Source organism: Kitasatospora sp. NEAU-69, from assembly GCF_057158765.1.
The window spans coordinates 1-57,671 of the sequence record NZ_JBWXUE010000030.1 but is presented as its reverse complement, the minus strand read 5'-3'; the positions used below and the strand labels follow the sequence as shown (position 1 = coordinate 57,671).

The window sequence follows — 57,671 nt, the reverse complement described above, 5'->3', positions numbered from 1 at the left end:
CCGGCGGCGCCGCCCGCTCGGTGCCGGTCTGCGCGGCCGACGCGCAGCGCGTCGCGGTGGGCCTGGACCCGGCGATCCGCACGGTGCAGACCGAGCAGGGCCCGCAGCCGTACTGGAACGCCGGCCCGGCCTACGGCCCGTGGGCGGGCGGCTACTTCGGCGGCTACGGCTCCGGCCTGCTGCCGGGCCTGCTGGTCGGCACGATGCTCGGCTCGGCCTTCTCCGGCGGCGACGCCTGGGCCGCCGGTCCCGGTTACGGCTACGAGGGCGGCGGCTTCGACGGCGGCGAGCGCTACGAGGGCGGGGACTTCTCCGGCGGCGACTTCAGCGGCTTCGGCGGTGGTGACTTCGGCGGCGACGGTGGCGGCGGGGACTTCGGCGGCGGCGACTGGTAGGCCGGCGACCGGTGGACCACCCCGGTGGTCCACCACCGGCCCGGGCCGGGTCCTGCTCCACGCGGAGCGGGGCCCGGCCCGCGTCGTTCGGCCCGGGTTGTTCGGCTCGTGGCCGTACGCACGGTCCGGATCCGGAGCGGCTGTGGCACCCTGGCCGGATGACCTCCGACGCCGCCGCCAGGCTCCCCGGCCGCCCGTGCTCGATCGCCGCGGCACTCCAGCTGCTCGGTGAGAAGTGGGCACTGCTGGCCGTCCGCGAGCTGTTCTACGGCAATCACAGGTTCGACCGGATCGTGCGCAACACCGGCGCCCCGCGCGACCGGCTGACCGCCCGGCTGCGCGCCCTGGAGGAGGCCGGCGTGGTCGAGCGGCGGCCCTACCAGGAGCGCCCGCCGCGCTACGAGTACCACCTGACCGAGGCCGGCCGCGATCTCGCCGGGGTCATCCAGGCGCTGCTCGCCTGGGGGGACAAGTGGGCGCTGGACGAGCCGCCGGTCAGCCTGCGCCACGAGAGCGCCGGCCACCCCGACCACCCGGTGGACGGTGCCTGGACCTGCCGCAGTTGCGGCGCCGAGGTCGCCGGCACCGCGGTGACCATGGAGATCCACACGCCCGGCTGGGCGGTCGAGGGCCCGGTCGATCCAGACTGAGGGAGCCGCACCGATCGGGCCGCACCGATCGACCCCCGATAGTCTCGGAGCCATGCACAAACCCCTGCACGACGAGGACACCCGGGTCACCGCCTGGGTGCGCGGCACCGTCCAGCAGGTGGGCTTCCGCTGGTGGACCAGGGCCCGCGCGTTGGAGATCGGCCTGACCGGCTACTGCAGCAACCTCGGCGACGGCCGGGTCCAGGTGGTCGCCGAGGGCCGGCCCGCCGACTGCGAGTGCCTGCTGGAACTGCTCCGCGGTCCGGGCACCCCGGGCCGGGTGACCGGCGTGACCGAGATCTGGAGCGCCACCGGCACCGGGTACGACAGCTTCGCCATCCGCTGATCGGGTGGGGCCGGGGTCAACGCCTGGTGCCCGACGGTTGCCAATCCGGCGCACTCGTGGTTGACTCCGCATCGAGCAGTGATCCACCGTCAATCGGTGGGCACCGCCGCTGCCCATGGCGTGAAGCCCCCCCGCCATGCAGGTGACAGCGGCGTCGTCGCACGCGGTGATCGTGTTGACCCATAGGGTCTTTGGTGAGACGCTGGAAGCCCGCGCACACGACGGCGATTTCCGGGCAGGGTCATGCCCTGTGGCCGCACATCCACAGTGTCTGACCTGTAGTGCCCAGCCAGCACTGCCGGTCTTCGCGCAGCGCGTGCGTCATCCCTTCCCCTCGACCTGTACCGTACCGGTTCGGTCACTCAGCGTGGAGGACCATACATCATGGCAAAGGCGCTTCTCGGGTACGTCGGCGGTCCCGACCCGCGAATGCAGTCCGAGATGCGGCGGCTTCAGCAGCGCGTCCAGGACCTGGAGGCCGAACTCGTTCGGATGCAGGCTGAGAACGACGCGCTCGTCGCTGTCGCCGACGAGCACTCACTGCTCGAAAGCTTGGGACAGCGGGAGCCCGCACTCACCTGAATCCGATCGATGTCGCCGGTCCTCTGACCGGCCTTGCCGCGCACGGATGTCTCCCCGCCACCATCGGGACGCATCCTTTCGGGACGCGATCTCCGGGGACGCCCTCACCGGCGTCCCTTCGTCGTCTCCCGCCGTCGTGATCCCCGTGATCCCCCGTGCCGTCCTACCCGGCCCTGCCCCGTTCCTGTCGCGCCGTACGTCACCTTCTACGCGCCCTGTTCCCCCTTTGCCCAGAGGCTGCCCGGCACCGGGCCGCTCGAAACCGGCCCACCCGCAAGTCGGAGCCGCCGTCGCTTGCGCGGCTCGGGCGGAACGTCCGGATACAGTCGAGTGACGGGGGAGTGGCGGCAGGGAAGAGGGAGAACGGCGCGTGCACCTGAAGAGCCTGACCCTGCGCGGTTTCAAGTCCTTCGCCTCCGCCACCACGCTGCGCTTCGAGCCGGGCATCACCTGTGTGGTCGGCCCGAACGGCTCCGGCAAGTCCAATGTGGTGGACGCGCTCTCCTGGGTGATGGGGGAGCAGGGCGCCAAGTCGCTGCGCGGCGGCAAGATGGAGGACGTCATCTTCGCCGGGGCCGGCGGGCGGGCCCCGCTCGGCCGGGCCGAGGTCAGCCTCACGATCGACAACAGCGACGGCGCCCTGCCGATCGACTACGCCGAAGTGACCATCACCCGCACCATGTTCCGCAACGGCGGCAGCGAGTACGCGCTGAACGGCGACACCTGCCGGCTGCTGGACATCCAGGAGTTGCTCTCCGACTCCGGCATCGGCCGTGAGATGCACGTGATCGTCGGTCAGGGCCAGCTGGACTCCGTGCTGCACGCCGACCCGATGGGCCGCCGGGCCTTCATCGAGGAGGCCGCCGGCGTGCTCAAACACCGCAAGCGCAAGGAGAAGGCGCTGCGGAAACTCGACGCGATGGCCGCGAACCTCAACCGGGTGCAGGATCTGGTCGCCGAACTGCGCCGCCAGCTCGGTCCGCTCGGCCGGCAGGCCAAGATCGCCCGCCGGGCCGCCGGCATCCAGGCCGAGCTGCGTGACGCGCGGCTGCGGCTGCTCGCCGACGACCTGCTGGCGCTGCGTCAGGCCGTGCAGGCCGAGGTCGCCGACGAGCTGGCACTGCGGCTGCGCCGGGCCACCGTCGAGCAGGAGCTGGGTCGGGCGCTGCAGCGCGAGGCGGTGCTGGAGGCGCAGGTCGAGCAGCTCGGCCCGCGACTGGAGAGCGCCCGGCAGGCCTGGTACCGGCTCACCGCGCTCGCCGAGCGCACCCGCGGCACGATCGGGCTGGCCGAGGCCCGGCTCCGGCACGCCACCAGCGCGGAGCCGGGCGAGGAGCGGCGCGGCCGTGAGCCCGAGGAGCTGGAACGCGAGGCCGAGCGGGTGCGCGAGGAGGAGGCCGCCCTCGCCGAGGCGCTGGAGCAGACGCAGTACGCGCTGGCCGAGGCGGTGGAGACCCGGGCCGAACTGGAGCGCGCGCTGGCCGTGGAGGAGAAGCGGCTCACCGCGGCGGCCCGGGCGATCGCCGACCGGCGTGAGGGCCTGGCCCGGTTGCAGGGGCAGGCTGCCGCCGCGGCCACCCGGGCGGCCGGCGCCGAGGCCGAGATCGGCCGGCTCGCCGCCGCCCGCGAGGAGGCCGAACTGCGCGCCGGCGCCGCCCGGGAGGAGTACGAGCAGCTCCATGAGCAGCTGGCCGGGCTGGAGTCCGGTGACGAGTTGCTGGAGTCCGAACACGAGCAGGCGCGCGAGGCACTGGCCGGCGCGGAGCGTGAGTTGAGCGCCGTGCGCGAGGCCGCCGGCGCCGCCGAGCGCGAGCGCGCGGCGCTGACGGCGCGTCACGAGGCGCTCTCGCTCGGCCTGCGCCGTAAGGACGGCACCGGCGCGCTGCTGGCCGCCGCCGACCGGCTGACCGGTCTGCTCGGCCCGGCCGCCGAACTGCTCAAGCCGGCCCCCGGCCACGAGGCGGCGCTCGCGGCGGCGCTCGGCGCGGCGGCCGACGCGGTCGCGGTGGACGGCCTGGCCGGCGCCGCCGCCGCGCTGCGCCTGCTGCGCACCGAGGAGGCCGGCCGAGCCGCACTGCTGATCACCGGCCCCCCGTCCGCCGCCGTCCCCGGCTCGCCCGCCTCCGGCGACTCCGGCCCGTCCGCCGCCGCCGGCCTGCCCGACGGTGCCCGCTGGGCCGCCGAACTGCTCGAAGCCCCGGCCGAGTTGCGGCCCGCCGTGGCCGCGCTGCTGCACCGCACCGCCGTGGTCGCCGACCTCGACGCCGCTCAGCGACTGCTCGCCGCCCACCCCGGGCTGACCGCCGTCACCGCCGACGGTGACCTGCTCGCGGCCGGCTTCGCCCAGGGCGGCTCGGCCGGCCCGCCCAGCCAGCTGGAGACCCAGGCCGCCGTCGACACCGCGGCCGACGCGATCGGGCAACTGGCGCTGCGCTGCGCCGAGCTCACCGAGCGGCTCGCCACCGCCAAGGAGCAGCGCGCCGAGCTCGCCGCCCGGCTGGAGGAGCTGGCCGCCACCCGCCGCCGCAGCGAGAAGCAGCGCGCCGAGCAGGCCGGCGCCCTCGGCCGGCTCGGCGGCCAGGCGCGGGCCGCCGCCGGCGAGGCCGAGCGCGCGGCAGCCGCCGCCGCCCGCGCCGAGGAGGGCCTGGCCGCAGCCCGAGCGGCCGACGGGGAGCTGGCCGAGCGGCTGGCCGCCGCCGAGCAGCTCGCCGGTTCGGGCGAGGACGAACCCGACCCGGCCGAGCGGGACCAGGTGGCCGAGGCGGGCGTCCGGGCCCGGCAGGAGGAGCTGGAGGCCCGGCTGGCGGTGCGGACGCACGAGGAGCGGGTCCGCTCGCTGACCGGCCGGGCCGACTCGCTGGAGCGCGCCGCCCGGACCGAGCGCGAGGCCCGGGCCCGCGCCGCCGAGCGCCGTCGGCGCGCCGCGCACGAGGCCGCGGTGGCCGGCGCGGTCGCCGAGGGCGCGCGCCACCTGCTGCTCTGCCTGGAGACCTCGCTGACCCGCGCCGACGCCGAGCGGGCCGAGGTGGAGCAGGCCAGGGCGGGCCGGGAGCGCGAGCTGCGCGCCGGGCGCGAGCGCGGCCGCGAGCTCAAGGACGAGCTGGACAAGCTGGTCGACGCCGGCCACCGCGACGAGGTGCTGCGGGCCGAGAAGCGGCTGCGGATCGAGCAGCTGGAGGCCAGGGCGCTGGAGGAGTTCGGCATCGAGGGCGAGGAGCTGCTGGCCGGCTACGGCCCCGACCAGCCGGTGCCGCCGCCGGCTCCCGAGGACGGCGGCGAGCCCGGCGAGCCGCGTCCGTACGTCCGCGCCGAGGTGGAGAAGCGGCTGCGCGCCGCCGAGCGGGCCCACCAGCAGCTCGGCAAGGTCAACCCGCTGGCGCTGGAGGAGTTCGCCGCGCTGGAGGAGCGCCACCAGTTCCTCGGCGAGCAGCTGGAGGACCTCAAGCGCAGCCGCCGCGACCTGCTGGAGATCGTCCGGGACGTGGACCAGCGGGTCGAGCAGCTCTTCACCGCCGCCTACCACGACACGGCGGCGCAGTTCGAGGGCGTCTTCGCCCGGCTCTTCCCCGGCGGCGAGGGCCGGCTGGTGCTGACCGACCCGGACTCGATGCTGACCACCGGCGTCGATGTGGAGGCCCGCCCGCCCGGCAAGAAGGTCAAGCGGCTCTCGCTGCTCTCCGGCGGCGAGCGCTCGCTGACCGCCGTCGCGCTGCTGGTCTCGATCTTCAAGGCCCGCCCGAGCCCGTTCTACGTGATGGACGAGGTGGAGGCGGCGCTCGACGAGACGAACCTGCGCCGGCTGATCGCGATCATGGAGGAGCTCCGGGACAGCTCCCAGCTGATCGTGATCACCCACCAGAAGCTGACCATGGAGTCCGCCGACGCGCTGTACGGCGTGACGATGAAGGGCGACGGGATCTCCCAGGTGATCAGCCAGCGCCTGCGCGAAGAGCACCGCGAGCCCCGCACCCCGGCCCGCCCGCCGCAGCCACGCGAGGCAACGGTCTGAGCACGGTTGCCGCCACTCGGGCTCCGCGTCACGGATACTGGGACGCGATATGGAATACGTGATCCTTGCCGTAGTCATCGCCGTGGTCGCCATCGGAGCGGTCGCCGGCCTCGTCGTCAGCGGCAGACGACGTAAGGAACTGCCGCCCAAGCCCCCCACCGCGCCGCTGCCCGCGAAGCCGAAGGCCGCCGAGCCGAAGCCGGCCCCGGCCGAGCCGCAGGTCGGCGACGAGGCCGCGCCACCGCGCGAGGCACCGGTCCAGACCGTCGAGGAGGTCGAGCTCCCGGCCGTCGCGGCTGAGGAGGCCGAGGAGCCCGCGACGGCCGCCGCCGAGGCGCCCGCCGTCGAGGTGCCCGAGCCGACCGCCGGCCGGCTGGTCCGGCTGCGCTCGCGGCTCTCCCGCTCGCAGAACGCGCTCGGCCAGGGTCTGCTGACGCTGCTCTCCCGGGACCGCCTCGACGAGGACACCTGGGAGGAGATCGAGGAGACGCTGCTCACCGCGGACGTCGGCGTGGCACCCACCCAGGAGCTGGTCGACCGGCTGCGCACCCGGGTCAAGGTGCTCGGCACCCGCACCCCGGCCGAGCTGCGCACGCTGCTGCACGAGGAGCTGGTCGCGCTGATCGGCACCGAGGCGGACCGCTCGCTGAAGACCGCCAAGCACGAGGACGGCCGCCCGGCGGTGGTCCTGGTGGTCGGCGTCAACGGCGTCGGCAAGACCACCACCTCCGGCAAGCTCGGCCGGGTGCTGGTGGCCGACGGCCGCAAGGTCGTGCTCGGCGCCGCCGACACCTTCCGCGCCGCCGCCGCCGATCAGCTGCAGACCTGGGGCGAGCGGGTCGGTGCCCGCACCGTGCGCGGCCCCGAGGGCGGCGACCCGGCCTCGGTCGCGTTCGACGCGGTCAAGGAGGGCATCGCCGAGGGCGCGGACACCGTGCTGGTGGACACCGCGGGCCGGCTGCACACCAAGACCGGTCTGATGGACGAGCTCGGCAAGGTCAAGCGGGTCGTCGAGAAGCACGGCCCGGTGGACGAGGTGCTGCTGGTGCTGGACGCCACGACCGGCCAGAACGGCCTGGTGCAGGCGCGGGTCTTCGCCGAGGTGGTGGACATCACCGGCATCGTGCTGACCAAGCTGGACGGCACGGCGAAGGGCGGCATCGTCATCCAGGTGCAGCGTCAGCTGGGCGTGCCGGTCAAGCTGATCGGCCTGGGCGAGGGCGCCGACGACCTGGCGCCGTTCGAGCCGGCCGCGTTCGTGGACGCGCTGATCGGCGACTGAACCGCTGTTCGGCCCGCCGGGGCGTCCTCTCCTTCGGGGGAGGGCGCCCCTTTCTCATGCCGGCTCGGCCGCCGCAGCGCTCAGGACGCCAGCCAGGCCGGCTCGGCCGCCACCGCCCGCTCCCGGCCGCGGTGGCACGCGTAGGCCAGCGTGCCGAGCAGCAGCCGGGCCTGCGGCGGGCGGGCCGCGCTCTCCCGGCAGGGGCGGCGCAGCCAGCGCATCGGGCCCAGGCCCGGCAGCGCGGTGGGCGGCGCGGCCAGGTAGGCACCCTCGCCGTGGCAGTCCAGGTCGAGTGCGGCGTCGTCCCAGCCCATCCGGTAGAGCAGGTCGGGCAGCTTCTCGGCGGTGCCGAGCGCGACGAAGAAGAGCAGCCGGCCGGCCGGCGAGCCGAGCACCGGGCCGACCTGGGTGCCCATCCGCTCCAGCCGGACCAGCGCGCGCAGCCCGGCCGGCTCCGGGACGTCGAGCACGTCGAAGCTGCGGCCGGTGGGCAGCAGCACGCTCGCCTCGGCGAGCCACCGGGCACGGACCTCGTGCGGGGTGGTGCCGGGCGGCAGTTCGCGGGCCGCGGCGCCGGCGAGCGGATGCAGCCCGGGCGCCGCGCAGTGCCGGCGGCCGCAGGCACACGGGCCGCCGGCGCCGGCCGAGCGCCCGCGGGCCGACGGGACCGGCGGGCCGCCGAGGGCGACCGTCCAGCCCCAGCGCCCGGCGTACTCGGCCGCTGCCTGGCACGCGGTGGCGCGGCTGCGGCGCCGCGCGCCGAACCTCAGATCGCCGAACAGGTTCTCCATGCCTCCCCCAACAGAATTCGATTGCCGGCGGTTACGGGACTGTGACGCACCGTCAGATTCTCGCGTCCGGCGTGCGTCTGGTGGTGGCGGCGCGCGGCGGGTGGCGCGCGCCATCGGGTGCTTCGGGCGACTTTTGCGGACGGCAGGGCGTTGACGGGCCGCGGGCCTTGTCCTGAACGCGGTCCGGCCTTCCAGTGAAGCGCGGGCGGCGGCCGGGCGATTCACTCGTGGGGGTGGCGAATGGTGGCGATTCCCGGCGAACCATCGCCCGGACGGCGCAAGGCACGTTACGTTCGGCACACGGGTCACAGCAGCGGGTGCGTGGACCGGACTTGCCGGACTTGGCAGGACCTCGGTGCGACGGGGTCGGGCGGGATGGGGTGGACCCTGATGGCGGAGAAACAGCCCAACGAGAAACTCACTGCGTGGTTCGAGCGCAGCGGCTGGTCGAAGGGTGAGTTCGCCAGACAGGTCAACCGCAAGGCCCGCACGCTGGGTGCCCACCATGTCAGCACCGACACCTCCCGGGTGCGCCGCTGGCTGGACGGCGAGCAGCCGCGCGAGCCGATCCCGAAGATCATGGCCGACCTGTTCACCGAGCGGTTCGGCTCGGTGGTCGCGGTCGAGGACCTAGGCCTGCGGGCCGCGATCCCGGTCTCCACGGTGGCCGGCGGCGGGGTCGACCTGCCGTGGAGCGGTCAGCAGACCGTCCAGTTGATCAGCGAGTACTCGCGCAGCGACCTGATGCTCAACCGCCGTGGCTTCCTCGGCACTTCGCTCGCGCTGACGGCCGGCGCCGCGCTGATCGAGCCGATGCAGCGCTGGCTGGCCCCCGGCCCGAACGGGGTGCCGACCCCCGTGCTGACCGCCGTCAACCGCGGCGAGCCGTACACCGGCCGGCTGTCCGAGCCGGAGCTCCAGCTGCTGGAGCAGACCACCGTGATGTTCCGCCAGTGGGACGCGCAGAACGGCGGCGGCCTGCGCCGCAAGGCCGTGGTCGGCCAACTGCACGAGGTCACCGACCTGCTCCAGGAGACGTACCCGCCGCCGGTCACCCAGCGGCTCTTCCGGCTGACCGCCGAACTCGCCCACCTGGCCGGCTGGATGTCCTACGACGTCGGCATGCACCCGAGCGCGCAGAAGTACTACGTGCTCGCGCTGCACGCGGCCAAGGAGGCCGGCGACCGCCCGTTCGGTGCGCAGATTCTCACCGACATGAGCCGCCAGATGATCCACCTCAACCGCGGTGACGACGCGCTGGAGCTGATCCACCTCGCGCAGTACGGCAGCCGCGACACCGCGACGCCGCGCCAGCAGGCGCTGCTCTACGCGATGGAGGCGCGCGCCTACTCCAACATCGGCGAGGTCAACCGCTGCGCCCGCGCCGTCCGGCTGGCCGAGGACACCTTCACCGACTGCGGTCCGATCGAGAGCGACCCGGACTGGCTGCGGTTCTTCTCCAAGGCCGAGCTGTACGCGGAGAACGCGCACTCCTTCCGCGACCTGGCCTACAACACGCTGCGCAGCCCGCGGTACGCCTCGATGGCCGCGCCGCACATGGCCACCGCGGTGGACCTGTTCCGCGACGACATGGAGCACCACACCCGCTCCTACGCCTTCAACCTGGTCGGGATGGCGAGCGTGCACCTGCTGCAGGGCGAGCCGGAGCAGGCCGCGCTGATCGCGACCGAGGCGGTGGACATCGCGGGCAAGGTGCGCTCCGAGCGGCTGAACCGCCGGGTCCGCAAGACCTCGGAGGCGGCCTTCCGCGAGTACCGCAGCGTCGGGGCGGTGGACCAGCTGGCCCAGCTCGTGGTGGAGCAGCTGCCGGAGTACGAGACGGTCTGAGTTCCGGTTGCGGGGCGGTACGGTACCTCACCACCTGTCATGACACGGCCGAAGTTCACGTAGCCGTAACCAGGACGTCGGCTGTGTCACGGCGGTGAAACACCGAGCCGCACTGGCCGAAACCCGTCTTCGGCACTCTCCTCTCATCGCCGACACCCCGGGTGGCACGGGACAGGATCCCGAGGGTGGAGCGGCTTTCACCATCGAGGAGACGCCGATGCCGGACGGCTTCAGCGCGGGCGATACCGCCTTCGTGCTCATCAGTGCGGCCCTGGTCATGTTGATGACCCCGGGCCTGGCCTTCTTCTACGGGGGGATGGTCAGGGTCAAGAGCACGCTCAACATGCTGGTCATGAGCTTCATCTCGCTCGCGATCGTCAGCGTGCTCTGGGTGCTCTACGGCTACACCCTCAGCTTCGGCACCGACGCCTTCCACGGCCTGATCGGCAATCTCGACCACCTCGGGATGCGCGGCATCGGCATGAACGACCTGACCGGCTCGATCCCGGTCACCGCCTTCGCGGCGTTCCAGCTGATGTTCGCGGTGATCACTCCCGCGCTGATCAGCGGGGCGATCGCGGACCGGGCCAAGTTCGGCGCCTGGTCGCTCTTCATCGCGCTCTGGGTGACCATCGTGTACTTCCCGGTCGCGCACTGGGTGTTCTTCTTCGACAACGGCCACGGCGGCTGGCTCGGCGACCGGATGGGCGTGATCGACTTCGCCGGCGGCACCGCGGTGCACATCAACGCCGGTGTCGCGGGCCTGGCGCTCTGCCTGGTGCTCGGCAAGCGGGTCGGCTTCAAGAAGGACCCGATGCGCCCGCACAGCCTGCCGCTGGTGATGCTCGGCTCCGGCCTGCTCTGGTTCGGCTGGTTCGGCTTCAACGCCGGCTCCGCACTGGCCGCCAACGGCGTGGCGGGCATGGCCTTCATGAACACCCAGGTGGCCACCGCGGCCGCGATGCTCGGCTGGCTGGCCTTCGAGAAGATCAAGCACGGCGCGTTCACCTCGCTCGGCGCGGCCTCCGGCGCGGTCGCCGGCCTGGTCGCGATCACCCCGGCCTGCGGCTCGGTCTCGATGCTCGGCGCGGTCGCGATCGGCCTGATCGCCGGTGGCATCTGCGCCGCCGCGATCAGCATGAAGTACAAGCTCGGCTTCGACGACTCGCTCGACGTGGTCGGTGTGCACGCGGTCGGCGGTGCGGTCGGCTCGCTGCTGATCGGCTTCTTCGCGACCGGCCACGTCGGCCAGACGGCGCACGGCCTCTTCTACGGCGGCGGCTGGGGTCAGCTCGGCAAGCAGGCGCTGGGTGTCGTGGTGGTCGCGGTCTACTCCTTCGTGATCTCCTGGCTGCTCGGCCAGGCGATCCAGAAGACCATCGGCTTCCGGGTCACCGAGGACGTCGAGGTGGCCGGCATCGACCAGGCCGAGCATGCCGAGTCCGCGTACGACTACAGCGCGGTCGGCGGCGGTCTGGCCCGGGCGCTCGCCGGGGCCACGGCGAGCTCCTCGGCAACCGCTCCGGCCGCCGAGAAGACCAAGCGGACCGACCAGGCCGCGCAGCACACGAAGACAGAGGTCGACGCCTGATGAAGCTGATCACCGCCATCGTCAAGCCGCACCGGGTGGAAGAGATCAAGGACGCCCTGCAGGCCTTCGGCGTGCACGGACTGACTGTCAGCGAGGCCAGTGGTTACGGGCGCCAGCGCGGCCACACCGAGGTCTACCGGGGCGCCGAGTACACCGTGGACCTGGTGCCGAAGGCACGGATAGAGGTCCTGGTCGAGGACAGCGACGCCGAGGAAGTGATCGAGGTGCTGGTGAAGACCGCCCGGACCGGCCGGATCGGCGACGGCAAGGTCTGGAGCGTCCCGGTGGAGACCGTGGTCCGGGTCCGCACGGGCGAACGCGGCCCCGACGCACTCTGAGCACCGAGCCCCACGCAAACCCAGCCCCACCCCAACCCCGCCCGGCGGGCCCGCGACGCCCTGGTCGCGGGCCCGCTGACGGCGTTTCGCCGCCGATCGCCGATCGCCGATCGCCGATCGCCGATCGCTGATCCGCGGCACCCCGCGGTCCCCTCGCCACCCCCCTGCCCCACCCCCCTGCCCCACCCCCCGCCCCACCGGCCGCCCGCAGTACGGACGGAGAGCCCGCAGTGAGCCATCCCGAAGCCCCTGACGCCCCCGAACCCCGCGACCGGCCCGAGGACTACCCCACCGCCCGGGCCAGACTGCTGGCCGACCCAGCGCTGACCGGCCGGGCCCGGCGCACCGCACTCTCCGAACTGACCGACCGCTGGCTCGGCTCGCTGCTGACCGCGGCCGGCGCCGGTCGCGGCGTCGCGCTGGTCGCCGTCGGCGGCTACGGCCGCGGTGAGCTCTCCCCGCGCAGTGACCTGGACCTGCTGCTGCTGCACGACGGCGCCGCGATCGGCGAACTCGCCGACCGGATCTGGTACCCGGTCTGGGACAGCGGCGTCTCGCTCGACCACTCGGTCCGCAAGCCGGCCGAGGCCCGCGCGGTCGCCGCCGCCGACCTCAAGGCCCAACTGGGCCTGCTGGACGCCCGGCACGTCGCCGGTGACGCCGAGCTGACCGCCGCGCTGCGCTCGCGGATACTGGCCGACTGGCGGGCCGGCGCGGCCAAACGCCTGCCCGAACTGCGCGAACTGGGCCGTGAACGGGCCGAGCGGCATGGCGAGTTGGCCTTCCTGCTGGAGCCGGACCTCAAGGAGGCGCGCGGCGGCCTGCGGGACGTGGTCGCGCTGGACGCGATCGCCGCCTCCTGGCTCGCCGACGCCCCGCGGGACGGCCTGGCCGCCGCCCAGCAGCACCTCGCCGACGTCCGCGACGCGCTGCACCTGACCACCGGCCGGGCCACCGAGCGGCTCTCGCTGCACGACCAGGACCAGGTGGCGGCCGCGCTCGGCGTGCTCGACGCGGACACCATGCTGCGCCGGATCTACCAGGCCGCGCGGACCATCGCCTATGCGAGCGACGTGACCTGGCGCTCCGTCAGCCGCGTGCTCGCGGGCCGCCAGTCGCGCGGCCTGCGCCCGTTCGCCCACCCGTTCGCCCACCCGTTCGCCCACCCGTTCGCCCGCCCGTTCGGCGGCCCCGGGCGCGGCGCCGTCGCGCGCCGGCCGCTGGCCGACGGCGTGGTCGAGCAGGACGGCGAGGCGGTGCTCGCCCAGGGCGTGCGTCCGGCCGTCGATCCGGTGCTGCCGCTGCGCGCGGCCGCCGCCGCCGCGCAGGCCGGGCTGGCCGTCTCGGACGCCACGGTGCGCCGGCTGGCCGTCGAGACGAAGCCGCTGCCGGTGCCGTGGCCGGACGAGGCGCGCGAGCAGCTCGTCACACTGCTGGGCGCGGGGGCGTCCTGCGTGCCGGTCTGGGAGGCGCTGGAGGCGCAGGGCCTGGTGAGCAGGCTGCTGCCGGACTGGGACCGGGTGCGCTGCCGCCCGCAGCGCAACGCCGTGCACGTCTGGACGGTGGACCGGCACCTGGTGGAGACCGCCGTGCGGGCCGCCGCGATGACCCGCCGGGTGGCCCGCCCCGACCTGTTGCTGGTCGCCGCGCTGCTGCACGACCTCGGCAAGGGCTGGCCGGGCGACCACTCGGAGGCCGGCGAGGTGATCGTCCGCGACGTCGCCGCCCGGATGGGCTTCGACCAGGACGACACCGAGAGCCTGGCGCTGCTGGTGCGCCACCACCTGACGCTGATCGAGACCGCGACCCGGCGCGACCCGGACGACCCGGCCACCGTCGAGCTGATCGCCAGGACGGTCGGCACCGCCCAGCACCTGGAGCTGCTGCACGCGCTCACCGAGGCCGACGCGCTGGCCACCGGACCGGCGGCCTGGAGCGCCTGGCGGGCCTCGCTGGTGGCGGGGCTGGTCGACCGGGTCGCGGTGGCGCTGGCCGGTTCGCCGGTTCCGCCGCCGGCCGCCTGGGCGGCGGCCGCCGCGTCCGCGGACGAGGAGCGCCTGGCCGTCGAGGCGGCCAGGACCGGCGAGCTCGCGCTGGCCCTGCATGCCGAGGCCGGCCCGGGGCGGGCCGCCGCCGGTGCCGCCGGTGCCGCTGGTGTCGCCGATCCGGGCCGGGCCGGGCCCGACCCCGCGGCGGCCGGCGAGCCGATGGGCGTGCGGCTGGCGCTCGCGATCCCGGACCGTCCCGGCTTGCTCGGCACCGTCGCCGGGGTGCTCGCGCTCAACCGCCTCACCGTCCGCTCGCTCACGCTGCGCGAGCTCGATCCGATCGGCGCGGGCCCGGTGCTGCTGCTCTCCTGGCGGGTGGCGGCCGAGTTCGGCGAGCCGCCCGAGCCGGCCCGGCTGCGGGCGGACCTGCGCCGCGCGCTGGACGGCACGCTGGACACCGGCCGCAAGCTCGCCGAACGGGACGCCGCGGCCCCGCGCCGGCGCGGGCCCGTCCCGCCGCCGCCGGTGGTCACCGTGGCACCCGGCGGCGCCTCCGCCTCGGCGACCGTGCTGGAGGTCCGCGCGCACGACGCGCCGGGTCTGCTGCACCGGATCGGCCGGGCCCTCGACGCGGCCGGCGCCCGGGTCCGCACCGCCCATGTCAGCACGCTCGGCGCGGAGGCCGTCGACGCCTTCTACCTGACCGACGAGACCGGCCGGCCACTGGCGCCGGAGGCCGCCCGGGAGCTGGCCGCAGCGGTGCAGAAGGCTCTCGACTGACCGGGTGGGGGCCGTCCGCGGAGCGGGCGGATACCCTGGTTGGCGACGCCTGTACTCATACCGATGCCGCAAGGGACCCGCGACCGACGTGTTCGACACTCTTTCCGACCGCCTCGCAGCGACGTTCAAGAACCTCCGGGGCAAGGGCCGCCTCAGTGAGGCGGACATCGACGCCACCACCCGGGAGATCCGGATCGCCCTGCTGGAGGCGGATGTCGCGCTGCCGGTGGTGCGTGCCTTCGTCAAGCAGATCAAGGACCGTGCGCTCGGTTCCGAGGTCTCCGGCGCGCTGAACCCGGCCCAGCAGATCGTCAAGATCGTCAACGAGGAGCTCATCAACATCCTCGGTGGCGAGACCCGCAGGCTGCGGTTCGCCAAGACCGGCCCGACCGTGATCATGCTGGCCGGTCTCCAGGGTGCCGGTAAGACCACGCTCGCCGGCAAGCTCGGCCACTGGCTCAAGCAGCAGAAGCACACCCCGCTGCTGGTCGCCTGTGACCTCCAGCGCCCGAACGCCGTCACCCAGCTGAACGTGGTCGCCGACCGGGCCGGTGTGGCCTTCTTCGGCCCCGAGCCGGGCAACGGCGTCGGCGACCCGGTCAAGGTGGCCCGCGACGCGATCGAGTACGCGAAGCAGAAGCAGTACGACGTCGTCATCGTCGACACCGCCGGCCGGCTCGGCATCGACTCCGAGCTGATGCAGCAGGCCGCCGACATCCGGGCCGCCGTCAACCCCGACGAGGTCCTGTTCGTCGTCGACGCGATGATCGGTCAGGACGCGGTGACCACCGCGCAGGCCTTCCTCGAGGGCGTCGACTTCACCGGCGTGGTGCTCTCCAAGCTCGACGGCGACGCCCGCGGTGGTGCGGCCCTGTCGGTCGCGCACGTCACCGGCCGGCAGATCATGTTCGCCTCCAACGGCGAGAAGGTCGACGACTTCGACGCGTTCCACCCGGACCGGATGGCCTCGCGCATCCTCGGCATGGGTGACGTCCTCTCGCTGATCGAGAAGGCCGAGCAGACCTTCTCGCAGGCCGAGGCCGAGAAGATGGCCGCCAAGCTGCAGGGCGGCGGCAAGGACTTCACGCTCGACGACTTCCTGTCGCAGCTGGAGCAGGTCCAGAAGATGGGCTCGATCTCCAAGCTGCTCGGCATGCTGCCCGGCATGGGCCAGATCCGCGAGCAGATCAACAACATCGACGACAAGGACGTCAACCGGGTCGGCGCGATCATCAAGTCGATGACCCCGGCCGAGCGGACCGACCCCAAGATCATCAACGGCTCGCGCCGGCTGCGGATCGCCAAGGGCTCGGGCACCGGCGTCGGCGAGGTCAACAACCTGGTCGAGCGCTTCTTCGAGGCCCGCAAGATGATGACCGCGATGGCCTCCGGCAAGGGCATCCCGGGCATGCCGGGGATCCCCGGCATGGGTGGCGGCGGCAAGAAGTCGGCCAAGAAGGCCCCGGCCGCCAAGGGCAAGCGCAAGAGCGGCAACCCGCTGAAGCGCGCCCAGGAGGAGCAGGCCGCGGCGGCCCGCCGGGCGCTCGGTCCGGGCGCGGGCGAGCCGGGATCGGCCGACGGCGGCGCCTTCGGGCTCGGCGCGGGCAAGGGCCCGGCCGACTTCGAGCTGCCCAAGGAGTTCAAGGACCTGCTGTAGCGGACCTGCTGTGAGCGCTGCGCTCACAGCGGCCCGCAACTGCCGACGGCCCGTCACCCCGCCAGGGGTGGCGGGCCGTTCGACTTTGGGTGGATGCCCGATGATGTTGCGATGACGCGAGTGACGATCCGTGCCCCCAGGCCCTCCGACGCCGAGCTCTACGCCGCCGCGGTGCGCCGCTCCGCCGAGCACATCGGGCGGTGGAACCCGGTGGAGCCGAACGGGCTGCCGGATCTGTTGCAGCGTCAGGGGCCGGGGCTGCGTACCTATCTGATCATCGACCAGGCCACCGGTGGCCTGGTCGGCAAGTGCAACATCGCCAACATCGTGATGGGCCGCTTCTGCAACGCCGCGCTCGGCTACGACAGCTACCTGCCGTACAACGGCACCGGCCGGATGACCGAGGGCATGCGGCAGGTGGTGGACCGCTGCTTCGCCGACCAGACGACCGGCGGGCTCGGCCTGCACCGGCTGGAGATCAACGTGCAGCCCGAGAACGAGCGCTCGATCGCGCTGGCCAAGCGGCTCGGCTTCCGGCACGAGGGCTTCACTCCCCGGATGCTCTTCCTGGACGGCGCCTGGCGCGACCACGAGCGGTTCGCGCTGACGGCGGAGGAGTGGAGCCCGCCCGCCCACCGGTAGCTCGGGCCGGTGGTGCGGGCCGGTGGCGCGGGTCGATGGCGCGGGCCGGTGGCCCCGGCGGTGGCGGCGTTGCTGATGGATTGTCCGCTTTTCAGCCCGTATGGTCGCAAAGGTGACCGAACCCGTGCCGCCGCGTCAGAGTCCCGACCAGCCCTGGCGGTCCGAGGGCGCACCGCCGCCGCCTCCGCCGGCCCCGCCGCGCCGCAAGATGCCCGGCGGCTGGTTCGGGCTGATCCTCACGGCGCTCGCGGTCTTCCTGATCAGCGACCTGCTGCTGAGCTTCTTCGGCAACGGCGCCGGCACCACGGTCTCCTACACCGAGTTCAACAGCCAGCTGACCAAGGGCAACATCGCCAAGATCTACTCCAAGGGCGACGCGATCGAGGGCACCCTGAAGGCGGCCGCACCGAAGCCGGACGGCGGCAAGGGCGACTACACCGAATTCACCACCCAGCGGCCGTCCTTCGCCAACGACAACCTCTACAGCACGCTGCTCACACAGGGCGTCGAGGTCACCGCGGAGCCGGTGGTGCAGCAGCGCAGCTTCCTGGCCAACCTGCTGATCTCGCTCGCCCCGATGCTGCTGCTGATCCTGGTCTGGGTGCTGCTGGCCCGGCGGATGGCCGGCGGCCTCGGCGGCGGACCGCTGGGCCGCAAGGCGCCGCCGAAACCGGTCACCGCCGAGTCCCACCAGCGGACCACGTTCGCCGACGTGGCCGGCATCGACGAGGTCAAGGACGAGCTCACCGAGGTCGTCGACTTCCTGAAGAACCCGGCCGCCTACCGCCGGCTCGGTGCCAAGATGCCCGGCGGCGTGCTGCTGGCCGGCCCGCCCGGCACCGGCAAGACGCTGCTGGCCCGCGCGGTGGCCGGCGAGGCCGGGGTGCCGTTCTTCTCCGCCTCCGCCTCCGAGTTCATCGAGATGATCGTCGGGGTCGGCGCCAGCCGGGTGCGCGAGCTCTTCGCCGAGGCTCGCAAGGTGGCCCCGGCGATCATCTTCATCGACGAGATCGACACGATCGGCCGCCAGCGCGGCGGCGGCGCCTCGATGGGCGGGCACGACGAGCGCGAGCAGACGCTCAACCAGATCCTCACCGAGATGGACGGTTTCTCCGGCTCGGAGGGCGTCGTGGTGCTGGCCGCGACCAACCGGGCCGACGTGCTGGACCCGGCGCTGCTGCGCCCGGGGCGGTTCGACCGGGTGGTCCAGGTCAGCCCGCCGGACCGGGACGGGCGCACCGCGATCCTCACCATCCACGCCCGCGACGTGCCGCTCGCCCAGGGCACCAATCTGGCCGACGTCGCCAAGACCACGCCGGGGATGACCGGCGCCGAACTGGCCAACCTGGTCAACGAGGCGGCGCTGCTGGCCGTCAAGCGCCGCCAGGACGCGGTCAGTCAGCAGGACCTCTCGGACGCGCTGGAGAAAGTCCAGCTCGGCGCCGTGCGCCCGCTGGTGATGCCGGCCGAGGAGCGCCGGCGCACCGCGTACCACGAGGGCGGGCACGCGCTGCTCGGCATGCTCCAGCCGGGCGCCGACCCGGTCCGCAAGGTCACCATCGTGCCGCGCGGCCGGGCACTGGGCGTCACCATGTCCACCCCCGAGGCCGACCGCTACTCGTACACCGAGGAGTACCTGCGCGGCCGGATCATCGGCGCGCTCGGCGGGATGGCCGCCGAGCACGTGGTCTACGGCGTGGTCACCACCGGTGCGGAGAGCGACCTGGAGCAGGTCACCTCGATCGCGCGCGGGATGGCCGGCCGGTGGGGGATGAGCGAGCGGGTCGGCCGGCTCACCGCGATCCCAGGCGACACCCAGGGCGCCTACGGCCTCTCCGCGGCCCCGGCCACGCTGGACCTGGTGGACCACGAGGCCCGCCGGATCGTCGCCGAGTGCTACCAGGAGGCGGTGCACCTGCTGGAGCTGCACCGCGGCCAGCTGGACTCGCTGGCCGCGGCCCTGCTGGAGGCCGAGACGCTCGACGAGGAGGCCGCCTACGCCGCGGCCGGGGTGCCGCGCGGGCCGCAGAGCGCGGCCTGACACCACCGGCCGGCCCGGTGCGCGAGCTCAGCCGGTCTTGCGGGCCACCGCGTACCGGAAGCCGTTCGCCATCCGCACCGTGCCGTCCGGGCGGGTGAACGGGTGCAGCGCTTCGGCCACCTCCTTGGCCACCGGCAGCTCGCCCGAGTACGCGATCGCGGCGTCGTAGTAGCCGGTCGCGAGCAGGCCGCGCACCGCGCTGTCCAGATCGGCGTAGGCGAACGGGCAGTCCACCACCGCGCCGTCCAGCGGCCGCAGCCCGGCCCCGGCCAGCACCGCCTCCAGCGCGTCCGGGCCGCTGAGCGCGAACGGGTCGGGCACCGGCTGCGGGCCGCCGCGGCGCAGCGCCGGCTCCAGCACGGGCGCGCTCTGGCACTCCTCCGCCGGGCCCCAGCCGGCCAGCACCACCAGCGCACCGGGCAGCGCCAGCCGGGCCGCCTCGCGGACCGGACCGCGCGGGTCGGCGCCCAGCTGTGGCGGGTCGAAGACGGTGACCACCGAATGGGCCGTCCGGGGGGCCGGCCGCCCGGAGGCGACCCGCAGTCCGCGCGCCCGGGCCAGCTCGCGCAGCTCCGGGTGCGGCTCCACACCCGCCACCTGGGCGCCGCGCGCCGCGGCGAGCAGCAGCGCCAGCCCCGAGCGGCAGCCCAGGCCGAGCAGGCTCGTCGCGGGGCCGACGGCGAGCCGGTCGTGCACCGCCTCGTAGAGCGGGACGAGCATCCGCTCCTGGATCTCGGCCCAGTCGCGCGCCCTGGTGGTGCGCCGGAGCGGTGCCGGCGCCGGGGGCGCGCCGTGCACCGGACCCGTGGCGTGCACCCGGGTGCTGCCGTGCGCCTGGGCCGTGCCTTGCGCTGAAGCCATCCTGTGGCCTCCCGTCGGATCGGTGGATGTGACTGTCTGCCGTCCCCCCACTCTGTTCTCGCCCCACACCAGCGAACAGCGCCGTCGCCGCGCCGTCCAGAGGAGTGCACCGGAGCATCCCGCGCGACGGGCGTGCGCCCCCCTGCTGACCTCGGGGGCCGTGGATTCACACTCGGTCGGCCCGGCACCGTACGATTCGCCCCATGGCAAAGGCTCCCGTTCTCACCCCCCAGGCGGACGACTTCCCGCGCTGGTACCAGGATCTGATCAACAAGGCCGAACTGGCCGACAACGGTCCGGTGCGCGGCACCATGGTCATCCGACCGTATGGCTACGGCCTGTGGGAGCGGATGCAGCAGGAGATGGACGCGCGGATCAAGAAGGCGGGCGCGCAGAACGCCTACTTCCCGATGTTCATCCCGCAGTCCTACCTGACCAAGGAGGCGGAGCACGTCGAGGGCTTCGCCCCCGAGCTCGCGGTGGTCACGCACGGCGGTGGCAAGGAGCTCGAGGAGCCGGTCGTCGTCCGGCCGACCTCCGAGACGATCATCAACGAGTACTTCTCGAAGTGGGTGCAGAGCCACCGCGACCTGCCGCTGCTGATCAACCAGTGGGCGAACGTGGTCCGTTGGGAGCTGCGCCCGCGCGTCTTCCTGCGCACCACCGAGTTCCTCTGGCAGGAGGGCCACACCGCGCACGCGACCTACGAGGACGCCCGCGCCTACGCCTCGATGATCCACACGGACGTCTACGGCGACTTCATGACCAACGTGCTCGGCATCGACGTCGTGCTCGGCCGCAAGACCGCCAAGGAGCGGTTCGCCGGCGCCATCAACACCCTCACCCTCGAGGGCATGATGGGCGACGGCAAGGCGCTCCAGCTGGGCACCAGCCACGAGCTGGGCCAGAACTTCGCCAAGGCCTTCAACACCACGTACCAGCTGCAGGGCGCCGAGCGCGAGCACGTCTGGCAGACCTCCTGGGGCGTCTCCACCCGGATGGTCGGCGGCCTGATCATGTCGCACGGCGACGACAACGGCCTGCGGGTCCCGCCGCGCCTGGCCGCCACCCAGGCCGTGGTCCTCGCGATCAAGGGTGACGACGCGGTGATCGCGAAGGTCCGCGAGATCGGCGCCGCGCTGGAGGCCGCCGGTGTCCGCGTCGTCGTGGACGACCGCACCGACACGCCGTTCGGCCGCCGCGCGGTGGACTGGGAGCTCAAGGGCGTTCCGCTGCGGATCGAGGTCGGCCCGCGCGATCTGGAGAACGGCACCGCGATGCTGGCCCGCCGCATTCCGGGTGGCAAGACGCCGGTCGCGATCGACGGCCTGGCGGCGCTGCTGCCCGGCATTCTCGAGGAGGACCAGGCACTGCTGCTGCAGCAGTCCCGCGAGCGCCGTGAGGCCCGTACGGTGGACGTCACGACCATCGACGAGTGCATCGAGGCCGCGGCCACCGGCTGGGGCCGCATCTCCTGGGCCGATCTCGGTCCGGAGGGCGAGTCGAAGTTGGCCGAGCAGGGTGTTTCGGTGCGCTGCATCGTCGCCGCGGACGGTTCTGTTCCGTCCGCCGACGATCAGGAAGGCAATATCGCGATTGTCGCGCGGGCGTACTGATTGCCCGTCCTGGTCTCCGACTGAGTAACCAGTAGGTGACGTCATCTCGCTTACTCGCCAGTCAACTCCCAGTACAGGCGAACTAGCGGTACGGTGTACGGCCCGTGGCCCTGTCAATTTCGACCGGGCCCGGGCCGTGCGCCTTGGGGCGGTGGTATGCCGCGCCCGAAAACGGCGACCCGGCGAGCATCGGCGGGTGCAGACACCGAGGGGGTTGGTCTTGCGTCAGATTTCGAACCGTCAGCAGAGGCATTGTGACGTACTGCTGAGAGTTCACCGGGAAATTCCGGTGAGTGCTCAGGAATGGAACGCCCGAACCTACTCTCTCGTTGGCATAGCGTGAGCACGACACAGCCTCTCGTCCTCGCGGCCGAACTGGCCGCCGCCTGGAGTGACATCCAGGCCTACCACCGCGACCTGCCCGACCTCGCCTCGCCCGAGGCGCTGATCGGCGAGTCGTCCTCGGCCTGCGGCACCCAGCTCGGCTTCGAGCGGCTGCTGCACGAGGCCGCCCACGGTCTGGCGGCCGCCCGCGAGATCCGGGACACCTCCCGGGCCGGGCGCTACCACAACCGCCGATTCCTGCTGCTCGCCTCCGAGCTGGGCCTGGCCCACCCGGTCGAACCACACGCGAGCAGCGGCTTCTCTCAGGTCACCATGCTCACCGAGACCCAGGAGCGGTACGCCGCGACCATCGAGCGCCTCGAGCGCGCGCTGGGCGCCCACCAGGAAGCGGTGGCCGGAACGGCCGACGGCGGCGTGCTACGCGCGTTCCGCGGTCCGGCGGCCCGGCACGGTTCCTCGGGCGGCGGTGTGCGGGTCAAGGCGATCTGCGGCTGCGGACGCAACGTCCGGGTCGTCCCGTCCGTACTGGCCCAGGCGTCCATCGTCTGCGGCGCCTGCCAGCAGCCGTTCAAGATCGCGTGATGCTCGTTCCCTGGCCGGGGCCCTGCCCCGGTCAGGCGGGCCCCGGTCGGTGTGGCACACTAGATAGCTGATACCCGGCAGCCGAGCAGGACCCCTCTCTCCTACGGCTGGCGTGTCATTCGAACGGCCGGCCCCGCAACCCCACGCGGAGTGCGGTCGCTCACCCACGTCAACTCCAGGAGATTCCACTCCCGTGGCAGTCAAGATCAAGCTCAAGCGTCTCGGTAAGATCCGCTCTCCGCACTACCGCATCGTCGTCGCCGACTCGCGCACCAAGCGTGACGGCCGCGCGATCGAGGAGATCGGCATCTACCAGCCGACGTACAACCCCTCGAAGATCGAGGTCGACTCGGACCGCGCCCAGTACTGGCTGTCCGTCGGCGCCCAGCCGACCGAGCCGGTTCTCGCGATCCTGAAGCTGACCGGTGACTGGCAGAAGTACAAGGGTCTGCCGGCCCCCGCGCCGCTGCTCGTCGCCGAGCCCAAGGTCGAGGACTTCTCGCACCTGTTCGCGAAGGCCGTCGCCGGCTTCGAGGACGCCACCACCGGTGTCGCCATCACCCCGAAGGCCAAGAAGTCGGACAAGGCCGAGGCTGACGCCGACGCCGCCGCCGAGGCGTGACCGTGATCGAGGACGCTCTCGACCACCTGGTCAAGGGCATCGTCGAGCACCCCGACGAGGTGCAGGTGCGCTCGCGCAACCTGCGCCGCGGGAACACCATCGAGGTGCGCGTGCACCCCGATGACCTCGGCAAGGTGATCGGCCGTGGCGGCCGCACCGCGCGTGCCCTGCGCACCGTGGTCGGCGCCCTCGGCGGCCGTAACATCCGGGTCGACCTGGTCGATGTGGACAACGTCCGCTGACGATCACCGTCGTCTGCTCATGACCGGCCGGGACGCGTCACGCGTCCCGGCCGGTTCTGCTTTTTCGTACTAGTGCTCAGGAGTGCACCGTGCAGCTCGTCGTCGGCCGGATCGGCCGTGCCCACGGCATCAAGGGGGACGTCTTCGTCGAGGTCCGCACCGACGAGCCGGAACTGCGGCTCGGGCCCGGCGCGGTGCTCCTCACCGACCCGGCCGCGGTCGGCCCGCTGACGGTGGAGTCCGGCAAGGTGCACAGCGGAAAGCTGCTGCTCCGGTTCGCCGGGGTGAAGGACCGCACCGACGCCGAGGCGCTGCGGAACACCATGCTGATCGCCGAGGTGGACCCGGACGAGCGTCCCGAGGACGAGGACGAGTACTACGACCACCAGCTGATCGGCCTGGACGTGGTGCTGCTGGACGGCACCCCGATCGGCGAGCTGTCCGAGGTGGTCCACCTGCCGTACCAGGACCTGCTCACGGTCACCCGGCCGGACGGCACCGAGGTGCTGATCCCGTTCGTCTCGAAGATCGTGCCGACCATCGACCTGGAGAACCAGCGCTGCGTGATCGACCCGCCGCGCGGGCTGATCGAGGAGACCGAGGCCGAGCTCGACGGCGGGCCGGAGACCGACCGATGACCGTGACCGACGGTATGCGGATCGACGTCGTCACGATCTTCCCCGAGTACCTGGACCCGCTGAACGTCTCGCTGGTCGGCAAGGCCCGCGCGCGCGGCCAGCTCGACGTGCACCTGCACGACCTGCGCTCCTGGACCCACGACGTGCACCGGACGGTGGACGACACGCCGTACGGCGGCGGCCCCGGCATGGTGATGAAGCCGGAGCCGTGGGGCGAGGCGCTGGACGCCGTCTGCGCGGCCGGCCCCGCCGGTCAGCTGCCGACGCTGGTGGTGCCGACCCCGAGCGGCGTGCCGTTCACCCAGGAGCTGGCCCAGGAGCTGGCCGGCCGGCCCTGGCTGGCCTTCGCGCCGGCCCGCTACGAGGGCATCGACCGCCGGGTGATCGAGGAGGCCGCCACCCGGATGCCGGTGGTCGAGGCGTCGATCGGCGACTACGTGCTGGCCGGCGGCGAGGTCGCGGTGCTGGTGATGGTCGAGGCGATCGCCCGGCTGCTGCCCGGCGTGCTCGGCAACGCCGAATCGCACCGGGACGACTCCTTCGCCCCCGGCGCGATGGCCGACCTGCTGGAGGGCCCGGTCTACACCAAGCCCGCCGAGTGGCGCGGCCGCGAGGTGCCCGAGGTGCTGCTGAGCGGCAACCACGGCAAGATCGCCCGCTGGCGCCGCGAGCAGGCCTTCGCCCGCACCCTGGCCAACCGCCCCGACCTGGTGGCGCGCTGGAGCAACGGCGAGTTCGACAAGAAGGACCGCGAGGCGCTGAGCATCCTGGGCCTGCTCTGGGACCAGGAACTCGGCCGATTTCGGTCCACCGCCGAGGCTGTGGAAGAATAGGCCGCTGCTGTCTGTCGCTGGGACCCCTGCCGGGGTCCGGTGGCCGGGTGCCTCCGCCACGGGGGGTTCACCGCCGGTCGATGCGGCCCGCAGCGAACCCCATTGTCACGACTTTTCCGTGGGCGGCCCGTGGCGCCTGCGATGGAGAGCATCATGAGCAACAAGCTCGCTGCTGTCGACGCGCCTTCGCTGCGCACCGACATCCCGGCCTTCCGCGCCGGTGACACCCTGAAGGTTCACGTCCGGGTCATCGAGGGCAACCGCTCCCGTGTCCAGGTCTTCCAGGGCGTCGTGATCCGCCGCCACGGCGCGGGCATCGGTGAGACCTTCACCGTCCGCAAGGTGAGCTTCAACGTCGGCGTGGAGCGCACCTTCCCGGTGCACACCCCGATCGTCGAGAAGATCGAGGTCGTCACCCGCGGTGACGTGCGTCGCGCCAAGCTGTACTACCTCCGTGACCTGCGCGGCAAGGCCGCGAAGATCAAGGAGAAGCGCGACCGCTGAGTCGCCAGCCCCGGCCTCGCCGGGGGGTACGGCACGCTCAGGAGGGGCAGCTAAGCTCACCCCCGATGAGCACGTACGAACCGATCGCGGACCGCGACGGCACCTCCGCACCTCCGGGTGCGCGACCGCCGTCGCGGTCCGCGGCCGTTTCCGGGGACGACACCGAGCCCGCGGAGCCTCCCGGGCCGGTGGCAGCCGAAGCGACCGCTGTGACCGCTGTGACCGAACCGGTCGATGCGGTCGAGAAAGCCGAAGAGGCCGAAGAGGCTGCAGAAGTCGAAGAGGTCGAGGCACACGGCTGGCGGGTCCGGGACCTGGTGAAGCTGGGCGCGATCTGCCTGCTCGCGCTGCTCCTCGTCAACGTCTTCATCGCCCAGCCCTTCGTGGTCCCCTCGGCCTCGATGGAGAACGCGCTGCGCCCCGGCGACCGCCTGGTGGTGGACAAGCTGGCCTACCAGTTCGGCGGCTCGGTGAAGCGGGGGGACGTGATCGTCTTCGACGGAACCGACTCCTTCGTGCCCGGCGGCAACAACTCGATCGGCTTCGGCGCAGACCTGCGCAAGCTCGCCGCAGCGGTGGGCCTGGCCCCTTCGGACGGATCGATCTTCGTGAAACGGGTGATCGGCGTCGGTGGCGACCGGATCCGCTACCAGGTCGGCGACCAGCACCTGACCGTCAACGGCGTCCCGCTGGCCGAGTCGGACTACCTCTTCCCGGGTGACGCCCCGTCCAGCGTCGGCTTCGACGTCGAGGTGCCGCCCGGCGAGCTCTTCGTGCTCGGCGACCACCGCAGCGAATCGAGTGACTCCCGTGACCACCTGGGCGACCCCGGTGGTGGCTTCGTGCCCGAGAACAAGGTGATCGGGCGGGCCGACTGGGTGGTCTTCCCGGTCGGCCACTGGACCAGCCTGGACCGCCCGCCCGGCTTCGCGGCGCTCTCCTCGGCGCCGTCGGCGGCCGCGGCCGCTGGGGCGGTCTCCGCAGTGGGGACCGGTGCACATGGAGAACGGAAGTAGGGTCTCGCCCGACGGCGCAGCCTTTGGCGACGCGGCTCTTGGTGGCACTGGTGCCGGTGACGACGTCGTGGACGTCGTGATCGACGCGCCGCGGCCCACCGGGTCGGCGCCCGTTCGCGGCCGCGCCGACCGGCGGCGGACGGCCCGCAAGGCCGCGCGGAAGCGCCGCCGCTCGCCGCTGCGCGAGCTGCCGGTGATCGCGGTGGTCGCGCTGCTGATAGCGCTCGTCCTGAAGACGTTCTTCGTGCAGGTCTTCGTGATCCCGTCCGGTTCGATGGAGCAGACGATCCAGATCGGCGACCGGGTGCTCGTCGACAAGCTCACGCCGTGGTTCGGCAGCGAGCCGCAGCGTGGCGACGTGGTGGTCTTCAAGGACCCGGGCGGCTGGCTGGAGAACGAGCCCCGGCCCGACACCGACGGGCCGGTGATCGGCGGCGTCAAGGACGCTTTCAGCTATGTCGGCCTGCTGCCCTCGTCGAGCGAGCAGGACCTGATCAAGCGGGTGATCGGGGTCGGCGGCGACACCGTGGCCTGCTGCGACAGCCGCGGCCGGATCACCGTCAACGGCAAGGGCATCGACGAGCCGTACATCGCACCGGGCAACCAGCCCTCTCGGATCCCGTTCCGGGTGACCGTGCCCCAGGGGCGGATCTGGGTGATGGGCGACCACCGCGACCTGTCCGCCGACTCCCGCTATCACATGGCGAATCCCGGCCAGGGCACCGTGCCGCTCTCCGACGTGGTCGGCCGCGCGTTCCTGATCGCCTGGCCGTTCGACCGGTTCAGGACGCTCTCCGGCGCGGCGCCGTCGACCGTGGCAGCGGGCCCGGGGGACGGCCCGGCGGTCGGCGTGTCGGGAACCGCCCCGGATTCGGCCGGTTCCAGGCCGGATCCCCTGGAACCCTCGCTCGTTATGGGGGTGTTGGGCGTCACTCCGGCCGTGTTGCGACGCCGGTTCGGGGCCGCTGCGGACTGACGATCCGCCTGCTCGGGACCTGACGGTCCGCCTGGTAGGGACCGCCGCCGTGTGGGAACGCCCGGTGGTGGTGCCCGGAGTGATAGAGAAGTGCAGACGTACCCGCGGACGACCGCGGTCCGGTTCCGAAGGCTGTGCTGGTGTCAGGTCGCCTCGCGGCGGGCAGGCTGAGGCGGGTTCAGGGTCGGTCACAGAGCGTGGTGCCCGCTGTGCGGCACTGGTGAGCGCGGACGAGTGGTCGTCCGCACAGCAGGGAGGAGATGTCGTGGGGGATCTGGTGATCGGCGCCCGCGGGGCCGGCGAGCCCGAGGGCTCCGGCGGCCGCACGGCCCAGTCCACCGAGTCCGGCCAACCCTCGGAGCCGGCCGACGACCGAGCGGGTGAGCCGGGTGCCCCGGACGGCTCCGACGGCGCCGGTGCCGCCGGTGCCGCTGGTGGCTCCGGCGGCCCTGGCGGCCCCGGGCCGCGGGTGCCCCGGGAGACCGAGGACGGTGCCGGCAAGCCCGCGGCAGCCGAGGAACGCAAGCAGCGCTCCTTCTGGAAGGAACTGCCGATCCTGGTCGGCATCGCGCTCGTCCTGGCGCTGGTGATCAAGACCTTCTTCGTGCAGGCGTTCTCGATTCCCTCGGAGTCGATGCAGAACACGCTGCAGGTCGGTGACCGGGTGCTGGTGGACAAGCTGACCCCCTGGTTCGGCGCCACGCCGGAGCGCGGCGACGTCGTGGTCTTCCACGACCCGGGCGGCTGGCTCGGCAGCACCGAGACCAGCCAGCCGAGCTCCAACGCGTTCGTCCGCGGTGTTCAGGACGTCCTGAGCTTCATCGGCCTGATGCCGTCGGCGAACGAGAAGGACCTGATCAAGCGCGTGATCGGGGTCGGCGGCGACACCGTCGAGTGCGACGGCAACGGGCCGCTCAAGGTCAACGGCGTGCCGCTGAACGAGCCGTACGTCTACACCACCACCACGCCGCCGAACCCGAACCCGTGCGGGACCAAGCCGTTCGGCCCGATCAAGGTGCCGCCGAACAGCCTCTGGGTGATGGGCGACCACCGCGACGACTCGCTCGACTCGCGCTACCACATGGACCAGCCGGGCGGCGGCAGCGTGCCGGACAGCGACGTGGTCGGGCGGGCCTTCGTGGTCGCCTGGCCGATCAGCCACTGGGCCACCCTGCCGGTGCCGTCCACCTTCGACCAGAAGGGCATCTCGCAGCAGAGCAGCGCGGCCGTCGGCCTGCTGCCGCCGGCCCTCGGCGCGGTGGGCACGGTGCCGTTCGCGCTGTGGATGCGGCGGCGGCGCTCCTCCGGCGCCGAGCTGTAGCGGCACGGACCTGCCGGCCGTGGGGTCTGGCGACAGGCCCTGGCCGTTCGTGGCTGATCTGTAGGGTTTCGGCTCTTGCGCGGGCCGTGGTACCGACGAGTAATCTGCTCGGACGTGCCACGGCCCGCCGCCGTGTCCGGCCCCTCACCCCCAGGACGGTCCCGATGAGCAGCCTCGCCGACGAGAGCACCGGCCCCGCGGTGGTCGCCCCCACGGGTGTCGCCGCCCGCCGCGGCCGGGTCGGCTCGATCGTCCAGGGCGTCGCGCTGGCGCTGGGCCTGGCACTGCTGCTCGGCGGCTTCGGCTGGATCGCCGTCGGCTACGCGCCGTACTCGGTGCCGACCGGCTCGATGCAGCCCACCATCAAGATCGGGGACACCGTGCTGGGCCGGCGGGTGTCGGGTACCACGGTCGGGCGCGGTGACATGGTGGTCTTCAAGGACCCGGCCTGGGGCAACGTGCCCATGGTCAAGCGGGTGGTCGGGATCGGTGGCGACACGGTGGTCTGCTGCGACGACCAGCACCGGCTGACGGTCAACGGCAAGCCGATCGACGAGCCGTACCTCGCGCCGAGCCAGGTGCCGTCCTCCTCGTTCTCGGCCCAGGTGCCGGCCGGGCGGCTCTTCCTGATGGGCGACAACCGCACCGAGTCGCTGGACTCGCGGGTGCACCTGGACGAGTTCTCCGGCACCGTGCCGGTCAGCGAGGTGCAGGCGCGGGTGGAGGCGACTGTGTGGCCGCTGGGACACGCCGGTCTGCGCGGTGGCACGGATGCGTTCGCCGGTCTCGCGGGCCGGGGCCCGAGCTCGCCGGGACCATTGGTACCGCTCGCCTGGGCGATGGTGGCGGGCGCGGTCGTGATCGTGCTGACCTCGTTGACCGGACCGGTGGCCGCGCTCGGCCGGCGGCTGCGCGGAGGGCGCTGACCATGGCCGTGCGGCGGCGCAGGGCGGCCCGGGTGCTGCTGCTGGACCAGGCCGATCGGGTGCTGCTGTTCCGGGGCTTCGACCCGGCCGAACCGGCGCGGACCTGGTGGTTCACCCCCGGTGGCGGGCTCGAGCCGGGGGAGGGGCCGCGCGAGGCCGCGCTGCGCGAGCTGGCCGAGGAGACCGGACTGATCGGGGCGCAGGTCGAGCTCGGCCCGGTGGTCGCCGTCGATCTGGCCGTCTTCCCGTACGACGGCCTGCAGTACGAGCAGGAGCAGACCTTCTACCTGGCCCGCTTGGCCGGCCGCCCGGCCGGCGCCGGGCCGACCCGGCTGGACAGCTCGGGCAGTGACCCCGAGGAGCGCGCCCAGCTCAGCGAGGCGCGCTGGTGGACGCTGGCGCAGCTGCGGCAGACCACCGAGCAGGTCTATCCGGAGCGGCTCGCCGCGCTGCTGGAGCAGCTCCTGGAGCAGGGGCCGCCAGTCCATCCGGTCCGCCTCTGAGCGGGAGCGCCGTGGTCCACAATGGGGAGGTACCTGACGAGCTGAGGGGACGCTTGCATGAGCGCGGAAGATCTCGAGAAGTACGAAACCGAGATGGAGCTGAAGCTCTACCGGGAGTACAAGGACGTCGTCGGCCTGTTCAAGTACGTGATCGAGACCGAGCGCCGGTTCTACCTCACCAATGACTACGAGCTGCAGGTGCACTCGGTGCAGGGTGAGGTGTTCTTCGAGGTCTCGATGGCAGACGCCTGGGTCTGGGACATGTACCGGCCGGCCCGGTTCGTGCGCAAGGTGAGAGTGCTGACCTTCAAGGACGTGAACATCGAGGAACTGGCGAAGAGCGATCTGGAGCTGCCTTCGGACGACGCCGGTTTTGGCGGCTGAGCCGCCCTGATCAGCTGACAATCACTCGGCAAACTCGCCTGTCCGAGTGAGTCCGGCTGTCCACAACCCATGGGTTGTCCACAGCCGGACGGTTGCCCCTGACACGGCCGGCCGCGCGCTGGCAGCCTCCGTCATCGGAGGTGATCGCCGTGCAGGACACGCAGGGCACCACAGAGAGCACCACACAGAGCACGCAGGGTACGACGAGTGCGCAGGGCCCCGAGAGCGCTGAGAGTACTGAGAGCGCTGGGAGCCCCGAGAGCGTCGGGGCCACGAAGAGCGCGACGAGTGGCAAGAGCGCAAAGAGCGCAAAGAGCGGCAAGGTTGCGCGGAGCGGCGAGGACGCGCGGAGTGCGCGCAGTGCCGGGAGCGGACCGAGCGCACAGCTGGCCCTCGGCCGCTACGGCGAGGAGGTGGCCGCCCGCCGGCTCGTCGAGGACGGCCTGCGGGTCCTCGACCGCAACTGGCGCTGCTCCGAGGGCGAGCTGGACATCGTCGCGCTGGACGGCCACACGGTCGCCGTCTGCGAGGTCAAGACCCGTTCCGAGCGCGGGTTCCAGCAGCCGGCCGAGGCGGTCGGGCCGGTCAAGGCGGAGCGGCTGCGCCGGCTCGCCGAGCGCTGGCTGAGTGAGCGCTGGCCGGACCAGTTCGTCCGGCTCGCGCAGCAGGAGGTGCCGCTGCGGCCCGGAGACGCGATCCCCCTGCCGCCCGGCGGAGTGCGGATCGACCTGGTCTCGGTGGTCAGCCGGACCAGGGGCGCCGCGCTGGTCGAGCACCTGCGGGGGGTGATCTGAGATGGCCTTCGCCCGTACCTGCTCGGTCGCGCTGATCGGAGTGGACGGCGTGGTGGTCGAGGTGCAGGCCGACCTCGAACCCGGCGTTGCCGCGTTCACCCTGGTCGGGCTGCCCGACAAGGCACTCAGTGAGGCGCGGGACCGGGTCCGCGCGGCGGTCTCGAACAGCGGGGAGAGCTGGCCGCAGCGCAAGCTCACGGTCGGGCTCAGCCCGGCCTCGGTGCCGAAGAGCGGCAGCGGCTTCGACCTCGCGGTGGCCTGCGCGGTGCTCGCGGCGGCCGAGCGGCTGCCGCCACCGGCGATCGCCGACCTGCTGATCATCGGCGAGCTGGGGCTGGACGGCCGGGTCCGGCCGGTCCGCGGGGTGCTGCCTTCGGTGCTCGCGGCGGCCGATGCCGGCTACCGCCAGGTCGTCGTCGCGGAGCAGACGGCGGCCGAGGCGGCGCTGGTCCCGGGCGTCTCGGTGCTGGGTGTCCGTAGTCTGCGCCAGCTGATCGCGGTGCTCACCGACGCACCCGTCCCCGAGGAACCGCCGGACCCGGTGGCCGCAGGCCGTCCCGATCCGCTGATGGCGGGCCTGCTGCTGCCCGGCGCGGCGGTGCGCGGCACCATGGCCGACCCGGAGTTCGGCCCCGACCTGGCGGACGTCGCGGGCCAGTACGAGGCCCGCCAGGCCCTGGAGATCGCCGCCGCCGGCGGTCACCACCTCTATCTGAAGGGCCCACCCGGCGCAGGGAAGACCATGCTCGCCGAACGGCTGCCCGCGCTGCTGCCGCCGCTGAGCCAGGCCGAGGCGCTGGAGGTCACCGCGGTGCACTCGGTGGCCGGGCTGCTCCCGCCCGGGCGACCGCTGGTCGACGCTCCGCCGTACTGCGCCCCGCACCACTCGACCACCATGCCCGCGATCATCGGCGGCGGCAGCGGCCTGCCCCGGCCGGGCGCCGTCTCACTGGCCCACCGCGGGGTGCTCTTCCTGGACGAGGCGCCGGAGTTCCCCGTCCGGGTGCTCGACGCGCTGCGCCAGCCGCTGGAGTCCGGCGAGGTGATCATCGCGCGCTCGGCCGGATCGCTGCGGCTGCCCGCGAAGTTCCTCCTTTGCCTGGCCGCGAATCCATGCCCCTGCGGCCGCTACTCCCGCCGCGGCGAGGCGTGCGACTGCACGCCGGCCATGGTGAGCCGCTATCAGGCCCGGCTCTCGGGACCGCTGCTGGACCGGGTGGACCTGCGGGTGCAAGTGGACCCGGTGACGAGGGCGGAGCTGATGGAACGCGACCGCCTGGCGGAGAGCACCGCCGTGGTGGCCAAGCGGGTCGGCATCGCCCGGGCCCGCGCCGCGGCCCGGTTCACCGGTACCCCGTGGCGCACCAACGCCGAGGTGCCGGGACGGGAACTGCGCTCCCGCTGGCGCCCCGAGTCCGGCGCGCTGGTGGACGCGGAACACGAGATGGAGCGCGGCCGGCTGACCGCACGCGGCCTGGACCGGGTGCTCCGGGTGGCCTGGACGGTCGCCGACCTCGCGGACCGGGACGCGCCCGGCCGCTCCGAACTGCGCACCGCGCTCGCACTGCGCCGCGGCTTCCCGGTCGGCCTGCCACTGCAAGGACCGTCGCTGACCGGCCGACGGGGGAGGTCCTGACGATGGAGTCCCAGCAGAACACAGCCCAGACCGCCCTCCCCCTCGCGCCGCTGCTGCCCGAGCCGCCGTCGGCCGACTCGCTGCTGTCCGAGCCGCCGTCGGCCGAGGACGAGCGGCTCGCCCGGGCCACGCTCACCAGGATCACCGAGCCGGGCAACACCGCGATCGGCCGGTGGCTGCGCACCCGCTCGGCCGTCGAACTGCTCCACCTCGTCCGGGCCGAGGCCGTGCACCCCGAACTGCGCCTGGACCGGACCAGGGTGACCGCGCTGCACGACCGGTTGGCCGCCATCGACCCCGCCACCGCGGCCGCCGATCTCGAACGCCTGCGCTCGATCGGTGGCCGCTTCCTCACCCCACTGGACAGCGACTGGCCCAGCCAGCTGGCGGACCTGGGCGACGCGGTGCCGATCGGCCTCTGGGTCCTGGGCAGCGGCTCGCTGCGACTGCTCGCGCTGCGCTCGGTAGCGCTGGTCGGCGCCCGCGCCTGCACCGCCTACGGCTCGCATGTCGCGGGCGAGTTCGCCGCGCAGCTCGCCGAGCGCGGCTGGGTGGTCTTCTCCGGAGCCGCCTACGGCATCGACGCTGCCGCGCACCGCGGTGCGCTGGCGGCGGGCGGCACCACGGTCGGCGTGCTGGCCTGCGGCGTCGACGTGGCCTATCCGCGCGGCAACACCGAGCTGATCCGGCGGATCTCCGGACAGGGCCAGCTGATCAGTGAACTCCCGCCGGGGGAGCACCCGAACCGCTTCCGCTTCGTGCTGCGCAACCGGGTGCTGGCCGCGCTCACCCGCGGCACGGTGGTGGTCGAGGCCGCGGTACGCAGCGGCGCGCTGAGCACCGCCCGCCGGGCCCAGGAGCTGAACCGGCACACCATGGGCGTCTGCGGGCCCGTCACGTCCGAACTCTCCGCCGGCGTGCACGCCCTGCTCAGGGCCGGCGGCGCCACCTTGGTCACCTCGGCGGACGAGATCGCCGAGCAACTCGGTGCGATCGGCGCGGACCTGGCGCCACTCCACCGATCGCAGGCCCGCCCGAGGGACTTGCTGGCGCCGCGGGCCCTCCAGGTGCTGGAGGCGATCCCCGCCGGCCCGGACGGCGCCCTGATCGGCTACCTCGCACTGCGGACCGGCCTCGCGCCGGACCGCGTCCTCAAACAGCTCTACGAGCTCTGTTCGCTGGGGTTCGTCCAGCGGAAGGGATCGCACTGGAGGGTGATCCGCTGAACGCTGACTTGCTGCCGGCTGACAGTGCGTGACCGAGCTGCGCCCTCCGCCGATGCCGTCCGCCGGGGCGGTCAGCCCGCGCACCGCGCGCCCGGCACCGCGCTCGGCGGAGCGGTCAGGTGGAGCGGTCGTTCGGCCGTGCCGCGGTGCCGGTGGCTCCGTTCCGGCCGTGCGCTGGTCAGGCGCACGGCTCGGATGGTTCGCCGAGAAGGTCGGTGGCCGCACCGGCGCGCGACGGCCGAACGCAGCGCGCGCGTTCGCGCGACGGAGTGAACACCACCGGAACGAGCGACGGCCAGGTGGTGGTAGCACAGTGCATCGACTCGGTCACGCTACGCTCGCTATGGCTTCCCTATCAGCACATGACTCGGCAGAACGGCGCAGACCCACGTATGCCCACAAACCTTCCCGGACACATTCCCGGACACAGGGCGACCAGTGCCGACCGGCCCCTGGGCGGGTCCGGCGGTGGGCCTGGCGGTGGCCCCGGCATGGACCCGCGCGCCGGACTCGACACGTCGCCCGCGAAGTCCGGCCTGCCGAGTACCCGGCCCGTGACGGTCCGACCCTCCGAGCTGCCGTCACCGGGAGCGCAGCGCCGCCAGACTGACGGCGCGACCGATCCACCCCCGCCGGGCACACCCGCTGCCACTGCGCCGGAGACCGAACCTGTTCGGATGGTCTCGTCTTCGGTCCAGTCGCAGTCGGCTGCGCCGTCGCCGCCGTCCGTTGCAACCGGCGCTGCTGCTACCGCCGCCGTCGCTGCCGGGGCGTCGGAAGGGCGTCCCGTCGCCCGGCCGCGGCGGTATGCCCGGGGGCGTGACGTCGCGACGGCACCGCTCGCCGCCGCAGGCGGACCGCCCGGCGTCTCGGCCCGCGCCGCACTGGCGAAGCCGGGGAAGCCCGCGAAGCCCGCGCGAACCGGGAGATCGGCGCAGGTGACCAAGCCGACCGGGCTGGCCTCGGTCCCTCAGCCGACCCGCGGCAGCGGGCGCCGGTCGGACGGCTCGGCCAAGGCACCCGCCCCACTCGGCGAGGACCAGCCCGCGGCTGCGGCGCCACCCCCGACGGGCACCCTCGTGCCTGGTCCAGCCGCCTTCCCCGCCCCGGCGCTCCCGCTACCCGCCATCCTCACCGCGACACCACCTCCCGGCACGCCATCACCTGGCACTCCGTCCGCTGCCACACCACCTCCTGCCGGACAGGGTCCCGCTGAACCACCATCAGCATCGCCATCACCAGCGCCGGTACCGGCACCTGGTCGAGCGTCCTCCGTGCGCTCGGGCCCTGCCGCTGTTCCCTCGCCCGCTGCCCCACCATCACCATCACCATCACCATCACCGGCACCGGCACCGCCGCCGGCCTCGGCGCTGCCTCCGTCGGCCACTCCTCTTGAGGTGCTCTGGCGCTCCTACAAGGTCAGTGGTGACCCCAAACTGCGCGAGCAGTTGATCCTGCACTACTCGCCACTGGTCAAGTACGTGGCCGGCCGGGTCGGGGTCGGCCTGCCAGCCAACGTCGAGCAGGCCGACTTCGTCTCCTCCGGCGTGTTCGGTCTGATCGATGCGATCGAGAAGTTCGACCTCGACCGGGCGATCAAGTTCGAGACCTACGCGATCAGCCGCATTCGTGGCGCGATCATCGACGAACTGCGGGCGCTCGACTGGATTCCGCGATCGGTGCGGCAGAAGGCGAAGTCGGTCGAGCGGACGTACGCGGCGCTGGAGGCCCGGCTGCGGCGGACGCCGCACGAGCCCGAGGTGGCGGCCGAGATGGGGATCGCGATCGAGGAGTTGCACGCGATTTTCAGCCAGCTCTCGCTCGCGAACGTGGTGGCGTTGGACGAGCTGCTCCACCCGGCCGGCGAGGGCGGTGAGCGGCTCAGCCTGATGGACACCCTGGAGGACATCGGAGCCGAGAACCCGGTCGAGGTCGCCGAGGACCGCGAGCTGCGCAAGCTGCTGGCCGGAGCGATCAACACGCTCCCCGAGCGGGAGAAGACCGTCGTGACGCTCTACTACTACGAGGGCCTGACGCTGGCCGAGATCGGGCAGGTCCTCGGGGTGACCGAGAGCCGGGTCAGTCAGATCCATACCAAGTCCGTTCTCCAGCTGCGGGCGAAGCTCTCCGATCTGCGCTGAGCCGGTCGTGTGTGCTGAGCCGGTCGTGTCCGCGCCGAGCCGGTAGTGACCGATTCCGGTACGCGTGCCAGCGTCCTGCCCGGTGTTCGACCTCCGTACAGTTGGAGGGTGCCGAAGATCCGAGCCGCCACTCTGGCTGAGCACCGCCGGCTGCAGCGTGCAGCCCTGCTCGACGCTGCCCGTTCGCTGCTGACCGAGGGCGGTAGGGAGGCGCTGACCTTCCCCGCCCTGGCGGCCCGCACCGGCTTGGCGCGCTCCTCGGTCTACGAGTACTTCCGCTCGCGCGCCGATCTGGTCGAGCAGCTCTGCGAACTGGACTTCCCGCTCTGGGCGGCGGAGATCGAGGCCGGGATGGCCGGCTGCGACACCGCGGTCGGCCGGATCGAGGCCTACGTCCGCGGCCAGCTCGCGCTCGCGGGCGACCCCCGGCACCGGGCCGTCACCGCGATCTCGGCGCTGGAGCTCGACGAGGCCGCGCGCAGCCGGATCCGGGTCACGCACGCCGGGCTGGTCGGTCTGGTGGTGGACACCCTCGGCGAGTTGGGCCACCCGGAGCCGCGGCTGGCGGCGGCGCTGCTGCAGGGCGTGGTGGAGGCCGCGGTCAAGCGCTCGGAGGGCCGGTCCGCCGCAGAGCGCCAGGCCATCGCCGACACGGCCGTCGCCCTGTCGCTGCACGGTCTGGCCACGGCGCAGCCGGCACCCGGGGTCGATTCGGACCCTTCAGGCCCTTCAGACCCTCCGGCCTGCTCGGCGCCTGCTGATCCGGCTGCTCCCGCCGCCTGCTGAGTCCAGCCGGCCCGGTTCGCCTCCTGGCCGGCCTCCTCCAGGGGCAGCAGCCGCGCCCGCCCGGCGCCCAGCAGCGCGAGCGGATCGAGGTAGCGCTCCCCGCGCAGCAGCCCCCAGTGCAGGCAGCCGGTCGCGCAGTGCCCGGTGCCCGGGGCGAGCCGGCCGATCACCTGGCCGGCGCCGACCGCACCGCCGACGGGTACCTGACCTGCCACCGGCAGGTAGGTGGTGCGCAACGGCGGGCTGCCCGTACCGGGGTGCAGCACCGTGATCACCGGCCGCCCGGCGACCGTCCCGGAGAAGGCGACGGTGCCCGCGGCGGCCGCCCGGGCCTCGGCCCCGGGTGCGGCGTCCAGATCGACGCCCCGATGCCCGGCGGCCCAGACCGCCGGCGGCGCGGCGAAGCGGTGCAGGACCCCGGCGGGTCCGCCCACCGGCCAGGCCCGCCCGATGCCGCCGCCGGGCGGATCACCGCTACCCGGTCCGACCTCGCTGGCGGGTCCGACCTCGCTGCCGGGTGCGGCGGGGAGGCCGCGTGCCGTGCCGACGGCCACCGCGGAGGCGCGCGTGGCAAGCGCGGCCGCCCGTGCGCCGGCCGGTGGCGCGAGCCCGAACAGCACCAGCGCCGCAGCCAGACAGAGCGCGGCCAGCGCTGCCGCCCGCCGCCGGTCGGGCGCCGGTGGTGGGTGCCCCAGTGCGACGCAGAGCAGAAGAGGAGGAGTCATGCCCCAGAGGTTCCGCTCCGCCGCGGTGCTCCACCACGGCCTGTCGAAAACCTGTGGACAACCCCGGGGCTGTGCACAACCGTCTTCACCCGTCCGGCGCAGCCAGCAGCCTGCCAATAGCATCATCACCCCACCGGCCCGCCGCCGACCCGCCACAAGGCCTGCCGCCGGCCCGCCGCCAACCGCTGGCGCGCCGCCGCCACGAAGCCCCCACGGCACCCCCGCCGCGCCGCCGTTCCCGCGCCCCGGGCGCCCGCCCCGCGGCGCAGAGTCGCCGGTCACTCGGCGCTTCCCGTACACTTCACACGCGACCCGGCTTACCGGGTCGACTTCGCACGCCCCGCCACCGGTGGACGCACGGCCCAGTCGTCGCGCCAGTCGGTGCGAGTGCCGCTCGGTCCGCCGAGCCTGTCGCGGCCTTCCGCCGCCCAGGCCAGGTCGGCTCGGCACGTCGGGGCGTCAGGCGTGACGGTCACCTGACCGGCACGGACAAACCGAGCAGACCCGGTGGCCGCCGAGTGCCGTGATCACGGCAGCAACGCCACGCCGGGCGCAACACCTGAGGAGCACGGCCATGGCCGTCGTCACGATGCGGGAGCTGCTGGAGAGCGGCGTCCACTTCGGTCACCAGACCCGTCGTTGGAACCCGAAGATGAAGCGCTTCATCTTCACGGAGCGCAACGGCATCTACATCATCGACCTGCTGCAGTCGCTGAACTACATCGACCGCGCGTTCGAGTTCGTCAAGGAGACCGTTGCCCACGGCGGCAGCGTCCTCTTCGTCGGCACCAAGAAGCAGGCGCAGGAGGCCATCGCGGAGCAGGCCACCCGCGTGGGCATGCCCTACGTGAACCAGCGCTGGCTCGGCGGCATGCTGACCAACTTCCAGACCGTCTACAAGCGCCTTCAGCGGATGAAGGAGCTCAGCGAGATCGACTTCACGGACGTGGCCGGCTCCGGCCTCACCAAGAAGGAGCTCCTGGTCCTCGAGCGCGAGCACACCAAGCTCGAGAAGACCCTCGGCGGTATCCGCGACATGCAGCGCGTGCCCAGCGCTGTCTGGATCGTGGACACCAAGAAGGAGCACATCGCGGTCGGCGAGGCCCGCAAGCTCAACATCCCGGTCGTCGCGATCCTCGACACCAACTGTGACCCCGACGAGGTCGACTACAAGATCCCGGGCAACGACGACGCGATCCGCTCCGTCACGCTGCTGACCCGCGTGATCGCCGACGCCGTCGCCGAGGGTCTGAAGGCCCGCGCCGGTGTCGCCAAGGGCGACGTCAAGGCCGAGCCGGGTGCCGACCAGCCGCTGGCCGACTGGGAGCAGGACCTGCTGGCGACCGGTGAGACGAAGGCCGACGAGGCCCCCGCCGCCGCTGAGGCCGAGGTTGTCGCCGAGGCCCCCGCCGCCGAGGCCGAGGTCGTCGCCGAGGCTCCGGCCGCCGAGGCTCCGGCCGCCGAGGCCGAGCAGGCCTGACGTACCGAAGGGTGAGGGGCACTCGCCGGTACGTACCGGCGAGTGCCCCTCTCTCCACGTGCCGGGGCTGAACCATCAGCTCCGGTGCAACCACCCCGCAGACACGCGAGACGCGAGAAGAGATTCACCATGGCGAACATCTCCGCCGCGGACGTCAAGAAGCTCCGTGAGCTCACCGGCGCCGGCATGATGGACTGCAAGAAGGCGCTTGACGAGGCCGAGGGCAACGTCGACAAGGCCCTTGAGCTCATCCGTATCAAGGGCCTGAAGGGTGTTGCCAAGCGCGAGGGCCGCACGGCCGAGAACGGCGCCATCGTCGCCGTCATCGCCGACGACAACACCAGCGGTGTGATGGTCGAGCTCAAGTGCGAGACCGACTTCGTCGCCAAGGGCGAGAAGTTCGTCGCCGTCGCCGACGCCATCGCCGGCCACATCGCCAAGGTTGCGCCCGCCGACCTGGAGGCCGCCCTGGCTTCCGAGATCGAGGCCGGCAAGACCGTCCAGCAGTTCGTGGACGAGGCCAACGCGAACCTGGGCGAGAAGATCGTCCTGGACCGCTTCGCCCAGTTCGCGGACGGCTACGTCACCGTCTACCTGCACCGCACCTCTCCTGACCTCCCGCCGCAGGTCGGCGTCCTGGTCGAGCTCGACAAGGAGAACGCCGAGGTCGCCAAGGACATCGCGCAGCACATCGCCGCCTTCGCGCCGAAGTACCTCTCCCGCGAGCAGATCCCGGCCGAGGAGCTGGAGAACGAGCGCCGCGTCGCCGAGGCCACCGCTCGCGAGGAGGGCAAGCCCGAGGCTGCCCTGCCGAAGATCGTCGAGGGTCGCGTCACCGGCTTCGTCAAGGAGAACTCCGTCCTGGAGCAGGCCTTCGCGAAGGACAACAAGAAGACCGTCGCCAAGGTTCTCGAGGAGAACGGCGTCGCCCTCAAGCGCTTCGCCCGCTTCCGCGTCGGCGCCTGAGCCACGTTCAGCTGGTTCCCCGCCCGTTGAGGGCGGGAACCACAGGTTCCTGCCTAAGGTAGGAACCGCCGCCGCAGCTGCGAGTCAGTGAGTCGGCACCATGAACGACGAGGAGGCCATTGCCGTGCAGGACACCGTCTAGGTTTCCCGCGGCAGTGGCCTCCTCGCGTGTACGCGCAGGTCGGGGCCCCGCACACCCGGACCTGTGAAGCAGCAGGTTCAGAAGGAGAAGTCCATGCAGGAGACGCAGCAGACGCAGGAGACCCCCGGAACCGCACAGGGCGGCTCGCGTCGGCGGGTTCTGCTCAAGCTGTCCGGCGAGGCTTTCGCGGGCGGCGGCAGCCTCGGTGTCGACCCGGACGTGGTCCACGCGATCGCCCGCGAGATCGCCACCGTGGTCCGGCAGGGGACCGAGGTCGCCGTGGTCATCGGCGGTGGCAACTTCTTCCGCGGCGCCGAGCTCCAGGTGCGCGGCATGGACCGGGCCCGCTCCGACTACATGGGCATGCTCGGCACCGTGATGAACTGCCTGGCGCTGCAGGACTTCCTGATGAAGGAAGGCATCGAGACCCGGGTCCAGACCGCCATCACGATGGGCCAGGTCGCCGAGCCGTACCTGCCGCTGCGGGCCATCCGGCACCTGGAGAAGGGCCGCGTGGTGATCTTCGGCGCGGGTATGGGCATGCCGTACTTCTCCACCGACACCACCGCCGTGCAGCGCGCCCTGGAGATCCACGCCGAGGTGCTGCTGATGGGCAAGAACGGTGTCGACGGCGTCTACGACTCCGACCCCAAGACCAACCCGGACGCGGTGCGCTTCGACGCGCTGGAGTACTCCGAGGTGATCTCGCGCGACCTCAAGGTCGCGGACCTGACCGCGATCACCCTGTGCAAGGACAACAGCCTGCCGATCCTGGTCTTCGAGCTGCTCGCCGAGGGCAATATCGCCCGTGCGGTGAAGAGTGAGAAGATCGGCACACTCATCAGCCAGGATTCCGTCCGGGCCTGAGCACCAGTCAGCCGCACGCCCAGGGGGCGCGCGGAACATCAGTACGCCATGAGGCAACCGGACAGGGAGCAGACTGTGATCGATGAGATCCTCCTCGAGGCCGAGGAGAAGATGGAGAAGGCCGTCGCGGTCGCCAAGGACGACTTCGCCGCCATCCGCACCGGCCGGGCCCACCCGGCGATGTTCAACAAGATCGTCGCGATGTACTACGACGCGCCGACCCCGATCAACCAGCTCGCCTCGTTCGCCGTGCCCGAGCCGCGGATGGCGGTCATCACGCCGTTCGACAAGACCGCGCTGCGCAACATCGAGCAGGCGATCCGCGACTCCGACCTCGGTGTCAACCCGTCCAACGACGGCTCCGTCATCCGCGTGAACTTCCCGCAGCTGACCGAGGAGCGCCGCCGCGACTACATCAAGGTCGCCCGCGGCAAGGGCGAGGACGCGAAGGTCTCGATCCGGTCGATCCGCCGCAAGGCCAAGGACTCCCTCGACAAGCTCGTCAAGGACAAGGAGTCCGGCGAGGACGAGGTGCGCCGCGCCGAGAAGGAGCTCGACGACGTGACCGCGAAGTACGTCGCGGTGATCGACGAGCTGCTGAAGCACAAGGAAGCCGAGCTGCTCGAAGTCTGATGAACGACGCCCCGAACGCCCCAGGCTCTAGGGGCACAACCCCGCAGATCCCCGAGACGTCGCCGCCCGTGGCGACGGACCGGGGATCCCGACCCCCAGGGCAGGAGACACCGGTGGCCCAGCCCGAGCCGCAGCAGCCCCGCAAGCAGCGCGGTGGCCGCAACCTCCCGGCCGCGATAGGGGTGGGGGTCGGCCTCGGAGCGGTGATCATCGTTTCGCTCTTCGTGGTCAAGGTGCTCTTCCTGGTCGTGGTCGTGGCGGCGGCTTCGGTCGGCAGCTGGGAGCTGACCAGCCGGCTCGCCGAGCGCAAGGACATCCGGATCCCGCTGCCGCCGCTGCTGCTCGGCGGTCTCGCGATGCTGACCACCGGCTACTGGATCGGCCCGCAGGGCGCCGCCGCGGCGCTCGCGCTGACCGCGCTGGCGCTGATGATCTGGCGGATGAAAGAGCCGCCGGAGAACTACCTGCGGGACATAACCGCGGGGGTCTTCACCGCGTTCTACGTGCCGTTCCTGGCGACCTTCGTGGCGCTGATGCTCTCCGCGCACGACGGTCCGCAGCGGATCGTGCTCTTCCTGGTGGTCACCATCTGCAGCGACACCGGGGCCTACGCGGTCGGCTACAAGTTCGGCCGCAACAAGCTCGCGCCGACCATCAGCCCCGGCAAGACCCGGGAGGGCCTGGCCGGTGGGATCGGGCTGTCGATGCTGGCCGGCGCACTGCTGATGCAGTGGATCATCGATGACGGGCACTGGTGGCAGGGCCTGATCCTGGGCGGCTGCGCCGCGGTCATCGCGACGCTCGGCGACCTGGCCGAGTCGATGATCAAGCGCGACCTGGGCATCAAGGACATGGGCACGCTGCTGCCGGGCCACGGCGGGATCATGGACCGGCTCGACTCGCTGCTGCCGACCGCCCCGGTGGTCTGGCTCCTGCTGGCGGCCTTCGTCGGGAGCTGACCGAACGGTCGGCACGGGTCCCGGGAGTCATGGACGCCCGGGACCTTCGTCATGCCCGGGCCTGCGCCGTCGGCCCTTCGTCATACCGGGCTCCCAGGCCGGGCTGCTACGCCGGGCCCTTGGCCGTGCCGGCACCTTCTTCGTATCTGCGACACTGGATGAACCATGCCTGCACCCGGAGAACTCACCTTTGTCGCGCCGCGCGGCGCCAAGCCCCCGCGACACCTCGCCGATCTGAACCCCGCCGAGCGCAAGGAGGCCGTCGCCGAGCTGGGCGAGCAGCCGTTCCGCGCCAAGCAGCTGTCCAACCACTACTTCGGCCGGCTCTCGAACCAGCCCGCGGAGTGGACGGACATCCCGGCGGCCAGTCGCGACAAGCTGACCGAGCAGCTGCTGCCCGAGCTGATGTCCGTGGTGCGGCACGTCTCCTGTGACGACGACACCACCCGCAAGACGCTCTGGAAGCTCTTCGACGGCACGCTGGTCGAGTCCGTGCTGATGCGTTACCCGGACCGGGTCACGATGTGCATCAGCTCGCAGGCCGGCTGCGGCATGAACTGCCCGTTCTGCGCGACCGGCCAGGCGGGCCTGACCCGCAACCTGTCCACCGCGGAGATCGTCGAGCAGATCGCGGCCGGGATGCGCGCGCTCAAGGCCGGCGAGATCCCGGGCGGCGAGGCGCGGCTGAGCAACGTGGTCTTCATGGGCATGGGCGAGCCGCTGGCCAACTACAACCGGGTGCTGGCCTCGATCCGCCGCCTGACCGACCCCGCGCCGGACGGCTTCGGCCTGTCCCAGCGCGGCATCACGGTCTCCACCGTCGGCCTGGTGCCGGCCATGAACCGCCTCGCGGACGAGGGCCTGAGCTGCCGTCTGGCGCTCTCGCTGCACGCTCCCGACGACGAGCTGCGCGACGAGCTGGTCCCGGTGAACACCCGCTGGAAGGTCGCCGAGGTGCTGGACGCCGCGTGGAACTACGCGGAGAAGTCCGGCCGGCGGATCTCCATCGAGTACGCGCTGATCAAGGACATCAACGACCAGGCCTGGCGCGCCGACCTGCTCGGCCGCTTGATCAAGAACCACCGGGTGCACGTCAACCTGATCCCGCTGAACCCGACCCCGGGCTCGAAGTGGACGGCCTCCCGGCCCGAGGACGAGCGCGAGTTCGTCCGCCGGCTGGAGTCGCACGGTGTGCCGACCACGGTCCGCGACACCCGCGGCCAGGAGATCGACGGCGCCTGCGGTCAGCTCGCCGCCGCCGGCTGACGAAAGCACCACCGGCTGACGAAGGCACCGCCGGCCGCCGCGAACCTCAGGCGAGGATCGCGGCGGCCAGCGCGGCCGTCCAGCAGCCGATGACCAGCACGACGGTGCCGCCCACCGCCCAGCGGAGCAGGGCGGCACCGAAGAGCAGCCGCGGTGACGCACCGAGCTGCAGCAGCGTCCCGGTGACGGACCGTCGGGTCGCCCGGACCTCGGCCAACCGGGCGATCACCGCCGCCACCACGCAGCCGGTGATCAGCAGCGCCTCGGCGGCCGGCAGCGGCCCGGTGCCGTCGGCACCCGGAGCCACCCAGTGCCGCACCGAGGTCAGCACCACCGCGAGCGTGAAGGCCAGGACCGCGAGCGGCGCGCTCAGCCGACGGGCCGCGCCGGTCAGCCCGCGCCCGGCCAGCAGCCGGCGGGCGCTCGGCCGGCCGAGCGCCAGCAGCCGGCCGGCGAAGGCGAGCAGCGGCCCCGTCAGCAGTGCCAGGCCGACCGCTGCGGCCGCCCAGCCGCCGAGCAGCGTGGCGCTGGTCCGGCCGAGGTCGGCCGGCAGTCCGAGCGGCCGCGGGTCCTCGGCGGCGGCCGGGCGCAGCGCGTACAACTCGGTCAGCGTGCCGCCGACGGTCAGCAGCAGGGCCGTGACGGTGTGCACCAGCCCGAAGCGCCTGGACCGGATCGGGGCGTCGACGCCGGGCAGCGACTCCCGTACCGGCACCGCGACGGCGGCGGAGAAGCCGGCGGTCAGCGGCAGCAGGGCCAGCAGTGCGACCGGCGCGGCCGGCGGCAGCCGCACTCCCATGCCCAGCTCGGGAGCGAGCCCCGGGCCTGCGATGTTGTTGCGCAGCACCAAGAAGGCGAGCAGCGAGAGCAGGCCGCCCAGTGCGCAGGCCAGCGCGATCTCGCCGGCGATCAGCAGCCGGATCCGGGTCGGACCGGCGCCGGCGGCGGTCAGTCCGGCCATCCGCTCCGGCCGCTGGTCGGGCAGCGCCCGGGCGGCGACCGCCGCGAACCAGGCGACCGCGAGCAGCGGCGGCAGGCACCAGAGCAGCCGTTCGATGGCGCTCGCGCCGCCGGGCGGGTCGCTCAGTGCGCGGCCGAGCGCCCGCAGCAGGAAGGCGGCGACCACGGCGGCCGCGGTCGCGGTGAGCAGCCAGCGGCCCAGGTCGAGCACCCGGTAGCCCCTGACCAGGCGGAGATAGAACACCTGGGTTTTCCTTCACTCGTCCTGCGTGGCTCGGTCGGTGCGGCTGGGTCAGTGCGCGGTCGGGACCGGCGCCGGAGCCGGGCGGCGGACCGGACTGGCCGGCGCCGGGGTGCGTCCGTCGACCAGGGCGACCGTCCGGTCGGCGTACCGGGCGAGCTCGGGGTCGTGGGTGGCGAGCACCAGGGTGAGCTGGTGCGAGCGGGCGGCGCTGGTCAGTATCCGCAGCACCTGGTCCTGCGCCTCGCGGTGCAGCGGCGCGGTCGGGTCGTCTGCGAAGACCACCCGGGGCAGCGGCGCCAGCGCGCGGGCCACTGCGATCCGCTGGCGCTGGCTCTGGACCAGCTCGGCCGGCCGGCGCTTGGCGCAGTCGGTCACGTCCAGGCGCTCCAGCCAGTCGTCGGCCGCGCCGTACGCGGTTTTGTGGCCGGCGCCGGCCAGCAGCAGCGGCAGCGCGACGTTCTCCCGGGCGGTCAGTTCCGGGACCAGCTGCGGTTCGGAGCCGACGAAGCCGAACCGGTCGCGGCGCAGCCGTTCCCGGCCGGCCCGGCTCAGCGTGTGCACGGGGGAGCTGTTGAACCAGACCTCGCCGGAGTCCACCGGCAGCAGCGCGGAGAGGCAGCCGATCAGGGTGGACTTGCCGGAGCCGCGCGGCCCGGTGATGGCGAGCACCTCGCCCTCGCGGATGCCGATCGAGACGTCGCGCAGGGCCGGGGTGCCCTGGTGGGACTTGACGATCCCCCGGGCCCACAGCACGTCGTTGTCGGGCGGGGCCGCTGACATGGAGTTCCTCCGCCGGTCCTGGGAAGGTGGCTCTGCACGGATGCAGGGGGATGACAGTCGCCAGATTAGAACGACCCGGCCTGGTTGCGGTTGCGGCACACGGTACGTAGCCGGGTTAAACCCGGACGAATGATCAAAAGAACAGTACGAAAATGCGCCGAAGGGCGGTCCCGTCGGCCCTGAGGAGGAGGCCGAGCGGGACCGCCCTTCGGCGGAGGGTTGCTCTGAGCTCGGAGAACTCGGCGAGCTCGGAGAACTCGGGAAGTTCCGGAGCTCAGAGCGGGAGGTGGGTCAGAGAGCTCAGATCTTCGCCCACGCGTCGGTGAGGCTGACCCGCAGGATCTGCTCGATCTCGTCGAAGGTCGACTGGTCGGAGATCAGCGGCGGGGCCAGCTGGATGACCGGGTCGCCACGGTCGTCGGCGCGGCAGTACAGGCCGTTGTCGAAGAGCGCCTTCGACAGGAAGCCGTAGAGCACGCGCTCCACCTCGTCGTCGTTGAACGACTCCTTGGTGACCTTGTCCTTGACGAGCTCGATGCCGTAGAAGTACCCGTTGCCGCGCACGTCGCCGACGATCGGCAGGTCGCGCAGCTTGTCCAGGGTGCCCAGGAAGTTGGCCTCGTTGTCGAGGACCTTCTGGTTGAGGCCCTCGCGCTCGAAGATGTCGAGGTTGGCCAGCGCGACCGCCGAGGAGACCGGGTGGCCGCCGAAGGTGTAGCCGTGCAGGAAGGTGTTGTCACCCTTGTAGAACGGCTCGGCCAGGCGGTCCGAGATGATGGTGGCGCCGATCGGGGAGTAGCCCGAGGTCATGCCCTTGGCGCAGGTGATCATGTCGGGCTGGTAGCCGAACTTGTCGGCGCCGAACATGGTGCCCAGGCGGCCGAAGGCGCAGATGACCTCGTCCGAGACGAGCAGCACGTCGTGCCGGTCGCAGATCTCGCGCAGCCGCTGGAAGTACCCGGGCGGCGGCGGGAAGCAGCCACCGGCGTTCTGCACCGGCTCGACGAAGACGGCGGCGACGGTGTCGGCGCCCTCGTTGAGGATGGCCACCTCGATCTCGTCGGCGCACCAGCGGCCGTACGCCTCGGGGTCGACGGTGCCGTCGGGGCCCTGGAGGAACGCGGGGGCGCGGTAGATGTTGGTGTTCGGCGCCTTGTGGGTGCCCGGCACCAGCGGCTCGAACGGGGCCTTCAGCCCCGGCAGGCCGGTGATGGACAGGGCGCCCTGCGGGGTGCCGTGGTACGCGACGGCGCGCGAGATGACCTTGTACTTGGTCGGCTTGCCGGTCAGCTTGAAGTACTGCTTGGCGAGCTTCCAGGCGGTCTCGACGGCCTCGCCGCCACCGGTGGAGAAGAAGACCTTGTTCAGGTCGCCCGGCGCGTAGTTGGCCAGCCGCTCGGCCAGCTCGACGGCCTTCGGGTGGGCGTAGCTCCAGACCGGGAAGAAGGCGAGCTCCTTGGCCTGCTTGGCAGCGGCCTCGGCCAGCTCCTCGCGGCCGTGGCCGGCCTGCACCACGAACAGGCCGGCGAGGCCGTCGAGGTACTTCTTGCCGTTGGAGTCCCAGATGTAGGTGCCCTCACCCTTGACGATGGTGGGGACGGGGGACTTCTCGTACGACGACATGCGGGTGAAGTGCATCCACAGGTGGTCGTACGCGGTCTTCGAAAGGTCCTTCGGTGCCGGGTCGGCGCTCATCGGGTGCCCCAGGTGTAGGTCTGTTTCCGGAGCTTCAGGTAAACGAAGCTCTCGGTCCTCCGCACGCCGGGAAGCGCACGGATTCGCTTGTTGATCATTTCCAGCAGGTGCTCGTCGTCCTCGCACACCAGCTCGGCCAGCAGGTCGAACGAGCCCGCGGTGCAGACCACGTAGTCGACCTCGTCCATGGCGGCCAGCGCGTCGGCGATCGGCTCGATGTCACCTTCGGCCGTGATGCCGACCATCGCCTGTCGGGTGAACCCGACGGTGAGCGGGTCGGTGACGGCGACGATCTGCATCACGCCCTGATCGAGCAGCTTCTGGACCCGCTGCCGGACGGCGGCCTCGGAGAGGCCGACGGCCTTGCCGATGGTCGCGTACGCGCGGCGGCCGTCCTCCTGCAGCTGCTCGATGATCGCCTTGGAGACGGAGTCGAGGGGAACGCTGCTGTTCCGGTCGCGGTTGGCCACGCGGCCACTGTGCCCGATCGGACGACTGTTCGCAAGTGTCAGGGCTGCTGATTTCGTCGCGATGATCGGAATTCGGTACGGATTTCATTGCATCCAGTGCAGGGCTCTGCCGATACCGGCAAGAATGCGGCTACTCTGACGAGGTCACGCGCGCGCGTCCCCCCGGGGCGTACGCTCCCCACCAGTGGACCGTCTCGGGCCCCACCCGGCCACCCGGCGTCACCCGACGCCCGGCCGGACCACCCACCCGGACCACTCGCACAGCCCCATGACGGATCGGCCGCCCCCGCGCCGACCGCTACCCGAGGAGAGAGTCGTGAGCGACCTTCGTACGCTGCGCAACTACATCAACGGCGAGTTCGTCGATGCGGCGGACGGCCGCACGCTGGAGGTCGTCGACCCGACCACCGGGCAGGCTTACGCGACCTCCCCGCTCTCCGGTGCGGCCGATGTCGACGCCGCCATGGCCGCTGCCGCCGCCGCCTTCGAGACCTGGCGCGACGCGACCCCGTCCACCCGGCAGAAGCTGCTGCTGAAGATCGCCGACGCCGTCGAGGCGCGGGCCGACGACCTGGTCGAGGCCGAGTGTCGCAACACCGGCAAGCCGCGCGGGCTGACCAAGTCGGAGGAGATCGGCCCGATGGCCGACCAGATCCGCTTCTTCGCCGGTGCCGCCCGCCTGCTGGAGGGCAAGGCCGCCGGTGAGTACATGGACGGGATGACCTCGATCATCCGCCGCGAGCCGGTCGGCGTCTGCGCCCAGGTCGCGCCCTGGAACTACCCGATGATGATGGCCGTCTGGAAGTTCGCCCCGGCGATCGCGGCCGGCAACGCCGTGGTGCTCAAGCCCTCCGACACCACGCCCGCCTCCACCGTGCTGCTCGCCGAGATCATCGGCGGCATCCTCGCGGAGCTGGAGCTGCCGGCCGGCATCCTCAACGTGATCTGCGGCGACCGCGAGACCGGCCGCCTGATGGTCGAGCACCGGACCCCGGCGATGGCCTCGATCACCGGTTCGGTCCGCGCCGGCATCCAGGTGGCCGGCAGCGCCGCCAAGGACGTCAAGCGGGTGCACCTGGAGCTCGGCGGCAAGGCGCCGGTCGTGGTCTTCGAGGACGCCGACATCGCCGAGGCGGTCGAGGGCATCTCGGTGGCCGGCTTCTTCAACGCCGGTCAGGACTGCACCGCCGCCACCCGCGTGCTGGTGCACGAGTCGATCCACGACGCCTTCGTCACCGCGCTGGCCAAGGCCGCCGCCGAGACCAAGACGGGCGGGGTAGACGACGAGGACGTGCTCTACGGCCCGCTGAACAACGCCAACCAGCTCGCCCAGGTGACCGGCTTCATCGAGCGGCTGCCCGCGCACGCGAAGGTCGAGACCGGTGGCCACCGGGTCGGCGAGATCGGCTACTTCTACGCCCCGACCGTGGTCTCCGGCCTGAAGCAGGACGACGAGATCATCCAGAACGAGGTCTTCGGCCCGGTCATCACCGTGCAGAAGTTCACCGACGAGGACCAGGCCGTCGGCTACGCCAACGGTGTGGAGTTCGCGCTGGCCTCGTCCGTCTGGACCAAGGACCACGCCCGTGCGATGCGGATGTCCCGCCGCCTCGACTTCGGCTGCGTCTGGATCAACACGCACATCCCGCTGGTCGCCGAGATGCCGCACGGCGGCTTCAAGAAGTCGGGCTACGGCAAGGACCTCTCCTCCTACGGCTTCGAGGACTACACCCGGATCAAGCACGTCATGACCGCGATCTGATCCGTTGTGGATCCTGAGCTGTAGGTCTGATCCGTGGATCTGATCTGTTGAATCGCACGAGCGGGCCCGGGTGCACCCCGGGTCCGCTCGTGGCTTTCCACCCTGTCGGCCCGGACGGTGACCGCCTGACAAGATGCCGCTCCACGGCGCCGGGCGTCTTGCCTACGCTGGCGGACATGAGCATCCCCACTGCCGATCCCGCCGCCGGGCAGGCCGTCAAGGCCGCCGACCGCGCGCACGTCTTCCACTCGTGGTCCGCCCAGGCCCTGATCGACCCCCTCGCGGTGGCCGGCGCCGAGGGCTCGTACTTCTGGGACTACGAGGGCAACCGCTTCCTCGACTTCTCCTCCCAGCTGGTGAACACCAACATCGGCCACCAGCACCCCAAGGTGGTCGCCGCGATCCAGGAGCAGGCCGGCAAGCTCTGCACGCTCGCGCCCGGCTTCGCGGTCGAGGCGCGCAGCGAGGCGGCCCGGCTGATCGCCGAGCGCACCCCCGGCGACCTGGACAAGATCTTCTTCACCAACGGCGGCGCCGAGGCCGTCGAGAACGCCGTCCGGATGGCGCGGCTGCACACCGGCCGGCAGAAGGTCATGGCCGCCTACCGCTCGTACCACGGCGCCACCGCCAACGCGATCGCGCTCACCGGCGACCCGCGCCGCTGGGCCAACGAGACCGGCACCTCCGGCGTGGTGCACTTCTGGGGGCCGCACCTGTACCGCTCCGCCTTCCACGCGGAGAACGAGGCGCAGGAGTGCGAGCGCGCGCTCGCCCACCTGGAGCAGACGATCGCGTTCGAGGGCCCGCAGACCGTCGCGGCGATCATCCTGGAGACCGTGGTCGGCACCGCCGGCATCCTGGTGCCGCCGGCCGGTTACCTGGCCGGCGTCCGGGAGATCTGCGACCGCTACGGCATCGTCTTCATCCTGGACGAGGTGATGGCCGGCTTCGGCCGCACCGGCGAGTGGTTCGCCGCCGACCACTGGGGCGTCGTCCCCGACCTGCTCACCTTCGCCAAGGGCGTCAACTCCGGCTACGTCCCGCTGGGCGGCGTCGCGATCAACGCGGAGATCGCCGCGACCTTCGCCGAGCGGCCGTTCCCCGGCGGCCTCACCTACTCGGGCCACCCGCTGGCCTGCGCCTCGGCCGTCGCGACCATCAACGCGATGGCCGACGAGGGCATCGTGGCGAACGCCAAGCTGATCGGCGACACCGTGCTCGGCCCCGGGCTGCGCGAACTGGCCGAGCGGCACCCGTCGATCGGCGAGGTGCGCGGGCTCGGCGTCTTCTGGGCGCTGGACCTGGTCCGCGACCGGGAGACCCGCGAGCCGCTGGTCCCGTACAACGCGGCCGGCGCGGCGAACGCGCCGATGGCCGAGCTGGCGGCGGCCTGCAAGAAGCGCGGGCTCTGGCCGTTCACCAACATGAACCGGTTCCACGTGGTGCCGCCGTGCACCGTGACGCCGGAGGAGGCGCGGGCCGGCCTCGCCGTGCTGGACGAGGCGCTCACCGTGGTGGACGCGCACGTCGGCTGATGCGATGAACTGACTGCATGCCGGTCCGGGTCGGCCCAGGTCGGCCCGGGCCGACCTGCTCAGCGCCGGACGGCGTCCAGCGCGAGCAGCGCGACGTGCAGCGAGAGGCAGGACTCCACCTGGTCCAGATCGACCGCCAGGATCCGCTCCACCTTGTGCAGCCGGTCGTAGAAGCTCGGCCGCGACAGATGCGCAGCGTCTGCCGCGGCCGACTTGTTCCGTCCCTGCTCCAGATAGACCCGCAGCAGCTGCACCAACTGCGAGCCGTGCTCGGCGTCATGAGCCAGCAGCGGGCCCAACTCGCGCTCCACGTAGGTCTGCAGCCGGGCGTCGTCGCGCAGCAGGTGCAGCAGGCCGCGCAGGCGCACGTCCGGCAGCCGGTAGTACGAGGCGGCCCGCGCGCCGGGCGCGTCGTGCAGCGCGGCGTCCGCCACCTGGGTGGCCTCCATCAGCGTGCGCCGGGCGTCGCGCACCGAGCCGACCGACGAGCCGACGGCGATGACCGGCGCGCTCGGCTCCCTGCTGTCCGCCACCAGCCGCCGCAGCGCGGCCGCGAAGGCGTCCAGTGCGGCGTGCTCCTCCTGCTGCGAGCCGAGCGCGATCAGCAGACCGACGCCCTCGTCGTCCAGGGCGCCGACCAGCGCGGCGAGCCGGCAGCTGCGAGCCGCGGTGGCCGCCAGCTCGGTGAAGTCGCGCAGCCGGGCCTGGGCCTCCAGTGCGGCCGGCAGTGCCCCGCCGCGCCGGCGCAGCACCACACCGACCAGTCGGCGGCTCTCCAGCGGCACCCCCAGCGCCTGGGCGCGCAGCGCGACCTCGCTGACCGTCAGCGCATGGGTCAGGATGCCGGCGAGCAGCGTGCGGTGGGTCTGCCGCTCCAGGCTCTCCCGGTCGCGCACCAGCAGCCGGTTGAGCGCCAGCGTGGCCGCGCCGCGCTCCAGCAGCATCGCGCAGGGGTGCGCCTCCTCGTCCGGCAGCTCGCCCGGCTCGTTCACCAGCACCAGGCGCCCCCAGTCCTCGCCACGTGCCCCGACCGTCGTCACCAGCCAGCCGCTGCGCGGGTCGTATCCGGTACGGCCGGCCGAGCGGACCGCGCGCGAGCGGCGCTCCCAGTGCTCCAGCAGCTCGTCCTCGGTCCGGCCGGCCGGGTCGTGCGCGAGCACCTGGTGGCTCAGGTTCTCCAGGACCACCGGCGCGCCCGCCATCCGGGCGATCTGGCGCAGCACCTCGGCCGGCTCGGCGCCCTCCACCGCGAGCTCGTTGAAGACCTGGTGCACCACCTCGGACGCGCGCAGCTGCTCCAGCTGGGCGTTGACCACCAGCGCGTGCACCGCCTCGGTGACCGCGACGAAGCGCACCTCGCGGCGCAGCACGATCAGCGGCAGCCCACGCTGCTCGGCGGCGTGCACCAGGGCCCGCGGCAGCGTGTCGAAGTAGCGGCGGCCGAACTCCACGACCAGGCCGGCCACCCCGACCTCGGCCAGCTCGCGCACGTAGCGGGCCAGCCCCTCGCGGTCCTCGGGCAGCGCGATGCCGGTGGTCAGCACCAGCTCGCCGCCCCGCAGCATGCCGGCCACGTCCGGCAGCTCGCTGACGTGCACCCAGCGCACCGGACGCTCCAACCGCCCGGCCCCGGCCACTACCTGCGGCAGGCCGCGGCGCATCACTTCGAGGTCGAGCACGCGGGCGACGGTCGGCAGCACGGAGGGCCTCCTGGGCGGGTCAGCTGGGAGAACGTGGAACGGGGGAGCAAGGTGTCAGGTGAATCTCGCATCCCGCGAACGATCTGTCACCCGGTCCCAGCCCTGTCACCTTGTAAGGCTCTTCCCGGCTCGGCTGTCGGAGTGACCCTTGTCCGGCTCGTCGGGCAGCGGGCATCGTCGGCGGTTCCGAGCGGGTGGAATGGCCTTATGGAGGAGAACCGACCCATGGAACCCAGCGACTTGAGCAGTTTCGCCGACGGTGCCCAGTACATCGGCGGCCGGCTGCACGTCGGGACGGGCCTCGAGCCGTTCAGCGTGGTCAATCCCGCCGACGGCAGCACCGTCCAGCAGGTCCGGCTCGCCTCCACCGAGGACGTCGACGCGGCGGTCGCGGCCGCGACCGCCGCGCTGCCCGAGTGGTCGCGCGCCACGCCCGGCACCCGCTCCGAGGCACTGTTGCGGCTCAGCGCGATCCTGGCCGACCGGGCCGAGGAGTTCGCGCACGTGGAGACCGCGCAGACCGGCAAACCGATCAAGCTGTCCACCGAGTTCGACGTCCCCGGCACGATCGACAACGCCGCGTTCTTCGCCGGCGCCGCGCGCCACCTGGAGGGCAAGGCGGCCGGCGAGTACTCGGCCGACCACACGTCCTACGTCCGGCGCGAGGCGATCGGCGTGGTCGGCTCGATCTCGCCGTGGAACTACCCGCTGCAGATGGCCGCCTGGAAGATCCTGCCGGCCGTCGCCGCGGGCAACACCGTGGTGCTCAAGCCAGCCGAGCTCACGCCGCTGACCTCGCTGATGTTCGCCCGGGCCTGCACCGAGGCCGGTATCCCCGACGGCGTGGTCAACGTGGTGGTCGGTGCGGGGGCGACCGCCGGGGAGCGGCTGGTCAGCCACCCCGGCGTCGCGATGGTCTCGTTCACCGGCTCGACCGTGGTGGGAAAGCGGGTCGCGCGGCTGGCCGCCGAGACCGTCAAGCGGACCCACCTCGAACTCGGTGGCAAGGCGCCGTTCGTGGTCTTCGACGACGCGGACCTGGACGCCGCGGTGCACGGGGCGGTGGCCGCCTCGCTGATCAACAGCGGGCAGGACTGCACCGCGGCGACCCGCGCCTACGTGCAGCGCCCGCTCTACCAGGCCTTCGTGGCCGGTGTCGCCGAGCTCTACAACGGCGTCCGGCTCGGTGACCCGCGCAACCCGCAGACCGACCTCGGCCCGCTCGTCTCGCACGCCCAGCGCGACCGGGTGGCGGGCTTCGTCGAGCGCGCCCGCGGCTACGGCGCCACGATCGTCGCCGGCGGCGGCGCCCCGACCGTCGGTCACGACGGCACCGATCTGCGGCCCGGCGCGTACTACCGGCCCACCTTGATCACCGACGCCGCGCAGGACAGCGAGGTGGTGCAGGGCGAGATCTTCGGGCCGGTGCTCGTCGTGCTGCCGTTCGACAGCGACGACGAAGGGCTGCGGCTGGCCAACGACACGCCGTACGGACTGGCGGCCTCGGCGTGGACCGGGGGCGTGCACCGATCGCTGCGCGCCACCCGGGAGCTGGCGGCCGGGTGTGTCTGGGTCAACGACCACATCCCGATCATCAGCGAGATGCCGCACGGCGGATACAAGTCCTCCGGCTACGGCAAGGACATGTCGCAGTACTCGCTGGACGAGTACACCCAGGTCAAGCACGTCATGCTGGACACCACGGCGGTGGCCCGCAAGGACTGGCACCGCACCGTCTTCGGCGACCGGGGCTGAACCGGCCCGACACTGCTCGACACTTCACTCGACCACTTCTCGACCGAGTCGTGTAAGAATCCGCCCCCGCCGCGCTCTCCCTGACGACAGCCGAGCAGAGCGAGGGGCGGGGCCATGGACAGTACGGAACCAAGCGACGCGGTGGCCTGGCTGGCCGCCGCCGCATCCGATCCCGCGGCCTGCCGGCGGGTGTGGCGGCACAGCCCCCGGGCACTGGCGCTGCTGCAGGCCGGACGGCTCTGGGACGTGCTGGTCGTCCCGGGGCGGCTCGGCCTGCCGGCGCTGCGCCTGCTCACGGGCGCGCCGCCGACGGGCGGGCGGGGCAGGTTGCCCCGGTGCGGACCGGCGTTACTGGACCTCGGCGAGAACTCCGTCGGGTTCCTGGTGCCGATCGGGACCGCCGCCCGGTGGGTCGGTACCGGCGTGCGTGGTCTCGGGGAGGGCGCCGGGCTGATGGTTCCGCACCCGGCGGTGCGCGGTGGCCGCCTGCACTGGCTGCTGCCGCCGGACGGCTCGGGCCGGCTGACCGACCCGGTCTTCCTGGAGCTGGCGCTGCACGAGGCGGCCGGTGGGCTCGGCGGGCCGAGGGAGCACGACTGAGGGCGCTGAGGCGCATGCGGCCTGGCGGGGGACGGCACCCGGTACGGGGTGTAAGGCCGAACGGGCTATCCCCGTCAGTGTGCTCGTTGAGCAGCCGTGGCGTGGCGACCAGACTGGACGGCGAGCCCGTGATTTGGAGGCAGACCACCGTGAGCACGCCCACTGAACGCCAGAGCAGCACGGAGAAGCACGTCGTCCATTGGATCGACGGTGCGCCCGTACCCACCGCGGGCGTCGCGCCGCGCCGCGGGGACATCTACGACCCGGCCACCGGCCGGGTGTCCGGCCACGTCGACTTCGCCGAGATCACCGAGGTCGACCAGGCGGTCGCCGCCGCCTCCGCCGCCTTCGCCGAGTGGCGGCACGCCTCGATCGCCAAGCGCACGGCCGTGCTCTTCAACTTCCGGGAGCTGTTCAACGCCCGCAAGGACGAGCTGGCCGCGCTGATCGTCTCCGAGCACGGCAAGGTGCACTCGGACGCACTGGGCGAGCTGGCCCGCGGCCAGGAGGTGATCGAGTACGCGTGCGGCATCCCGCAGCTGATCAAGGGCGGGTTCACCGAGCAGGCCTCCACCGGGATCGACGTCTACTCGATCCGCCAGCCGCTCGGCCCGGTCGCGATCATCTCGCCGTTCAACTTCCCGGCCATGGTCCCGATGTGGTTCTTCCCCATCGCGATCGCGGCCGGCAACACCGTCGTCCTCAAGCCCTCGGAGAAGGACCCGTCGGCGGCCAACTTCATGGCGCAGCTGTGGAAGGAGGCCGGGCTGCCGGACGGTGTCTTCAACGTCGTGCACGGTGACAAGGTGGCGGTCGACCGGCTGCTGGAGCACCCGGACGTGAAGTCCGTCAGCTTCGTCGGCTCCACCCCGATCGCGCGCTACGTCTACGAGACCGGCACCCGGTACGGCAAGCGGGTGCAGGCGCTCGGTGGCGCCAAGAACCACATGCTGGTGCTCCCCGACGCCGACCTGGACCTGAGCGCGGACGCCGCGATCAACGCCGGCTTCGGCGCGGCCGGCGAGCGCTGCATGGCCGTCTCGGTGCTGGTGGCGGTGGACCCGATCGGCGACGAGCTGGTCGAGAAGATCAAGCAGCGGATGGCCCTGCTGAAGGTCGGCCCCGGCTGCAACGGGGACTCCGAGATGGGCCCGCTGGTGACCGGCCAGCACCGGGACAAGGTCACCTCCTACGTGGAGTCCGGCCTGGCCGACGGCGCGGAGCTGGCGGTGGACGGCCGAAAGCACGCGATCGCGGCGGAGGACGTCAACGGCGACGCGACGGCCGACGGCTTCTGGCTCGGCCCGACGCTCTTCGACCACGTGAAGCCCGGCATGTCCGTCTACAACGACGAGATCTTCGGGCCGGTGCTGTCGGTGGTCCGGGTCGCCTCCTACGCGGAGGGGGTGGCGCTGATCAACGCCAACCCGTACGGCAACGGGACGGCCATCTTCACCAATGACGGTGGTGCGGCGCGGCGCTTCCAGCACGAGGTGGAGGTCGGCATGGTCGGCATCAACGTGCCGATCCCGGTGCCGGTCGCCTACTACTCCTTCGGCGGCTGGAAGGCCTCGCTCTTCGGCGACACGCACGCGTACGGGCCGGACGGCGTTCAGTTCTTCACCCGGGGCAAGGCGGTCACCCAGCGCTGGCTCGACCCCTCGCACGGCGGGATCAACCTCGGGTTCCCGACCAACAGCTGAGTCGGCCCGCTGCCCGCTGCCCACTGGCTGCAACCCGCAGTCGAACGTCGTCGGCCGGCCCGCCCCCTGGAGGGGCTGGGCCGGCCGACGACGTTTGCATCTGCGGTGCGGGCAGCGTAGTGTTCCCTAGTCGCTCGGCTGGGAGCACCGGACACGCATCTGCGCGGACGGTCCCGGGGCGGCCACTCTCCCGAAACACCTCTCTCAGTACATCTGTGCTGGTCTATTCGCGCTGTTCCTTTATGGCTGCGCGCGGCCGGCCTGTTTTGTGCTGTGCCGGTATTTCGGTTGCGTGCGCGGACTTCGGTCGGATTCGCTTTTCGGAGCGGAGTTCAGCTAAAGTTCAACACGTCGGACAGGCCGTCAGGTCGGTTACGGCGAAGGCCACTTGAGGCCGAAACGGTGCGGAAGACCTGCTAAGGTCGGAAACACCGAGAGGGAGTCGGAAAAGCCACAACGGCGGATCTGATAAGCTCTACGAAGTAAGAACGAAGGGCCCGGAGGGACTGCGAGAGCAGCTCGAAGGAAGTCTCCGTT

General features: G+C 72.3%; 49 protein-coding genes and 2 pseudogenes (1 of these 51 running past the window's edge). 42 read left to right on the top strand and 9 right to left on the bottom strand.

All coding sequences use genetic code 11. The features are described from left to right. The 6 genes from AC060L_RS28875 to ftsY all read left to right on the top strand — a co-directional run. Window positions 1-395, top strand: the 3' end of a protein-coding gene (locus AC060L_RS28875) for a hypothetical protein (RefSeq protein ID WP_483801888.1). 961 nt of this gene lie to the left of the window's left edge; only the last 395 of its 1,356 coding nucleotides appear in the window; the start codon falls outside the window, past its left edge; it ends in the stop codon at window positions 393-395. Window positions 396-553: 158 nt separating this feature from the next. Then, window positions 554-1,045, top strand: coding sequence for a winged helix-turn-helix transcriptional regulator (locus AC060L_RS28870; RefSeq protein WP_483801887.1), 492 nt, complete (start codon window positions 554-556; stop codon window positions 1,043-1,045). A gap of 52 nt (window positions 1,046-1,097) precedes the next feature. Continuing rightward, window positions 1,098-1,391 (top strand): acylphosphatase, encoded by a 294-nt coding sequence (locus AC060L_RS28865; RefSeq protein WP_483801886.1) that lies wholly within the window; start codon window positions 1,098-1,100, stop codon window positions 1,389-1,391. Window positions 1,392-1,775: 384 nt separating this feature from the next. Continuing rightward, window positions 1,776-1,973, top strand: a complete 198-nt coding sequence (locus AC060L_RS28860) for a hypothetical protein (RefSeq protein ID WP_483801885.1) — start codon at window positions 1,776-1,778, stop codon at window positions 1,971-1,973. 370 nt (window positions 1,974-2,343) lie between these two features. Beyond that, window positions 2,344-5,982, top strand: coding sequence for a chromosome segregation protein SMC (smc, locus tag AC060L_RS28855; RefSeq protein WP_483801884.1), 3,639 nt, complete (start codon window positions 2,344-2,346; stop codon window positions 5,980-5,982). Between the two features lie 49 nt (window positions 5,983-6,031). After that, window positions 6,032-7,264: a signal recognition particle-docking protein FtsY gene (gene ftsY, locus AC060L_RS28850; protein WP_483801883.1), complete on the top strand. Its 1,233-nt coding sequence runs from the start codon at window positions 6,032-6,034 to the stop codon at window positions 7,262-7,264. Window positions 7,265-7,344: 80 nt separating this feature from the next. Here ftsY and AC060L_RS28845 read toward each other — a convergent pair whose 3' ends face one another. Next, window positions 7,345-8,055, bottom strand: a complete 711-nt coding sequence (locus tag AC060L_RS28845; protein ID WP_483801882.1) for a bifunctional DNA primase/polymerase — start codon at window positions 8,053-8,055, stop codon at window positions 7,345-7,347. A 390-nt stretch (window positions 8,056-8,445) separates the two neighbouring features. Between AC060L_RS28845 and nsdA the strand changes: the two genes are divergently transcribed. The 7 genes from nsdA (at window position 8,446) to ftsH (ending at window position 18,940) form a co-directional block, all read left to right on the top strand. Further along, on the top strand, window positions 8,446-9,903 hold the full coding sequence (gene nsdA, locus AC060L_RS28840) for a transcriptional repressor NsdA (protein WP_483801881.1): 1,458 nt from the start codon (window positions 8,446-8,448) through the stop codon (window positions 9,901-9,903). A 217-nt stretch (window positions 9,904-10,120) separates the two neighbouring features. Then, the gene (locus AC060L_RS28835) at window positions 10,121-11,494 is read left to right on the top strand and encodes an ammonium transporter (RefSeq protein ID WP_483801880.1); all 1,374 of its coding nucleotides are present in this window, start codon (window positions 10,121-10,123) and stop codon (window positions 11,492-11,494) included. Then, the gene (locus AC060L_RS28830) at window positions 11,494-11,832 is read left to right on the top strand and encodes a P-II family nitrogen regulator (protein WP_483801879.1); all 339 of its coding nucleotides are present in this window, start codon (window positions 11,494-11,496) and stop codon (window positions 11,830-11,832) included. Before AC060L_RS28835 ends, AC060L_RS28830 begins: the two co-directional genes overlap by 1 nt. A gap of 230 nt (window positions 11,833-12,062) precedes the next feature. Further along, window positions 12,063-14,600 carry a [protein-PII] uridylyltransferase gene (locus AC060L_RS28825; protein ID WP_483801878.1) on the top strand — a complete coding sequence of 846 codons (2,538 nt, stop codon included), beginning with the start codon at window positions 12,063-12,065 and terminating at the stop codon, window positions 14,598-14,600. Window positions 14,601-14,688: 88 nt separating this feature from the next. Further along, window positions 14,689-16,257 (top strand): signal recognition particle protein, encoded by a 1,569-nt coding sequence (gene ffh, locus AC060L_RS28820; RefSeq protein WP_483801877.1) that lies wholly within the window; start codon window positions 14,689-14,691, stop codon window positions 16,255-16,257. A gap of 111 nt (window positions 16,258-16,368) precedes the next feature. Continuing rightward, window positions 16,369-16,899, top strand: a complete 531-nt coding sequence (locus tag AC060L_RS28815) for a GNAT family N-acetyltransferase (protein WP_483801876.1) — start codon at window positions 16,369-16,371, stop codon at window positions 16,897-16,899. A 112-nt stretch (window positions 16,900-17,011) separates the two neighbouring features. After that, window positions 17,012-18,940 (top strand): ATP-dependent zinc metalloprotease FtsH, encoded by a 1,929-nt coding sequence (gene ftsH / locus AC060L_RS28810; RefSeq protein WP_483801875.1) that lies wholly within the window; start codon window positions 17,012-17,014, stop codon window positions 18,938-18,940. A gap of 27 nt (window positions 18,941-18,967) precedes the next feature. On the opposite strand, the gene AC060L_RS28805 is transcribed toward ftsH, so the two are convergent. After that, window positions 18,968-19,801, bottom strand: a complete 834-nt coding sequence (locus AC060L_RS28805) for a class I SAM-dependent methyltransferase (RefSeq protein ID WP_483801874.1) — start codon at window positions 19,799-19,801, stop codon at window positions 18,968-18,970. A 203-nt stretch (window positions 19,802-20,004) separates the two neighbouring features. Between AC060L_RS28805 and proS the strand changes: the two genes are divergently transcribed. The 16 genes from proS to dprA all read left to right on the top strand — a co-directional run bounded on the left by proS (window position 20,005) and on the right by dprA (window position 33,965). Continuing rightward, a complete protein-coding gene (gene proS / locus AC060L_RS28800; protein ID WP_483801873.1) occupies window positions 20,005-21,417 on the top strand; it encodes a proline--tRNA ligase in 1,413 nt (470 codons plus the stop codon). 339 nt (window positions 21,418-21,756) lie between these two features. After that, window positions 21,757-22,344 (top strand): hypothetical protein, encoded by a 588-nt coding sequence (locus AC060L_RS28795; protein WP_483801872.1) that lies wholly within the window; start codon window positions 21,757-21,759, stop codon window positions 22,342-22,344. A gap of 193 nt (window positions 22,345-22,537) precedes the next feature. Next, window positions 22,538-22,966 carry a 30S ribosomal protein S16 gene (gene rpsP / locus AC060L_RS28790; protein ID WP_483801871.1) on the top strand — a complete coding sequence of 143 codons (429 nt, stop codon included), beginning with the start codon at window positions 22,538-22,540 and terminating at the stop codon, window positions 22,964-22,966. Window positions 22,967-22,968: 2 nt separating this feature from the next. Continuing rightward, window positions 22,969-23,208, top strand: a complete 240-nt coding sequence (locus AC060L_RS28785) for an RNA-binding protein (protein ID WP_483801870.1) — start codon at window positions 22,969-22,971, stop codon at window positions 23,206-23,208. Window positions 23,209-23,297: 89 nt separating this feature from the next. Continuing rightward, entirely contained in the window at window positions 23,298-23,846 is a 549-nt protein-coding gene (rimM, locus tag AC060L_RS28780) for a ribosome maturation factor RimM (protein WP_483801869.1), read from the top strand. Between the two features lie 14 nt (window positions 23,847-23,860). Then, window positions 23,861-24,679, top strand: coding sequence for a tRNA (guanosine(37)-N1)-methyltransferase TrmD (gene trmD, locus AC060L_RS28775; protein ID WP_483801922.1), 819 nt, complete (start codon window positions 23,861-23,863; stop codon window positions 24,677-24,679). Between the two features lie 153 nt (window positions 24,680-24,832). Continuing rightward, window positions 24,833-25,183 carry a 50S ribosomal protein L19 gene (rplS, locus tag AC060L_RS28770; RefSeq protein WP_035846055.1) on the top strand — a complete coding sequence of 117 codons (351 nt, stop codon included), beginning with the start codon at window positions 24,833-24,835 and terminating at the stop codon, window positions 25,181-25,183. 209 nt (window positions 25,184-25,392) lie between these two features. Further along, window positions 25,393-26,199 (top strand): signal peptidase I, encoded by an 807-nt coding sequence (gene lepB, locus AC060L_RS28765; protein WP_483801868.1) that lies wholly within the window; start codon window positions 25,393-25,395, stop codon window positions 26,197-26,199. Next, window positions 26,183-27,175 (top strand): signal peptidase I, encoded by a 993-nt coding sequence (lepB, locus tag AC060L_RS28760; protein ID WP_483801867.1) that lies wholly within the window; start codon window positions 26,183-26,185, stop codon window positions 27,173-27,175. Before lepB (AC060L_RS28765) ends, lepB (AC060L_RS28760) begins: the two co-directional genes overlap by 17 nt. A gap of 265 nt (window positions 27,176-27,440) precedes the next feature. Next, complete coding sequence (lepB, locus tag AC060L_RS28755; RefSeq protein WP_483801866.1) at window positions 27,441-28,496, top strand: signal peptidase I; 1,056 nt, start codon at window positions 27,441-27,443, stop codon at window positions 28,494-28,496. Window positions 28,497-28,660: 164 nt separating this feature from the next. Next, the gene (lepB, locus tag AC060L_RS28750; protein ID WP_483801865.1) at window positions 28,661-29,422 is read left to right on the top strand and encodes a signal peptidase I; all 762 of its coding nucleotides are present in this window, start codon (window positions 28,661-28,663) and stop codon (window positions 29,420-29,422) included. 2 nt (window positions 29,423-29,424) lie between these two features. Next, entirely contained in the window at window positions 29,425-29,925 is a 501-nt protein-coding gene (locus tag AC060L_RS28745) for an NUDIX domain-containing protein (protein ID WP_483801864.1), read from the top strand. 57 nt (window positions 29,926-29,982) lie between these two features. Further along, entirely contained in the window at window positions 29,983-30,309 is a 327-nt protein-coding gene (locus AC060L_RS28740) for a DUF2469 domain-containing protein (RefSeq protein WP_483801863.1), read from the top strand. 149 nt (window positions 30,310-30,458) lie between these two features. After that, window positions 30,459-31,103 (top strand): YraN family protein, encoded by a 645-nt coding sequence (locus AC060L_RS28735; protein WP_483801862.1) that lies wholly within the window; start codon window positions 30,459-30,461, stop codon window positions 31,101-31,103. Window position 31,104: 1 nt separating this feature from the next. Next, the gene (locus tag AC060L_RS28730; protein ID WP_483801861.1) at window positions 31,105-32,739 is read left to right on the top strand and encodes a YifB family Mg chelatase-like AAA ATPase; all 1,635 of its coding nucleotides are present in this window, start codon (window positions 31,105-31,107) and stop codon (window positions 32,737-32,739) included. Between the two features lie 2 nt (window positions 32,740-32,741). Further along, the gene (gene dprA / locus AC060L_RS28725; RefSeq protein ID WP_483801860.1) at window positions 32,742-33,965 is read left to right on the top strand and encodes a DNA-processing protein DprA; all 1,224 of its coding nucleotides are present in this window, start codon (window positions 32,742-32,744) and stop codon (window positions 33,963-33,965) included. Window positions 33,966-35,096: 1,131 nt separating this feature from the next. Here dprA and AC060L_RS28720 read toward each other — a convergent pair. Continuing rightward, window positions 35,097-35,318, bottom strand: coding sequence for a hypothetical protein (locus AC060L_RS28720; RefSeq protein ID WP_483801923.1), 222 nt, complete (start codon window positions 35,316-35,318; stop codon window positions 35,097-35,099). 17 nt (window positions 35,319-35,335) lie between these two features. On the opposite strand from AC060L_RS28720, the gene whiG reads away from it, so the two are divergent. Together whiG and AC060L_RS28710 are read left to right on the top strand one after the other, a co-directional pair. Then, the gene (gene whiG, locus AC060L_RS28715) at window positions 35,336-36,106 is read left to right on the top strand and encodes an RNA polymerase sigma factor WhiG (protein ID WP_483801921.1); all 771 of its coding nucleotides are present in this window, start codon (window positions 35,336-35,338) and stop codon (window positions 36,104-36,106) included. A 132-nt stretch (window positions 36,107-36,238) separates the two neighbouring features. Further along, window positions 36,239-36,790 (top strand): annotated as a pseudogene (locus tag AC060L_RS28710) (TetR/AcrR family transcriptional regulator); the annotation flags it as partial. Between the two features lie 242 nt (window positions 36,791-37,032). Here the strand turns inward: AC060L_RS28710 and AC060L_RS28705 are convergent. Next, a pseudogene (locus AC060L_RS28705) lies at window positions 37,033-37,617 on the bottom strand (peptidoglycan DD-metalloendopeptidase family protein); the annotation flags it as partial. 574 nt (window positions 37,618-38,191) lie between these two features. Between AC060L_RS28705 and rpsB the strand changes: the two are divergent. From rpsB to rlmN, 6 genes are all read left to right on the top strand, one after another. Further along, window positions 38,192-39,097 carry a 30S ribosomal protein S2 gene (gene rpsB, locus AC060L_RS28700; protein ID WP_483801859.1) on the top strand — a complete coding sequence of 302 codons (906 nt, stop codon included), beginning with the start codon at window positions 38,192-38,194 and terminating at the stop codon, window positions 39,095-39,097. 129 nt (window positions 39,098-39,226) lie between these two features. Next, entirely contained in the window at window positions 39,227-40,063 is an 837-nt protein-coding gene (tsf, locus tag AC060L_RS28695; protein WP_483801858.1) for a translation elongation factor Ts, read from the top strand. 235 nt (window positions 40,064-40,298) lie between these two features. Beyond that, window positions 40,299-41,072 carry a UMP kinase gene (gene pyrH, locus AC060L_RS28690; RefSeq protein ID WP_483801857.1) on the top strand — a complete coding sequence of 258 codons (774 nt, stop codon included), beginning with the start codon at window positions 40,299-40,301 and terminating at the stop codon, window positions 41,070-41,072. A 75-nt stretch (window positions 41,073-41,147) separates the two neighbouring features. Next, window positions 41,148-41,705 carry a ribosome recycling factor gene (frr, locus tag AC060L_RS28685; RefSeq protein WP_483801856.1) on the top strand — a complete coding sequence of 186 codons (558 nt, stop codon included), beginning with the start codon at window positions 41,148-41,150 and terminating at the stop codon, window positions 41,703-41,705. Beyond that, window positions 41,705-42,664, top strand: coding sequence for a phosphatidate cytidylyltransferase (locus AC060L_RS28680; protein ID WP_483801855.1), 960 nt, complete (start codon window positions 41,705-41,707; stop codon window positions 42,662-42,664). The genes frr and AC060L_RS28680 overlap by 1 nt, the downstream gene beginning before the upstream one ends. Before the next feature lie 165 nt (window positions 42,665-42,829). Beyond that, on the top strand, window positions 42,830-43,930 hold the full coding sequence (gene rlmN, locus AC060L_RS28675) for a dual-specificity RNA methyltransferase RlmN (protein ID WP_483801854.1): 1,101 nt from the start codon (window positions 42,830-42,832) through the stop codon (window positions 43,928-43,930). A 46-nt stretch (window positions 43,931-43,976) separates the two neighbouring features. Here the strand turns inward: rlmN and AC060L_RS28670 are convergent, their stop codons facing one another. The 4 genes from AC060L_RS28670 to AC060L_RS28655 form a co-directional block, all read right to left on the bottom strand. Next, window positions 43,977-45,134: a hypothetical protein gene (locus AC060L_RS28670; RefSeq protein WP_483801853.1), complete on the bottom strand. Its 1,158-nt coding sequence runs from the start codon at window positions 45,132-45,134 to the stop codon at window positions 43,977-43,979. A 48-nt stretch (window positions 45,135-45,182) separates the two neighbouring features. Next, entirely contained in the window at window positions 45,183-45,914 is a 732-nt protein-coding gene (locus AC060L_RS28665) for an ABC transporter ATP-binding protein (protein ID WP_483801852.1), read from the bottom strand. A gap of 300 nt (window positions 45,915-46,214) precedes the next feature. Beyond that, window positions 46,215-47,609 (bottom strand): aspartate aminotransferase family protein, encoded by a 1,395-nt coding sequence (locus AC060L_RS28660; protein WP_483801851.1) that lies wholly within the window; start codon window positions 47,607-47,609, stop codon window positions 46,215-46,217. Then, on the bottom strand, window positions 47,606-48,079 hold the full coding sequence (locus AC060L_RS28655; protein WP_110669795.1) for an Lrp/AsnC family transcriptional regulator: 474 nt from the start codon (window positions 48,077-48,079) through the stop codon (window positions 47,606-47,608). The genes AC060L_RS28660 and AC060L_RS28655 overlap by 4 nt, the downstream gene beginning before the upstream one ends. Before the next feature lie 268 nt (window positions 48,080-48,347). Between AC060L_RS28655 and AC060L_RS28650 the strand changes: the two genes are divergently transcribed. Both AC060L_RS28650 and AC060L_RS28645 read left to right on the top strand, forming a co-directional pair. Then, window positions 48,348-49,841 carry a gamma-aminobutyraldehyde dehydrogenase gene (locus AC060L_RS28650; RefSeq protein WP_483801920.1) on the top strand — a complete coding sequence of 498 codons (1,494 nt, stop codon included), beginning with the start codon at window positions 48,348-48,350 and terminating at the stop codon, window positions 49,839-49,841. A 176-nt stretch (window positions 49,842-50,017) separates the two neighbouring features. Next, window positions 50,018-51,376, top strand: coding sequence for an aminotransferase class III-fold pyridoxal phosphate-dependent enzyme (locus AC060L_RS28645; protein ID WP_483801850.1), 1,359 nt, complete (start codon window positions 50,018-50,020; stop codon window positions 51,374-51,376). Between the two features lie 59 nt (window positions 51,377-51,435). Here the strand turns inward: AC060L_RS28645 and AC060L_RS28640 are convergent, their stop codons facing one another. Then, window positions 51,436-53,076 carry a PucR family transcriptional regulator gene (locus AC060L_RS28640; protein WP_483801849.1) on the bottom strand — a complete coding sequence of 547 codons (1,641 nt, stop codon included), beginning with the start codon at window positions 53,074-53,076 and terminating at the stop codon, window positions 51,436-51,438. A gap of 225 nt (window positions 53,077-53,301) precedes the next feature. Here AC060L_RS28640 and AC060L_RS28635 point away from each other — a divergent pair, with 225 nt between their 5' ends. The 3 genes from AC060L_RS28635 (at window position 53,302) to AC060L_RS28625 (ending at window position 57,134) form a co-directional block, all read left to right on the top strand. Continuing rightward, the gene (locus tag AC060L_RS28635) at window positions 53,302-54,831 is read left to right on the top strand and encodes a gamma-aminobutyraldehyde dehydrogenase (protein ID WP_483801848.1); all 1,530 of its coding nucleotides are present in this window, start codon (window positions 53,302-53,304) and stop codon (window positions 54,829-54,831) included. Window positions 54,832-54,945: 114 nt separating this feature from the next. Next, window positions 54,946-55,431 carry a hypothetical protein gene (locus AC060L_RS28630; protein WP_483801847.1) on the top strand — a complete coding sequence of 162 codons (486 nt, stop codon included), beginning with the start codon at window positions 54,946-54,948 and terminating at the stop codon, window positions 55,429-55,431. Between the two features lie 149 nt (window positions 55,432-55,580). Next, window positions 55,581-57,134, top strand: coding sequence for a CoA-acylating methylmalonate-semialdehyde dehydrogenase (locus tag AC060L_RS28625; RefSeq protein WP_483801846.1), 1,554 nt, complete (start codon window positions 55,581-55,583; stop codon window positions 57,132-57,134). Window positions 57,135-57,671: the final 537 nt, after the last annotated feature.

Coding starts and splice junctions, on each gene's coding strand:
- rplS (WP_035846055.1), top strand. CDS start 24,833: ATGAGCAACAAGCTCGCTGCTGTCGACGCGCCTTCGCTGCGCACCGAC.
- AC060L_RS28660 (WP_483801851.1), bottom strand. CDS start 47,609: ATGAGCGCCGACCCGGCACCGAAGGACCTTTCGAAGACCGCGTACGAC.
- AC060L_RS28865 (WP_483801886.1), top strand. CDS start 1,098: ATGCACAAACCCCTGCACGACGAGGACACCCGGGTCACCGCCTGGGTG.
- ftsY (WP_483801883.1), top strand. CDS start 6,032: ATGGAATACGTGATCCTTGCCGTAGTCATCGCCGTGGTCGCCATCGGA.
- rpsB (WP_483801859.1), top strand. CDS start 38,192: ATGGCCGTCGTCACGATGCGGGAGCTGCTGGAGAGCGGCGTCCACTTC.
- AC060L_RS28830 (WP_483801879.1), top strand. CDS start 11,494: ATGAAGCTGATCACCGCCATCGTCAAGCCGCACCGGGTGGAAGAGATC.
- rlmN (WP_483801854.1), top strand. CDS start 42,830: ATGCCTGCACCCGGAGAACTCACCTTTGTCGCGCCGCGCGGCGCCAAG.
- AC060L_RS28745 (WP_483801864.1), top strand. CDS start 29,425: ATGGCCGTGCGGCGGCGCAGGGCGGCCCGGGTGCTGCTGCTGGACCAG.
- proS (WP_483801873.1), top strand. CDS start 20,005: ATGGCAAAGGCTCCCGTTCTCACCCCCCAGGCGGACGACTTCCCGCGC.
- AC060L_RS28845 (WP_483801882.1), bottom strand. CDS start 8,055: ATGGAGAACCTGTTCGGCGATCTGAGGTTCGGCGCGCGGCGCCGCAGC.
- AC060L_RS28835 (WP_483801880.1), top strand. CDS start 10,121: ATGCCGGACGGCTTCAGCGCGGGCGATACCGCCTTCGTGCTCATCAGT.
- nsdA (WP_483801881.1), top strand. CDS start 8,446: ATGGCGGAGAAACAGCCCAACGAGAAACTCACTGCGTGGTTCGAGCGC.
- pyrH (WP_483801857.1), top strand. CDS start 40,299: ATGCAGGAGACGCAGCAGACGCAGGAGACCCCCGGAACCGCACAGGGC.
- AC060L_RS28870 (WP_483801887.1), top strand. CDS start 554: ATGACCTCCGACGCCGCCGCCAGGCTCCCCGGCCGCCCGTGCTCGATC.
- AC060L_RS28740 (WP_483801863.1), top strand. CDS start 29,983: ATGAGCGCGGAAGATCTCGAGAAGTACGAAACCGAGATGGAGCTGAAG.
- AC060L_RS28805 (WP_483801874.1), bottom strand. CDS start 19,801: ATGGCTTCAGCGCAAGGCACGGCCCAGGCGCACGGCAGCACCCGGGTG.
- AC060L_RS28650 (WP_483801920.1), top strand. CDS start 48,348: ATGACGGATCGGCCGCCCCCGCGCCGACCGCTACCCGAGGAGAGAGTC.
- AC060L_RS28730 (WP_483801861.1), top strand. CDS start 31,105: ATGGCCTTCGCCCGTACCTGCTCGGTCGCGCTGATCGGAGTGGACGGC.
- dprA (WP_483801860.1), top strand. CDS start 32,742: ATGGAGTCCCAGCAGAACACAGCCCAGACCGCCCTCCCCCTCGCGCCG.
- lepB (WP_483801867.1), top strand. CDS start 26,183: ATGGAGAACGGAAGTAGGGTCTCGCCCGACGGCGCAGCCTTTGGCGAC.
- AC060L_RS28680 (WP_483801855.1), top strand. CDS start 41,705: ATGAACGACGCCCCGAACGCCCCAGGCTCTAGGGGCACAACCCCGCAG.
- AC060L_RS28860 (WP_483801885.1), top strand. CDS start 1,776: ATGGCAAAGGCGCTTCTCGGGTACGTCGGCGGTCCCGACCCGCGAATG.
- AC060L_RS28635 (WP_483801848.1), top strand. CDS start 53,302: ATGGAACCCAGCGACTTGAGCAGTTTCGCCGACGGTGCCCAGTACATC.
- AC060L_RS28645 (WP_483801850.1), top strand. CDS start 50,018: ATGAGCATCCCCACTGCCGATCCCGCCGCCGGGCAGGCCGTCAAGGCC.
- AC060L_RS28630 (WP_483801847.1), top strand. CDS start 54,946: ATGGACAGTACGGAACCAAGCGACGCGGTGGCCTGGCTGGCCGCCGCC.
- AC060L_RS28665 (WP_483801852.1), bottom strand. CDS start 45,914: ATGTCAGCGGCCCCGCCCGACAACGACGTGCTGTGGGCCCGGGGGATC.
- trmD (WP_483801922.1), top strand. CDS start 23,861: ATGCGGATCGACGTCGTCACGATCTTCCCCGAGTACCTGGACCCGCTG.
- tsf (WP_483801858.1), top strand. CDS start 39,227: ATGGCGAACATCTCCGCCGCGGACGTCAAGAAGCTCCGTGAGCTCACC.
- AC060L_RS28815 (WP_483801876.1), top strand. CDS start 16,369: ATGACGCGAGTGACGATCCGTGCCCCCAGGCCCTCCGACGCCGAGCTC.
- lepB (WP_483801865.1), top strand. CDS start 28,661: ATGAGCAGCCTCGCCGACGAGAGCACCGGCCCCGCGGTGGTCGCCCCC.